The sequence below is a fragment of the Ideonella lacteola genome, assembly GCF_038066555.1.
Lineage (GTDB): Bacteria > Pseudomonadota > Gammaproteobacteria > Burkholderiales > Burkholderiaceae_C > Ideonella > Ideonella lacteola.
Window position 1 is genome coordinate 170,693 of record NZ_JBBUTG010000009.1, and the last position, 56,260, is coordinate 226,952.

The following is a 56,260-nucleotide window of genomic DNA, read 5'->3' on the forward strand; positions in this document are numbered from 1 at the left end:
GCGGGCAGACCTTCAAGCACATGAACTCGCGCCAGGTGGCCGAGATGGGCGTGGCGCGCACGTTCCAGAACCTGGCTCTGTTCAAGGGCATGAGCGTCGTCGACAACATCATGACCGGCCGCAACCTGAAGATGAAGACCAACATCTTCCAGCAGGCGATCCGATGGGGTGCGGCCGAGCGCGAAGAGGTGGCCCACCGCGAGTTCGTCGAGCACATCATCGACTTCCTTGAGATCCAGGCCCACCGCAAGACGCCGGTGGGCCGGCTGCCCTACGGCCTGCAAAAGCGTGTGGACCTGGGCCGCGCGCTCGCCATGGAGCCGCAGGTGCTGTTGCTGGACGAGCCGATGGCGGGCATGAATGTCGAAGAGAAACAGGACATGTGTCGCTTCATCCTCGACGTGAACGACGAGTTCGGCACCACCATCGTGCTGATCGAGCACGACATGGGGGTGGTGATGGACATCTCGGACCGGGTGGTGGTGCTCGATTACGGCAAGAAGATCGGCGATGGCGCCCCCGACGACGTGCGCGCCAACCCCGACGTGATCAGCGCCTACCTGGGCACCAGCCACTGAAAGCACGGCCATGGGATTCTTCCTCGAAACGCTGTTCGGCGGCCTGATGGCGGGCATGCTGTATTCGCTGATCGCGCTCGGCTTCGTGCTGATCTTCAAGGCCTCGGGCGTCTTCAACTTCGCGCAAGGCGCGATGGTGCTGTTCGCGGCGCTCGCGATGGCACGGTTTTCGGAGTGGTTTCCGAAATGGTTCGGCTTCGACAACGCGGTGCTCGCCAACCTGCTGGCCTTCATTGGCGCGATGGCGGTGATGGTGGTGGTGGCCTGGGTGATCGAGCGCTGGTGCCTGTCGCGCCTCGTCAACCAGGAGGGCATCACGCTGCTGATGGCCACGCTCGGGATCAGCTACTTCATGGACGGCTTCGGCCAGACGCTGTTCGGCTCGGACATCTACAAGATCGACATCGGCATGCCGAAGGATCCGATCTTCCTGTTCGAGCAGACCTTCCAGGGCGGTGTGCTGATCAACGCCGAAGATCTCTACGCGGCCTTGATCGCCGCCGCGTTGGTGGCAGCGCTGAGCCTGTTCTTCCAGAAGACGGCCACCGGCCGAGCCCTGCGCGCCGTGGCCGACGATCACCAGGCGGCGCAGTCCATCGGCATCCCGCTGTCGCGCATCTGGGTGATCGTGTGGTCGGTGGCCGGCTTCGCGGCGCTGGTGGCCGGAATCATCTGGGGCTCGAAACTGGGCGTCCAGTTCTCGCTCTCACAAGTGGCCTTGAAGGCCTTGCCGGTGGTCATCCTCGGCGGCCTCACCTCGGTGCCCGGCGCCATCATCGGCGGGCTGATCATCGGCGTCGGCGAGAAGCTGTCAGAGGTCTACATCGGGCCCATGTTGGGCGGCGGCATCGAGATCTGGTTCGCCTATGTGCTGGCCCTGGTCTTCCTGCTCTTCAGACCGCAAGGGCTGTTCGGCGAGAAGATCATTGATCGCGTATGACGCGAGCAATGGTCTTCCGGCGCAGGCTAACTTCGCGCAGCGAAGTTAAGCGCCCGCAGGGCGCGGCCGAAGTCAAAAGATCACCGCGAAAGTAGCACCATGCTTTATCGTGAAAACGGCCAATTCAAAACCAGCTACCGCGCCGACCAGCAGATCTTCCCGGTCGTGCAGGACAAGGTGGTCATCCTCGGCCTCATCGCGGCGGCCTTCGTGGCCGTGCCGCTGCTGGCCAGCGAGTACACCTTCCGCGCCATCCTGATCCCGTTCCTGATCCTGTCGATGGCGGCGCTCGGGCTGAACATCCTGGTGGGCTATTGCGGCCAGATCTCGCTGGGCACCGGGGCGTTCATGGCCATCGGTGCCTATGGCGCGTACAACTTCTTCGTTCGTGTCGAGGGCATGCCCTTGATCGCGGCGCTGCTGCTCGGCGGCCTGTGCGCCACGGTGGTGGGGGTGCTGTTCGGCATCCCGTCGTTGCGCATCAAGGGCCTGTATCTCGCCGTGGCCACCCTCGCCGCCCAGTTCTTCACCGACTGGGCCTTCCTGCGCATCCGTTGGTTCACCAACGACTCGTCCTCCGGCTCGGTGAGCGTGGCGGGGCTGAACGTGTGGGGTTGGCCGGTGGAGTCACCCGCGCACAAGTACCTGTTCTGCCTCGCGTTCGTCACGCTCTTTGCCTTGATGGCGAAGAACCTGGTGCGCGGCCACATCGGCCGCGAGTGGATGGCCATGCGCGACATGGACGTGGCCGCCGCGGTGATCGGCATCCGGCCCGTCTACGCCAAGTTGACGGCGTTTGCGGTCAGCTCGTTCATCGTCGGCGTGGCGGGCGGGCTGTGGGGCTTCATCCACCTGGGCTCGTGGGAGCCGGCCGCGTTCTCGGTCGACCGCTCATTCCAGTTGCTGTTCATGATCATCATCGGCGGCCTGGGTTCGATCGCCGGCAGCTTCTTCGGCGCCGCGTTCATCGTGCTGCTGCCGATCTTTCTGGATGCCTTGCCCTCGGCGCTGGGCATTCCGATCGACACCGCGCTGGCGTCGCACCTGACCTCGATGGTGTTCGGCGCGCTGATCGTGTTCTTCCTGATCGTCGAGCCGCACGGCATAGCCCGGCTGTGGGCCACCACCCGCGAGAAGCTGCGCCTGTGGCCCTTCCCGCATTGAACCCGCTCGAACCCCTTCCGACACCACAGAGCCCGCACCACGAGTGCATTTCATCCACCCCGGAGGTAGACATGTCGAATAAGTTGAAGACCCTGGCCTGCGCCGCGTGGCTGGCCACCGCCAGCGTCGCGGCGCTGTCGCCGGCCACCAGCTGGGCCCAGGCCAAAGAGCAATTCTTCCCGCTGCTCGTCTACCGCACCGGCCCCTATGCCCCGAACGGCACGCCGTGGGCCAACGGGAAGCAGGACTACATCAAGATGATCAACGCCCGCGATGGCGGCATCAACGGCGTCAAGCTCACCTTCGAAGAGTGCGAGACCGGCTACGCCACCGACAAGGGCGTCGAGTGCTACGAGCGCCTGAAGGGCAAGGGCGCCAGCGTGATCGACCCGCAGGCCACCGGCATCACCTTCGCACTGACCGACAAGGTGCCCAACGACAAGATCCCGCTGATCACCCTGGGCTACGGCCTGTCGGCCAGCCAGGACGGTGGCGTCTTCAAGTGGAACTTCCCGCTGATGGGCAGCTACTGGACGGCCGCCGACATCCTGATCCAGCACATCGGCAAGAAGGAAGGCGGGCTGGACAAGCTCAAGGGCAAGAAGATTGCGCTGGTCTACCACGACAGCCCGTTCGGCAAAGAGCCGATGCCGCTGCTGGAGGAGCGCTCGCGCACGCACGGCTTCGAGCTGCTGAAGATCCCGGTCACCGCCCCGGGCGTGGAGCAGAAGTCGGCCTGGCTGCAGGTGCGCCAGCAACGGCCCGACTACGTGCTGCTGTGGGGCTGGGGCGTGATGAACTCGACCGCGTTGAAGGAGGCCCAGGCCACCGGCTATCCGCGCGACAAGATGTATGGCGTGTGGTGGGCCGGCGCCGAGCCCGATGTGAAGGACGTGGGCGAAGGCGCCAAGGGCTACAACGCGCTCAACCTCAACACCTCGGGGCAGCAGCCCAAGGTGATCCAGGACATCCTGAAGTTCGTGCACGACAAGGGTCAGGGCACGGGGCCGAAGGATGAGGTGGGCTCGGTGCTGTACACCCGCGGCGTGATCATCCAGGCGATGGCCATCGAAGCGGTGCGCCGCGCGCAGGAGCGCTTCGGCAAGGGCAAGGTCATGACCGGCGAACAGGTTCGCTGGGGCTTGGAGAACCTGGCGCTGGATGACAAGAAGCTCGCCACGCTCGGGCTAACCGGCGTGATCCGTCCGCTGTCGACCTCCTGCCAGGACCACATGGGTTCGACCTGGGCGCGGATCCACACCTGGGATGGCAGCAAGTGGAACTTCAGCTCCGACTGGTACCAGGCCGACGAGCAGATCATCAAGCCGATGGTCAAGGCGGCGGCGGACAAGTACGCGGGCGACAAGAAACTCACACGCCGCGCTCCTGAGGACTGTCAGTCTTGATGGCTGCTTTCAACCCCTTGTCTGCCGCTGGCGGCTGAACCTCACGGCACTCTCCCCTTCCCCTCTCGCCGAGCGAGAGGGGTTCGAGACCCCCCATTTCCCGCCCGGCGGGGCCGGCCCCTGGCGGGGCCTTCTTCGAAGCACCGCGTGCGGTGCTTCGAAGAGCAAAGGGCCAACGATGAGCAACATCCTCCTGAACGTCAACGGCATCGAGGTCATCTACAACCACGTGATCCTGGTGCTCAAGGGCGTGTCGCTGCAGGTGCCGGAGGGCCAGGTGGTGGCGCTGCTCGGTGGCAACGGCGCCGGCAAGACGACCACGCTGCGCGCCGTGTCGAACCTGTTGGCCGGCGAACGCGGCGAGGTCACCAAGGGCTCGGTGGAGCTGCGCGGCGAGCGCATCGAGAAGCTCTCGCCGGCGCAGATGGTGGATCGCGGCGTGATCCAGGTGATGGAGGGGCGGCACTGCTTCGCGCACCTGACGATCGAAGAGAACCTGATGACCGGCGCCTACACCCGGCGCGACGGCAAGGCCGCGGTCGAGGCCACGCTGGAGAAGGTCTACAACTATTTCCCTCGCCTCAAGACGCGGCGCACCTCGCAGGCCGCCTACACCTCGGGCGGCGAGCAGCAAATGTGCGCCATCGGGCGAGCCCTGATGGCCAACCCAAAGATGGTGCTGCTGGACGAACCCTCGATGGGCCTGGCGCCGCAGATCGTGGAAGAGGTGTTTGAGATCGTGCGCGATCTGAACCAGCGCGAGAAGGTGACCTTCCTGCTGGCCGAGCAGAACACCAACATCGCACTGCGCTACGCCGACTACGGCTACATCCTGGAGAACGGCCGCATCGTGATGGATGGCGAAGCCAAGGCGCTGCGTGAGAACGAGGACGTGAAGGAGTTCTACCTCGGCATGGGTGGCGGCGATCGCAAGAGCTTTCGCGATGTGAAGAGCTACAAGCGCCGCAAGCGCTGGCTGGCGTGATGGCCCACCCCTGAAGCGCCTTCGGCGACTGCCCCACCTGGCAAGGGAGACATGAATGGCTGACGATTTTGGATTTGCGCCGCCCCCGTTCAAGCCGGCCGACGCGCTGGTGCTGCTCAAACGCACGCTGCGTGATCTGCGCACGCTGACCGAGCGGGGTGACGGCTTCGAGCTGAAGGGCGCGCGGGTGATGGAGCTGGCGGCCGGTACCACCTCGATCGAGGCGCGGCTGGCGAAGCGGCCCTCGCGCCAGGTGCCCGAGTGGGATGGCTTCACGCTGGACAGCAGCGCAGCGGTGCGCAAGTTCACCGACGAGTTGAAAAAACGTCTGGCCCGCTGGACCGAGGAGGAGCGATGAGCGCCGACACCCAGGCCTTTTACGACACACTGGAAACACGCCCACCTGCCCAGCGAGAGGCTGCCCTTATGGCGGCCCTGCCCGGCGTGGTGGCCCACGCGCAAGCGCGCACCGATGCCTTCGCCGATCTGCTGGCCGGCGTCGACCCGGCGCAAGTTGGCAGCCGCGGGGCGCTGGCCCGGTTGCCGGTGGTGCGCAAGAGCGAGCTGCTGGCGCGCCAGCAACGCGACCGGGCCGACGCCTCGAAGCATGAGCCCTTCGGCGGCTTCTCGGCCATCGGCTGGAGAGGGCTGCTGCGCTCGCAAGGTGCCCGGCGCGTCTTCCAATCCCCAGGGCCGATCTACGAACCCGAGGGCGAGGCCCCCGATTACTGGCGCATGGCCCGGGCCATCCACGCGGCGGGCTTCCGGGCCGGTGATCTCGCGCATTGCAGCTTCAGCTATCACCTCACCCCGGCCGGCGCCATGATGGAATCCGGCGCGCATGCGGTGGGCTGCACCGTGTTCGCAGGCGGCGTGGGCAACACCGAGCTGCAGTTGCAGGCGGTGGCCGAGCTGCGCCCGCATGGCTACATCGGCACGCCCAGCTTCTTGCGCATCCTGCTGGAAAAGGCCGCCGAAACCGGCGTATCGGCCGGCTCCATCACCAAGGCGATGCTCGGCGGCGAGGCCTTTCCCCCATCGCTTCGGCATTGGTTCGAAGAACGCGGCGTGCAGGCTTACCAAAGCTACGCCACGGCCGACCTCGGCCTGATCGCCTACGAGACCCACGCGCGAGAAGGCCTGGTGATCGACGAAGGGGTGATCGTCGAGATCGTGCGGCCCGGCACGTCCGACCCCGTCTCCGAAGGCGAGGTGGGCGAGGTGGTGGTCACCACGCTCAACCCCGACTATCCGCTGGTGCGTTTCGGCACCGGTGACCTCTCGGCCATCCTGCCCGGCCCCTGCCCGACCGGCCGCACCAACGCCCGCATCCGGGGCTGGCTCGGCCGCGCCGACCAGACGGCCAAGGTGCGCGGCATGTTCGTGCACCCCGGCCAGGTGGCCGAGGTGCTGCGGCGCCACCCCGAGGCGGGCCGCGGCCGGCTGGTGGTCGAGGGCGAGATGGCCAACGACCGCATGACGCTGAGGGTCGAGATCGCTGGGGCCCCCGAAGGCTTGGCGGCCCGCCTGGCCGACACCCTGCGCGACGTGACGAAACTGCGCGGCGAGGTGCAGTTCATGGCGCCGGGCAGCCTGCCCAACGATGGCAAGGTCATTGAGGACGCGCGCAAGTACGACTGAACGCCGATCGGTAGACTGCGCCGATGAAGATCGATTTCGTGTCCGACGTGGCGTGCCCCTGGTGCGCGGTGGGTTTGAATGCGCTCGAACGGGCGTTGGAGAAGATCGGCGACGACATCCCGGTCGAGCTGAGCTTTCACCCGTTCGAGTTGAACCCGCAGATGGCGGCCGAGGGCGAAGACGCCACCGAGCATCTGATGCGCAAGTACGGCTTGTCCCAAGAGCAGTTGGAACGCAACCGGGCCGGGCTGCGCGAGCGAGGCGCCTCGGTGGGCTTCCAGTTCGGTGATCGCGCCCGGGTGTGGAACACCTTTGACGCGCACCGGCTCATTCACTGGGCCGGCCTGGAAGGACGGCAGCGCGAGATGAAGCACGCGCTGCTGCAGGCCTACCACGGCCGCAACGACAACCCCGGCGACGCCGAGGTGCTGTACCGGGCGGCCGTGGAGGCCGGGCTCGATGGCGAGCGCGCCCGCGAGGTCATTGCTTCCGACCGCTATGCCGCCGAGGTGCGCGCGCAAGAGCGCCACTGGCAGCAGATGGGCATCAACTCGGTGCCCTCCATCATCATCAACGACCGCCACCTGATTCAGGGCGGCCAACCACCCGAGGTGTTCGAACAGGCGCTGCGCCAGCTGGCACAGGCGGCCGAGTAGATTCGCTCAGGCGGTCATTCAAGCGGATGGGCGAGCGATCGAATCTTCGACCGAGGGCCACACGATGGCTTGGGCGACGATCACGCTGCTGCCGTTGAAGGTCGCCGACGGCGAGCCGTAAAGCATGTAGCCCATCGCCAGCGCCTCGCTGACGCGGCGGCAGAAGCTGGCGTCGTCCGGGCCGGTGAGCAGGCGGTAGGTGGGCAAGTCGTTGGGCGGATGGGCGGGCGTCATGTCGATGTCTTCGATGGCGGTGGGGCTCTGGCGCAGTCTGCCAGGCACGGTTCAAGCCCAGCGTTCGGCGGGCTTCCTGAGGTAGTGCGCGAACACATAACGCCAAGGGATGACGAACGGCACGATCACCACCCACAGGCAGGCGATGGTGTTGTTCATCGTTGCGGCGTCCATCGCGTCGGCTCGCCATTGCGGCCACGCCACGAGCGCCAGCCACATCAGCTTCCACACCAGCTCCCACAACAGCAGGGGCAACATCTGCAGTGGGTAGCGCAGGCCGAGCAGCGACAGCGACGAGAACGCGGCCAGCATGCAGGCCACCACACCCTCCATCAGCTCCCACGGATGCTCGCGGTGAACCACCCCAGGCCAGACGACGACGCCCAGGCCGACCACCACCAGCAGATACAGCGCCCGCAACAGGTACAGACGAAACAGTGACACGTCGTTCATGGCTGCCCCCTTGGTCATTCGACTTGCTTCAGGATCTTTTCAACAGCGGCGAGCCGAGTCGTCACATCAGCCAGCGTCGTGCGGATGGATGACAGCGCCGCGGCGGTCTCGGCTTGCATCGCCGTCGCGCGGCTGGCCACGTCCCGAAAGCTCGCCTCCTGTACCTGGCGTGCCTTGGCCTGCTGCGTGGCCGCGTAGTACTTCATGCCGAAGATGAGCAGCAGGGTGACCGGCAGCGCGAAGATCGTCAGCAGATAGATGGTTTCGGACATGGTGGCCTCGGGTCCAGTGGAACAAGGGGTCAGGGATCGACGGGTGCGCTCAGCGACTTCGCTGCATTGGCGATCGACTGCGGCGTGAGGTCGATGGCGAAGGGGGTGACCTCGAAGAAGTTCAGCGCCTTGCCATCCTCGGAGACCTCGTGCTGGCTGGCGATCAGCCCCGCTTCTTCGAGCTTTTTCAGATGCAGGTGCAGCAGCGGCCGGCTCATGCCGAGCTCGCGAGCGAGCTGGCTGACGTAGTTGCGCCCCCCATGCGCCAGCGCCGCCACGACGCGCAACCGATGCGGGCTGGCCAATGCGGCCAGCGCCGCCAGCAGGCGGTCTCCGTTCAGGGTGGCACTTTCGCTTTTCACATGTCAATAATACCTGACATATGAAACGAAATCAAAGCAGGTGGCCAGGAAATCTTCAAATTCGCTCTAGAGCGAGCGCGTCATGAAGCACCACCGCCCCTGCCAGGCCGCAGGCACCTCAGTGCCCGCATAGGGCGCGGCTTCGTGGAAGCCGGCGGCGGCGTACAGCCGACGGGCCTCGGGCATGAAGGGCGCGGTGTCGAGCGCGGCTTGTCGGTAGCCGCGTGAGGCGGCTTCGTGGATCAGCGTGTGCATCAGCGCCTGGCCGAGCCGCCGCCCGCGAAACACCGGCCTCACATAGATGCGTTTGAACTCCACCGTGGCCGCCGCGATCGGGCGCAAGGCGCCTGTGCCGGCCAGTTGCCCGCCCTGCTCGACGAGCCAGATGCCGCCTTCCTCGATGGGGAGGCTGCCGAGGCTGTCGACCATCCCGGCCACCGCCTCGGCTCCGATCTGCGCCGCCGGATCGATGTGCGCCCGCAGGCCCTGCTCCACCCAGGCGAGGTATTCGCCGGTGAGGCAGAGCACGGCCTCGCGGTCACGAGGCCACTGGGCGCGGCGGATCAAGCGACGGTCACTGCGGAACGAACTTGAAAGACCGGATCACCACCTCGACCGGCTGCCCATCGCTGGGTGCCTGGCCCTTGAAGAGCCACAGGTTCATGTGCACGGGGATGGGGTCCTGCGGGAGGCGCTTTTGCGCGTTCGCCGGCGAGAAGTTCTTCTTCTTGATCAGGCCCGTGTTGTCACCCACGTCGCGCAGGCCGTTCAGGCTGGCGTAGCGCACGCTGTCGGACGACCAGGTGAAGCGGTGGGTGGACAGGTTGTCCAGCGAGATCTCGAAGCTCGTCGACAACGGCTTGGGGCCCTGCACCGACGGGTAGATCGTCCAGTTGCCGTTGGGCCAGGCATCGTTGCCCCAGCGGGCAAACTCGATGTCGATCTCGTTGGTGCCGTCCGGGCCGATGTCAGGCGTGGTGTAGTTGAACAGGCCGAGCACCAGATTGCGGTTCATCAGGTCCGGCCGGCCTTCGATCTGCCACTGGTAGGTGCCGAAGCCCAGCGCCTTGGTCATCGTCACCTCGGCGGCCGTCCACTTGCCGTCGCGCTGCATCACTTTCAGGTGCAAGGCGCCGTTGGCATCGACCCAGACGTTGCGAGCGTCCCAGTTGTTCGGGCCCGGGCCGCCGCCGCCTTGGCGAACTTCCCAGGTGTAGCCAGAGAACTGCAGCGTGGCCGCTTCGGCCATCAGAGGGCCGCCACAGGCGGCCAGGGTCAACAGCGAAAGCACCGTGCGGCGCGTGGCAAAGGTCTTCCATGTCATGGGGGTCTCCTCCCGCACAAAGGCGTGCGTGCTTGCGAGCGTAGTGCGTTCGCAGGCACGCCCATTGCACAAAACGTGTGCGACCGCGTAAGGGACGTGCCGCAGTCGTGTCCGGTTGTGTGCGACCGTGCGGAGGTCAGCGCTCGACGATGACGAAGTGCTTGCGCACCCGTTCAACGACCTCGAAAGAACCCTTGAACATCGGGGGCAGGAAGACGGCCTGGCCGGGGCCAAAGGTCTCCACCCGGCCTTCGGCGTCATACACCCGGCAGATGCCTTGCAGGACGATGAAGTACTCATGTTCCCGCGGCCCGAATTCGATGCGCCAGCGGCCGGGCTCACACTCCCAGATGCCGGTGGCAAGCCCGTCGGCAGCGTTGTCATACAGCACCCAGGTGCGACGCTCGGGGTCGCCCACTTCGCGGCGCTCAGGACGGGGGTGATCGATCTCGGGCGCCGACGTGGGCGCGGGGTCGAAACGGATGACGGCAGGAGAAGCTTGGCTCATGGGCGCTGTGCCACAACGGCTTGAATGGAATGAAAGGCGCTCATCCTATTGCAGCCGCCCATAGGCCATCGTTGGGGCGGCCTGCAGGACGGTTGCGGAAGCCTCCGCCCCGCTCGATGGCCGCGACGACAACGCCCAAAGGGTGAACTTGCCACTCCCGGGGCCACCCTTACGTAGTTCCCGAGACGGCAAACGGCGGCGCACCGCTAGCATGGGCCACCCTGCAGACTTCACAGGACAGACGCCCATGAAACGCTTCGCCCTCACCCTCGTGGCCGCCACCCTGGCCAGCTCGGCCTTCGCCGAGTATCCGGAAAAGCCGGTGACCCTCGTCGTGCCTTTTGCCGCAGGCGGCCCGACCGACAAGGTGGCTCGGGATCTGGCCGAAGCCTTGCGCAAGCCCTTGGGCGGGCAGGCCATCGTCATCGAGAACGTGGGCGGCGCGGGCGGCACGCTGGGCGCCACCAAGGTGGCCAAGGCGGCGCCCGATGGCTACACCCTGCTGCTGCACCACATCGGCATGGCCACCTCGCCGGCCCTGTACCGCACGCTGCAGTACAAGACGCTGGAAGATTTCGAGTACCTGGGCCTCGTCAACGAAGTGCCGATGACGCTGATCGGCAAGACAACGCTGCCGGCCGCCAACTACGCCGAGCTGTCCAAATGGCTGGAGGCCAACAAGGGCAAGATCAACCTCGCCAATGCTGGCCTGGGTTCAGCTTCTCACCTGTGCGGCCTGCTCTTCCAGCAGAGCCTGAAGATCGACATGACCACGGTGCCTTACAAGGGCACCGCGCCCGCGATGACCGACCTGCTGGGCGGTCAGGTGGACATCATGTGCGACCAGACGACCAACACCACGAGCCAGATCGAGAGCGGCAAGGTCAAGGCCTTTGCGGTGACGACGACCAAGCGCCTGACCACACCGGCATTGGGCAAGCTGCCCACGCTGGACGAATCCGGCCTGAAGGGCTTCAATGTCTCGATCTGGCACGGCTTGTACGCGCCGAAGGGCACGCCCAAGCCGGTGCTGGACAAGATCAACGCCGCGCTCAAGTTGGCACTGAAAGACCCGGAGTTCGACAAGCGCGAAGAAGCGCTGGGCGCGGTGATCATCAACGACGCGCGGGTGAACCCCGCTGACCACAAGAAGTTCGTCGAAGCCGAGATCAACAAGTGGGGCCCGGTCATCAAGGCGGCCGGCCAGTACGCCGACTGACGGAGAACGTCATCGATTGAGCGGGCCGACGAACAACAAACTCTCGGCGCTTCCGGGCGCCGAACACGCCGCCCAGCAGCGGCTCGAGGGCCGGTGACGGCCCAACCCGTTCAGCACCGGTCGCGGTCCAACAGCGACGGGTGCGTTGAAAGGGGCCATTCGGGGGAGTGGCTCCTTTTTCTTTGTCTGTGCAGCCCGCGAGCCGCCCACCATGGCCTCAGCCGCGGTGAGACAGCGCTTCCCAGCGCTCGAGCAGTTGCATCAGCTCGTCTTCGATGGCTGCGTGCCGGCCCGTGACCTCGGCAATGCGCTGGGGTGACTCGGTGTAAAGCGCCGTGCCACCGATTTCGGCGGCCAGGCGAGCCTGCTCGGCCTCGAGCGCCTCGATGCGTGCCGGCAGCTCGTCCAGCTCGCGCTGCTCTTTGTAGCTGAGCTTCTTCTTCGCGGTGGAGGGTGCCACCGCCGGCTCGGGCGCTTTGGGCGCGGGCGTGGGCGCCGGGCGCGCAGCCGCTTCGATCGCGGCACTGCGCGCCGACTGGGCCTGCCAATCGGCGATGCCCCCCTCGTACTCTCGCCAGCGCCCCTCTCCCTCGGCCACCACGGTGCTGGTCACCACGTTGTCGACGAAGCGCCGATCGTGGCTGACCAGGAACACGGTGCCGTCGTAGTCCTGCAGCAGCTCTTCGAGCAGCTCCAGTGTCTCGATGTCCAGGTCGTTGGTCGGCTCGTCCAGCACCAGCACGTTGGCCGGCCTCGCAAACAACCGGGCCAGCAGCAGGCGGTTGCGCTCGCCACCGGAGAGGCTCTTGACCGGCGAATTGGCGCGCGCCGGGGCGAAGAGGAAGTCACCCAAGTAGCTCATCACATGCTTGCGCTGCGAGCCGATCTCGATCCATTCGCTGCCCGGGCTGATGGTGTCGGCCAGGGTCTTTTCGGGGTCCAGGGCTTCGCGCATCTGATCGAAATAGGCGATCGTCAGGTTGCTGCCGGTGCGCACGGTGCCGCTGTCGGGCGCCAGTTGGCCGAGGATGAGTTTCAGCAGCGTGGTCTTGCCGGCGCCGTTGGGGCCGACGAGGCCCACTTTGTCGCCACGCAGGAAGATGGCTGAAAAGTCCTGCACGATGGTCTTGTCGCCGTAACGTTTGCCGACGCCGTCGAGCTCGGCGACGAGCTTGCCGGACGAGGCGCCGCGGTCGATGTCCAGCCGCACCTTGCCTTGCTGCTCGCGCCGGGCGCGGTGCTCTTCGCGCAGTTTCACCAGCCGCGCGACGCGGGCCACACTGCGGGTGCGACGGGCTTCGACGCCCTTGCGAATCCACACCTCTTCCTGGGCCAGCAGTTTGTCGAATCGCGCATTGGCCAGCGCCTCGGCCTCCAGCTCGCGTTGCTTGGCCGCTTCAAAGGCGGCGAAGTTGCCGGGGTAGCCGTGCAGATGCCCGCGATCGAGTTCGACGATGCGAGTGGCCACCGCATCGAGGAAGGCGCGATCGTGCGTGATCAGCACCAGCGCGCCGCGAAAGCCGGTGAGCAGGTCAGCCAGCCAGTCGATGGCTTCGAGGTCCAGGTGGTTGGTGGGCTCGTCGAGCAGCAGCACGTCCGGCTGCGCGGCCAGCGCACGAGCCAGCGCGACACGCTTCTTGGTTCCGCCAGACAGGCGGGCGATGACGCCGGCCGGGTCGAGCCGCAGGCGTTGCAGGGTTTCGTCGACGCGCTGTTCCCACGTCCATCCACCGAGCGCTTCGAGCCGGGTTTGAAGCGCGTCCAGGTCGTCGCCCGGCGCATGGGCTTCGAAGCGGGCACGCAGCTCTCGCGCTTCGGCCACGCCTTCTGACACCGTGTCGAACACGGTGGCGTCGTCGTTGAAATCGGGCTCCTGCGGCACGTACACAACCCGCACGCCGGATTGGAGCTGCAGGCTGCCGTCGTCGGGCCGATCGATGCCCGCGAGGATCTTCAGCAGAGACGACTTGCCAGTGCCGTTGCGGCCGATCAGGCCGACGCGCTCGCCGGCTTCGAGGGAAAAGTCGGCACCGTCGAGCAGCGGCACATGGCCGAAAGCGAGGTGGGCGTTGGTGAGGGTCAGCAGGGCCATGGGTGCATTGTCGACGCTCGGCGCACGCCAGGGGCTGTGGGGCGGCCCAGAGCGGGATCGGGAGGGCGAGGTGTTCCGCTCCGCTCATGTCCCCCGTCGACAGCCTGCGGCTGCCGCCTCCTCCCAATACTTCGCTGCACGGAACACCCCACCCTCCCGATTGGCACGGCTGGCGCTCATCGGCGCAGGCAGCCCGCGGTGATGGCCGAGGGGGGCCGGGTGACCGGTGAAGGGAAGTATCAGGAGTAGCCACCTGCCGAAGGCTGGTGGCGGGGGACATGACCGGAGCCGGTCACCCGGCAGCCTCGGCTCGCGCTGACCTCATCGAGACGGTGCCGCGCCCTCCAACGCCTCGACAAACATCGCCGCGACATCGAACCCTGTCTGGTCGGTGATCTCCTGGAAGCAGGTCGGGCTGGTGACGTTGATCTCGGTGAGCTGGTCACCGATCACGTCCAGCCCGATCAGCAGCAGGCCGCGTGCGGCCAGCTGGGGGCCGATGGTTTCGGCGATCTCGCGGTCGCGCTCGCTCAGCGGCTGCGCCACGCCCTTGCCACCGGCAGCCAGGTTGCCCCGGATCTCGCTGCCTTGCGGAATGCGGGCCAGTGAATAGGGCACCGGTCGTCCACCGATGACCAGCACGCGCTTGTCACCCGCCGTGATGGCCGGCAGGTACTTCTGCACCATCACCGTCTGGGCCCCGTCGCGGTTCAGCGTCTCGATGATGCTGCCCAGGTTCAGGCCATCGTCCTTGACCCGGAAGATGCCCATGCCCCCCATGCCGTCGAGTGGTTTCAGGATGATGTCACGGTGCTCGTCATGGAAGCGGCGAACGTCCGCCGCGCTCCGTGTGACCAATGTCGGCGCGATGAACTCGGGGAACTCCAGGATCGCCAGCTTTTCCGGGTGGTCGCGCAGCGCCTTGGGCGAGTTGAAGACCCTGGCGCCCTCGGCCTCGGCGCGGCCCAGCAAGTGGGTGGCATAGAAGTACTCGCTGTCGAATGGGGGGTCCTGCCGCATCACCACCGCATCGAAATCGGCCAGGGCGATGCGGCCTTCGTTCACGGTGCGGTACCAGTCCGTCACACCGTAGCCTGAAGCCCCCGTTAGGCTCACCTGGCGGGTCTGCGCTTCGACCCGCCCGCCGCGCTGCCATGACAGCTCATGGGGCTCGCAGGCATACAGCGCGTGGCCGCGCCGGGCGGCTTCGCGCATCATCGCGAAGGTCGAGTCCTTGTGGATCTTGAAACCCGCCAGCGGGTCGGCAACGAAGAGCAGCTTCATGGGCCGCAGTGTGCCCCGAAGTACTTGGCCGTGACCGTGACGGGTTTTCGGTGGCGGCGCCCTGCCGGCCGCCGCAGGTCACGCCACGAGGGGCTCGGTGCGGGTGTTCAGCCAGGCCAAAGCGTCGCCGTTCACCTTGGGCGCCAGGCGCTCGCGCACGGTCGCGTGGTAGCGATTCAGCCAGTCGATCTCATCGGCGCGCAGCAGGCTCGCGTCGATCAGGCGGGTGTCGATCGGGCACAGCGTGAGCGTTTCGAACTCGAGGAATTCGCCGAATTCGCTGGCGGGCGCCGCCACGTTCAGCACCAGGTTCTCGATGCGCACCCCCCACCGGCCCGGCCGGTACAGGCCCGGCTCGATCGAGGTGATCATGCCCGGCTCCATGGCCATGTTCAGGTCAGGGATCGCCTTGCTGATGGACTGCGGGCCTTCATGCACGTTCAAGAAGTAGCCCACGCCGTGGCCGGTGCCGTGCCCATAGTCGAGGCTCTCGGCCCAGATCGGCGCACGGGCCAGGGCGTCCAGCATCGGGCTGAGCGTGCCGCGCGGAAAACGCGCGCGGCTGAGCTGCAGCGTGCCCTTGAGCACCAACGTGTAGTCCCGCTTGTGGGCCGCCGTGGGCTGCCCGATGGGCCAGACGCGGGTGATGTCGGTCGTGCCGCCGACGAACTGCGCGCCTGAGTCGATCAGCAGCATGCCGTCGCCTTCGATCGCGGCGTGGTGTTCGGCGGTGGCGCGGTAGTGCGGCATCGCGCCATTGGCGTTGAAACCGGCGATGGTCGGGAAGCTGAGCCCCACGAAACCCGGCCGCTTGGCCCGCTCGGCGCTGAGCTGCTCATCGATCGTGATTTCGGTGATGCGCTCGCCGCGCGCCAGGGCCTGCTCCAGCCAGGCGTAGAAGGCGCACATGGCGGCACCGTCTTCTTCCATGGCCTGCCGCACAAATGCCGCCTCGGCCGCCGTCTTGCGGCTCTTCATCAAGGTGCTGGGGTTGATGGCCTCGATCACCGTCAGCCCCTCCGGGGCGGCCTCCCGCAGGCCCAGCGTGACGCGCTTCGGATCGATCAGCAGCCGCGCGCCGGGGCCGAGCGCCGCCAGTGCGGACGGCGCGGCGCTGTAGTCGGCCAGCGTGATGCCGTCGGCCGCCAGCAGGGCCGTCAACTCCGGCGCCACCTTGCCTTCGCCGACGAACAACGTGGCGCTCTGGTTGGCGATCAGCAGGTGGCCCAGGAAGACCGGGTTGTAGGCGACGTCCGCACCGCGCAGGTTGGTGATCCAGGCGATGTCGTCCACCGTGGAAACGAAATGGTGGGTGGCGCCGTGGCGGGCCATGGCCTCCCGCACCAAAGCCAATTTGGCCGGGCGACCCAGCGGCGCCTGCGGCGAGCCGTGGTCGTACACGGCGGCCGTCGGCAGGCTCGGGCGCTCCGCCCAGGCGGCTTCGAGCAGATCGACCTGGGTGAGAAGCCGGATGCCGTGCTGTTCGGCCACGCCGCGCAGTTGCTTCGCCGCGGCGAGGCCGAGCACCTGGCCATCCACCGCCAAGGCCTGCCCGGGCCGCACATGCTCGGCGATCCAGTCCAGGTGGTGGGTGGCGGCGCCGGTCGGGATCTTCACCAGCCCGATGCCGCTGCCCTGAAGCTCCGATTCGGCCTGCGTCCAGTAGCGGCTGTCGGCGAACAAGGCCGCCTCGCCGATGGTGACCACCAAGGTGCCCATCGAGCCGGTGAACCCCGAAAACCACTCACGCCCCTGCCAGCGACCAGGCAAGTACTCGGACAGGTGCGGGTCGCTGGAAGGCACCAGCACCGCGTCCACATGATTCGCCGCCATCACCTCGCGCAAGCGGGCAATGCGAAGTCGGGCGGGGGAGGTGCGGGTGTCCATCGTGAGGCTCCGTTGGGACTGGCGACACGCCGGGCAGCCGGATAGACCGCGGCGGTATCACCCTGGGTAGGCAAAGCCCGACCAAGGTGGTCGAGCCGGTTCGAATGATTCTAGGAGTCGGGCAGCCGAAGGAAATTCAGAAAGCCTATGCACGCCGGGGCGTCTTCCGAATGTTCGGGCAACGCACGGACCTGCCGAACGCTGTTTCGCCAGTTGGTAACCAACTGTAGCAAACGTAATGGCAATTGCACAGATGCTAAACGTGGGGCGCTGGCGGCCGACGACACCTTCACAAACGGCAACGAAGCACGTTTGTCACTACAGGGAGCGCGTCATGCAGAGAAGATCTTTCATGCAGGCTTTGTCTGCGGCTTCCGCCGTGGGCCTGGGCACCTCGATGGGGGCATGGCCCCTGATCAGCCGCGCGGACAGCCGCGTGGTGCGTTTCGGCCAATCGGCCTCACTCACAGGCGGCCAATCCGCCTACGGCCAGGACATGCGCAGCGGCATTGCCGCGGCTTTCATGGCGGCGAATGCGCAGAACACCGGCGTGCGCTTCGAGCTCAATTGCCTCGACGACGGCGGCCTGCGCGCCAATTGCATGAAAAACGTGCTCAACCTGACGGAGAGCGATGCGATCGGGCTCATCGGCTTCACGAGTGGCGTGGGCGCCGAAGCCAGCCTGCCGGTGTTTGAAGACTCGCGCATCTCGCTGATGGGCACCGCCAGCGGCAACCTGGGCCTGCGCGCCCAAGGCGTGAAGAACGTGTTCAACGTGCGGGTGGGCCACGATGCCGAATACCGGCGCATGGTGGGCTACGCGAAGGACTTCGGTTTGCAGCGCGTGGGCATCGTCTACATGGGCGACGCGGCAGTCAGCAACCTCAATGCCCTGAAGCAGACGCTGGCAGACGCCAACATCACGCCGAAGGTGTCGGTCGCCATCGATCGCAATGCGACCAACTTCGATGCGGCCGCGCGCGACCTGCTGGCCAACCGCCCGGACTGCGTGATGTTCACGACGAACGCCGAGCCGATCTGCAAGATCATCGAGCAGATGTCGGCCGCGAAGTACCCCGGCCTCTACTACGCCTCGTCGTACTCGGGCCAGACGCTGATCGACAAGCTCGTCGCCCGTCAGCAAGGCTGCGTGATGAGCCTCGTGGTGCCCCGCCCATCAAGCATGGGCACGCCGGTGGTGAATCAATGCCAGCGCGACTTGGCGCTGCTGAACAACGGCAGCCGCCTGGGGGTGACCACGCTCGAAGGCTACATCGTCGGCCGCATCGCCGTCGAAGCGACGCACCAGGCCATCAACAGCGGGCGGCTGAGCCGCGCGCGCTTTGGCGAAGTGCTGGCGGGCCTGCGAACCGACCTCGGCGGTTTCCGGGTGGACTTTGGCGGCACGTCGCAGGGCTCGAAGTTTGTCGACCTGATGGCGGTCGACCGCTACGGCCGCCTGGTCGGCTGAAGGTATGAGCTTGTTCGAGGGACGAGGAACGCGCAGCATGCATCGCCGACATTTTTTGATCGCAGGCGCCGCAGGCTGCGCCATCTCCCCAGCGCTCGGTTGGGCCTCGGGCAGCAAGTCCGTGCGCATCGGCCAGTCGGCTTCGCTGACGGGCACACAGACGCAGTACGGCAAAGATGTGAACCTCGGGTTGAACGCGGCCTTCACCGCCGCGAACAAAGCCGAAGGCGCCAATGGACTGAACTTCGAGCTGCTGGCGCTGGACGACGGCGGCGTGAAGGAGCGCGTGGTCTCCAACGCCAAGAGCCTGATCGACGTGGGCGCCACGGCATTGGTCGGGTTCACCAGCGGCATCGGTGCGCAAGACTGCATGCCGCTGACACTGGAGCACCAGATCTCGATGATCGGTACCGCCAGCGGCAACATGGGCATCCGCGCCGGCAGCCCGCCGCCGGGCACCGCGCATGTCCGCGCCGGCTACGACATCGAATACAAGCAGATGATCGCCTACCTGAAGACCTTTGGGTTCAACAAGGTCGGCTATGTCTATCTGCAGGACACGTCGAAGATCAATCTCGCGACGATGACCACGGTGATGGACTCCGCGGGCATCAAACCGCCGATTGCGCTCGGCGTTGACCGCAACGCGAAAGACATCGACTCGGCCGCCAAGCAATTGCTGGCCGCCAAGCTGGACTGCGTGGTCTTCACGACCAATGCCGCGCCGGTGCTCGCCATCATGAAGCAGATGAACGATGGCGGCTTCCCCGGCATGTTCTTCGCCTCGTCGCTCGCCGGGCAAGACCTGATCAACGGCGTACCGGCCGTGGGCCGCAGCGTGGTCATGAGCCTGGTGGTTCCCCGCCCCACGGCACTGGGCGTGGGCGTCGTGTCGCAGTGCACGCGCGATGTGGCGGCGATCAACGCCAGCGCGAAGATGGGCGTGACGGTGTTGGAAGGCTATATCGCCGGCCGCGTCACCGTCGAAGCCGCCCGCCAAGCCGCGCAGCGCGGTGGCGAAGTGTCCCGGCAACGCCTGCGGGATGCGCTGGCCAACCTGAAGGTCGACCTCGGTGGCTATCGCGTGGCCTATGAAGGCGGCGCCAGCCAGGGCTCGCAGTACGTGGAGCTGGTCGTCGTGGACCGTTTCGGCCGAATAGCCGGTTAATGCCGGCCCCCACGGCCGCTCCGGCGGTCTGCCCCCCGAGAGGGCTCGCGCAGCGGACCGGCAAGGCCGGTTCCGCGCACGCCAAAGGATGGTGAGCGGCGCTGCGCGCGCTCAATCAGTCGGGCACGGCCGGGGTCGCGCACGAGACTGGCAAAGTCGGACGATCACAGGCTCGTTCGCAGTCTCCAGATCTCTGGGAAGAGCACGGTGTCGAGCATCTTTCGCAGGTAGCTCACGCCACCGGTGCCGCCGGTGCCGCGCTTGAAGCCGATGACGCGCTCGACCGTCGTCACGTGGCGGAATCGCCAAAGGCGGAAGGCGTCCTCCAGGTCGGTGAGCTCTTCGCCGAGCTGGTACAGATCCCAGTGCGCCTCGGGCCGCCGGTAGACCTGCAGCCAGGCCTGCTCGACCCCGTCGTCGACAGCGTAGGGCTGCGTCCAATCGCGCTCGACATGGCTGGCCGGCACCGCGATGCCGCGCCGCGCCATCAGCCGCAGCGATTCGTCGTACAGCGACGGCGCGCGCCACGCCGCCTCGACGATCTTCAGCAGGTCGGGCCGATGCTCGTGCGGCTTGAGCATCGCGGCATTCTTGTTGCCGAGCATGAACTCGATGCAGCGGTACTGCCAGCTCTGAAAACCGCTCGATTGCGCGAGGTAGGGCCGGATGGCCGAGTACTCGGGCGGCGTCATCGTGGCCAGCACATCCCAGGCATGGACGAGCTGCTCCATGATCTTGGAGACGCGCGCCAACATCTTGAACGCCGGCGGCAGCTGATCGGCCGCGATCGCTGCCACCGCGGCGCGCAATTCGTGCAGCATCAGCTTCATCCACAACTCACTCGTCTGGTGCTGCACGATGAACAGCATCTCGTTGTGATCGGGCGAGAGTGGGTGCTGGGCATTCAGCACCTCGTCGAGGTGCAGGTAGTCGCCATAGCTCATGTCGCGCGAGAAATCGAGCTGCGCGCCCTCTTCCTGCACGATCGATTCACCGCGCGGCGCCTCGCCCGCGCCACCGCTGTGGATGGGACAACTCATGTCACTGCCGCCTTCTGGTTGAAACGCGCTTCGCGCCATTGCTGTGTGGTCAAGATGTCGTGCAGCGCAGTCACCGCATCGTGCACATCGACGAACCGGGTGTACAGCGGCGTGAAACCGAAGCGCAGCAGATCGGGTTCGGCTTCGGTGCCGTCCCCCGCGCGGAAGTCGCCGATGACCCCACGCTCGATCAACGCTTGCATCACGGCGTAGCCGGAGGCCGAGGCGCAGGCCAGTGACACCTGGCTGCCCCGCACCCGGCGATCGGCGGGCGTCACCGACCGCAAGCCCAGGCCCGCACACCGAGCCTCGACCTGCGCCAGGAAGAGGTCGGTGAGCGCCAGCGATTTTTGGCGCAGCGCTGCCATGCCGCCCAGCGGTTCGGCCGCAAGCAGGGTGTCCACCCCGCATTCGAGCACCGACAGGCCGATGACCGACGGCGTGCCGCACAGGTAGCGCGACACCCCTTCGGCCGGGCGGTAGTCGGTGTCGAAGGTGAATGGGGACGCGTGGCCCATCCAGCCCGACAGCGGCTGCCAGAAGCGACTCGCGTGGCGCGGATTCGCCCAGACAAAGGCGGGCGCGCCGGGGCCGCCGTTGAGGTACTTGTAGCCGCAGCCCACGGCGAAGTCGGCGTTCGCCCCATTCAGATCCACCGGGATCGCCCCCGCCGAATGCGCGAGATCCCACAACGCGAGGGCCCCGACGCGGTGGGCATGAGCGGTGACCGCCGCCATGTCGTGGACGGCACCGGTGCGGTAGTTCACCTGGGTGAGCATCAGCACCGCGACCCGCTCGTCCAGGCGGGCCGAGATCTCGGCCGCGGTGGCAAGCTCCAGCTCCATGCCGTGCTGCCGTGCCAACGATTGGGCGATGTAGAGGTCGGTGGGGAAGTTGCTTCGCTCCGACAGGATCAGCCGCCGACCCGGGCGATCGGCCTGGGCGATCGAGATGGCCGCACTGAGGGCCTTGAACAGGTTCACCGAGGTCGAATCGGCCACCACCAGTTCGCCCGGGCGCGCGCCAACCAGCCGGCCGATCTTGTCGCCCACACGCTGCGGCAGCGTGATCCAGCCGGCCGAGTTCCAGCTGCGGATCAGCCCCTCGCCCCACTCGTGGCGCACCACTTGCGCGGCCCGTTCGGGCGCCGCGGCCGGCATCACGCCGAGCGAATTGCCGTCGAGGTAGTTGACGCCTTCCGGGATGGTGAAAAGCTGGCGCAGCCCGCGCAGCGGATCGGCTGCGTCGAGGGCCGCGCACGCGTCGCGTGTCAGGGCTTGGCTCATCGTGGGTCTCACAGGTCGCGCAGCACGGCCCGAACGGGCGAGGCGTCTGCATGGATCAGTTTCAGGGGCAAGGCGATCAGCTCGTAGTCGCCTTCGGGCACATCGTCGAGCACCAGGTTCTCCAGGACCCGCACATGGCGCCGGCGAAGCACCTGGTGGCTGGGAAGCTCTTTGCTCGCCGCAGGGTCGACACTCGACGAATCGATGCCCACCAGCGTCACACCGCGATCGGCCAGCCACTCGACGAGCGCGGCATCGAATGCCGGCAGATCGTTGTCGAAGGCCGCCTGCGGCGCGCGCTCATACGTGCGCACCAGTACACGCGGCGGCAGGTCGTCTACGGCGTGCGCCAGGTGTTCGAGCCGGACAAGGGGCCCGCATCCGATGGCGTGCACCACACGGCATCGCCCGAGGTAAGGGGAGAGATCCACCATCCCGATGGCCGCCCCTTGCGGGTCGTAGTGCAAGGGGGCGTCGGCATGGGCGCCCACATGCGGCGACATGGTGATGGCCGACACGTTCACCGGGCAACCCGGCGTGATCGAGGCCACCCATTCCTGGCGGTAGGCGGTGTCCCCCGGGAAGACAGGGGCGCCGGCGTGCACGGGGGGCGAGATATCCCAAAGGCGTTTGCTCATCAGACCAGCTTAGTCGCGCTTGCGTGGACAGTCATCTGGACGGGTCGTCTCGAAAAAGTATAGACCTGAATAGTTGACAAGTGAAGTAATCGCGCCTAGATTTTGGTCAAGCCGCGGGCCGTGACGTGCTCGCCCATGGCCCCTTGCCGGGAGAAATTGACCATGCCGTTGCCGCTGTTGCCGAGCGCCTTGCGCGACACCTTCGCCCGCGATCGCCTGCCTCCCGCGGAGCAGTGGCCCCAGTTGATCTTCGAGCTGCCGGAGCTGCAGTTTCCCGACCAACTGAATTGCGCCAGTGCCCTGCTGGATGCGCGCGTCGCGGCTGGCGAAGGTGACCGGCTCGCGATCCAGGGAGAAGGTGTGCGCTGGACCTATGCGCAGTTGCAGGAGCAGGTGAACCGCATTGCCCACGAGCTGGTGCTGGGCATGGGGCTGGTGAGCGGCAACCGCGTGCTGCTGCGCGGCGCGAACACACCCATGCTGGCGGCCTGTTGGTTGGGGGTGGTGAAGGCCGGCGGCATCGCCGTGGGCTCGATGCCGCTGCTGCGCGCCAAGGAACTGAAGCAGATCATCGACAAGGCCGAGATCACCCACGCCCTGTGCGACGCCCGGCTTGCAGAGGAATTGACGCTGGCGCGGGCAGACGGGGGCGCCGCCACGCTGCGAGAGGTGGCACTCTTTCACAGCGAGGCCGCGGATTCGCTGGAGCACCGCGCCGCCCACCGCTCCAGCCATTTCGACGCCTTGCCCACCTCCGCCGACGATGTGTGCCTGATGGCCTTCACCTCGGGCACCACCGGCATGCCCAAGGCCACCATGCACTTTCACCGCGATGTGATGGCCGCCTGCGCCTGCTGGCCGGCACACGTGCTGAAGCCCCAACGGGACGATGTCTTCATCGGCAGCCCGCCGCTCGCGTTCACCTTCGGTCTCGGCGGCTTGCTGCTGTTCCCGATGTCGGTCGGCGCCTCGACGGTGCTGATCGAGAAGGCGACGCCCGACACCCTGCCCGCGGCGATCGAACGCTACCGGGCCACCGTCTGCTTCACGGCGCCCACCTCGTACCGTGCGATCGCACTCGCGGGGGCGCAGGGCGGGAGTGCCGCCCCCGACCTGCGCTCGCTGCGCAAGTGCGTCTCGGCGGGTGAGGCCTTGCCGGCGGCGACACGCAAGCTGTGGCGCGAACGCACTGGCATCGAGATCATCGACGGCATCGGCTCCACCGAGATGCTGCACATCTTCATCTCCGCCGACGAGGCCCACGCACGGCCAGGCGCCACCGGCGTGCCGGTGCCCGGCTACCAGGCCGTGGTCCTCGATGAAGAAGGGCAGCCGGTGCCGTCCGGCCAGGTGGGCCGGCTCGCGGTGCGTGGACCCACGGGGTGCAAGTACCTGGCTGACGATCGGCAACGGCAGTATGTGCAGCACGGCTGGAATCTGACGGGCGACGCTTATCTCGTCGACAGCGACGGCCAGTTCGTCTACCAGGCTCGCACCGACGACATGATCATCAGCGGCGGCTACAACATCGCGGGGCCCGAGGTAGAGAGCGCCTTGCTGCTGCACCCCGCGGTGGCCGAGTGTGGCGTGGTGGGCCAGGCCGACGACGACCGCGGTCAGATCGTGAAGGCCTTCGTCGTGCTCAAGCCGGGCCACACCGGCGACGCCGCCATGACAAAGGCGCTGCAGGACTTCGTCAAACAGACGATCGCCCCCTACAAATACCCCCGTGCGATTGAGTACCGGGATCAGTTGCCGCGCACCGAGACCGGCAAGCTGCAGCGCTTCAGGCTGCGGCAACCTGCGTAATGGTGGCGCCGCCCACAACAAGAGAGGAATCAGCGATGCACAAGGTTCTGCAGCCCGCCCATTGGGCCCCGCCTCGCGGCTACGTCAACGGCGTAGCGGCCAAGGGCACACAGGTCTTCGTGGCCGGCCAGATCGGCTGGAATGCCGAATGCCGCTTTGACAGCGATGACCTGGTCGAGCAAACGCGGCAGGCATTGCTCAACGTGATCGCGGTGCTGGCCGAGGCCGGCGCCACGCCCGACCACATCGTCCGCATGACCTGGTATCTGACCGATCGGGCCGAGTACCTGTCACGGGCCAAGGAAATCGGCTCGGTCTTCCGGGACACGATCGGCTCCTATGCGATCGCGATGACGGCGGTTCAGGTGGCTGCGCTGATCGAGTCGCGCGCCAAGGTCGAAATCGAGGTCACGGCGGTCATTCCGGGTTGAGGCCCAGCGCCCTCGAGGTCGCCGCCAGGCCGACACGGAGGGTCCGGATGAAGAACACGGCCAGCACCACGCCGAACATCGCAAGATTGCGCTGCAGGAAGAAGGGCCACCAGGCCGCCTCAGCGGCGCGCTGGCTCCAGGGCGGCGATGTGGCCGAGCCGGCTGGTCCGGCGAGGCTCTCGGTCAACGCGTCGGCCAGGCGCTCTGACGTGCGCTGCATCCAGCTCGGCCCGCGCGGCCACGCCCACATGCGGGACAACCAGTCCACCGGCACCCCCGACGGGCCGACACCGGCCCCCACGATGCCCCCGACGATGGCCGCCGTTGAATCGGTATCGCCACCGCAACGGATGATGGCCGTCACCGCACGCCGCAAGTCCGCAGGGCTGCACATCCACGCGTAGAGCGCCGCGGGCACTGTGTGCAACGCATAGCCCGTGACGCCGCCGGGGCATCCCAGCTGCCCCGCCAGCTCGTCCAGGCTCCAGCGCTGCGCCACCCCTTCGCGCATCAGCGCCCACTGAGCAGCCAGCAGATCAGGGTTCGGCGAGACCGCAAGGTACATACGCCGCCACGCGTCGAAGACACCTTCGGGAGGCTCGGCCAGAACGGTGGGGGCGGCATGGGCCGCCACGGCCACCGCCAGAGCCGCTTCGAACGCCGCGGGGTCGGTGTGCGTGAGGCAGGTGGATGCGCGAACCGTCTCGACCAACCAGGCACCGTCGGCGCCGCACGCCACACCGAGGATGGCAGCTCTCATGGCCGGGCCATTGCCCGCAGAATGCACGCCCGACGAGGCCGGGTTCGCACCGAACCACAACTTGAGGATCGCCCGGGCCGTCGCACTGCCCACGCCAGGCGGGCCGCTCAGCAGCCACCAGCGCAATCGCCTCGCCAGCAGTGCGCGGAATCGGCCGACATCGCGTCTAGCCTCGATCAGGCTGAGCGCCACCAGCTGGGTGTGCTCGGTGTCGTCAGACAGCATCCCGCGGCCGAACACCAGCGATTGGCGCAGAGGCTCGCGCGCGATGCTGCGCACCGAGCGCCGCGACAGGTTCTCGAACGGCAGCCCGACCGAGTCGCCGACGGCGGTGCCCCACAGGCACCCCGTCAGCCGGTGGGCGAGAACCCGGCGTGGATTCGTCGACACGGCTAGGAAACAGAGGTTCGCATCAACAAAAAGGCCGCCTGGATGGGCGGCCTTCGAGCATCGGCGGCAAGCCGATCGTGGTCAGACGGAGAAGCTGGAACCACACCCGCAGGTGGTGGTTGCATTCGGGTTCTTGATCACGAACTGCGCGCCTTGCAGGTCTTCCTTGTAGTCGATCTCGGCGCCCATCAGGTACTGCAGGCTCATCGCATCGATCAGCAGCGTGACACCGTTCTTGGTCATCTGGGTGTCGTCTTCATTGACGATTTCATCGAAGGTGAAGCCGTACTGGAAGCCGGAACAGCCGCCACCTTGCACGAACACGCGCAACTTGAGGTCCGGGTTGCCCTCCTCGGCCACCAGATCGGCCACCTTGGCCGCGGCACTGTCGGTGAAGAGGATCGGAGCGGGCATCGCGCCGGCGTCGGTGGTGGTGATTTCAGCCAGGGCGTTCATGGCAGCATCCTTCGAAACAACGGTTCAGAGATTCAATTCAGGGCCAGGGCCGGCCATCAGGCGTCGTTCGATGCCGCCAGAACCAGCGCGGGCTTTTCGCCCTGGCTCGAATGGTGACGCAGTTCACCATCGATGGTGGCACCCTGGTGCATTTCAAGGGTTTCGTAACGAACTTCTCCCGAAATGCGTGCCTTCGGCTGGATTTCGAGCAGCTCGGTCGAATGGACCGGGCCGACGACCTCACCGTTGATGATCACATGTCCAGCGATCACCTTGCCGTGCACCCGGGCATTTTCGCTGATCACCAACAAGGTGGGGCGGTCGCCAGCGGCGATCACATCGCCATGGACCTCACCGTCGATGCGCAGACCTTCGCCAAAGCGAAGCTCGCCGTGCACGGCGGTGCCCTCACCAATGAGGCTGCGAATGGGGGGTTGTTTCTTGAACCACATGGAGTGTCCTTTGCTGCGTTCCCAACGTGTCTTGGGTCGCCGCGCGCCGCGTGCACCGGCGCGTGTCAGGCGACTTCAAAGTTTGGCCATCTGCGTGGCCATGACGGCTCCAGCGCCGTTCAACACCCTCACTTGCACGGTTTTTACCACGGCCCCTTCGGGGTGATCGATGCGCCCCTCGACCCGCGCGTACTGCTTCACCTGAAGAGGCTTCGCCCCTCCCGGCAAGCCTGACGACCAGGCCTGGCCATTCAATTCCCCGCTGAGCGTCAATTCATACCGGCCATCGAACGGTACCGACGGGCGGCCGTTTTGCATGACCAGCAGCTGGTATCTCAACTGACCGGCGGCGGCCGGCTCCACCTGAAAGCCGCGGACCGACAGCACCCCGCCGGACGCCGCGCCGCCGGCCACCGGCAGCAGCCGCTCGAAAAAGCCCAGGTCCGCTTTCAAGGCAAGGTTTTCGGCCTCGGCCTGCTTCAATTGCGCCGCCAAGCGCTCTTGCGCCACCTTTTCCGCCTTCAGCAGGCTGTCAGCCGTGTTGGCGATGGCCTGGGCTCGCTCGGAGGCCTCTTTCAGGCTGTCCAGCTCGGCGCGAAGGTGGGCCACCTCTTCCGATGAGCTGCGGTCCAGGCCCGCAATGTCCTTGCCGAACTCAAACGCCCACAGCGCGATGGCCGCGGAGAAGCCCAATGCCACGGCATACAGCGCCCAACGCAGCGGCCAGGGCAGATGGCTGCGCACGATCATGCGCGGAGCACTGATCGACAGGCGGCGACGCAACAGCTTGAAGCGCATCGTGTCCGGAGGTGAACAGGGGCCTGAAGGCACGAAAGGCCGCGAATGCGGCCTTTCGAATGAACAACAACGACTGGGTCGTTGAAGCGAAGATCAGCGCTTGCTGAACTGCTTGCGGCGGCGGGCGCCGTGCAGACCGACCTTCTTACGTTCGACTTCACGCGCGTCACGCGTGACGAAGCCGGCGCGGCTCAGGTCAGGCTTGAGCGCTGCGTCGTAGTCGATCAGCGCGCGGGTGATGCCGTGGCGAACAGCACCAGCCTGGCCCGATTCGCCACCACCGTGCACGTTGACCTGAATGTCGAAGGCTTCGCCATTGCCCGTCAGCAACAGCGGCTGCTTGACGATCATGATCGAAGTCTGGCGGCCGAAATACTGGTCGACGGGCTTGCCGTTGACCGTGATCTGGCCTACACCCTTCTTGATGAACACCCGAGCGACCGAAGATTTGCGGCGGCCGGTGCCATAGTTCCAATTACCGATCATCACCGCTCCTTAGATTTCCAGCGCCTTGGGCTGCTGGGCGGCGTGCGGATGCGTGTCGCCCGCGTACACCTTCAGCTTCTTGATCATCGCGTAGCCGAGCGGGCCCTTGGGCAGCATGCCCTTGACGGCCTTTTCCAGGGCACGGCCCGGATGCTTGGCTTGCATGTCCTTGAACTTCGTGGCGTAGATGCCGCCTGGGAAGCCCGAGTGACGGTAATAGATCTTGTCGTTGGCCTTGTTGCCAGTGACACGGATCTTGTCTGCGTTCAGGACGATGATGAAATCGCCGGTATCCACGTGAGGCGTGTAGATGGCCTTGTGCTTGCCGCGCAAACGGAGTGCCACTTCGCTGGCAACACGTCCGAGCACCTTGTCGGTGGCGTCAATCACAAGCCACTCGTGCGTCACTTCGGCCGGCTTGGCGCTGAAGGTCTTCATGAGGGATCTCTGAATGAGAAGAAAATCGGCTGTCTGGACGGATCACCGGCCCCTTCGGTACCGCTTGGAAGGGTCAAACTCCAGGAATCTGAAGCCCGACCGGCGGCCTCTCTGGCGCACCGGCACCTCGCTCAGTTGGCAGCGGCTCCTCATCGGAATCACCACCCAACAGGCAAAGCCCGTTCTCCCCGCCGAAAACGGGAAAGCTGGTGAGTATAGCTCAACATCGCCGAATGCCAAGCAGGGCGGGCGACGACCGTTCCCGGGTATTGGAGCCCGCTCTCCACTCGAGGTCGCTAGACTAGGGTAATCACCAAGATCTGGAGGCCAAACCATGGGCCCTTCCGACGATCGACCTACCGCTGAACCGGCGGCGACCCCGCCCAGCAGCGCGAAGGCGCCGACGCCGTCCGTTGCCACCGAACCGTTTCGGTGGATTCCCATCCGATCACTTTCGCAGCGACATCGCTCGAAAGTGCTCGCCCACTTACTCTCCTTGGACCCGGCCGATCGCTATCTGCGCTTCGGCTACGCGGCCAGCGACGCTCAGGTGAGCCGCTATGTCGATCTGCTCGACTTCGATCGAGACGAGGTGTTCGGCATCTTCAACCGCCGACTCGAACTGATCGCCCAGGCGCACCTGGCCTACCTGCCCCAGTCGCCGCGCATGCGCCAAGGGGCCGAGTTTGGAGTCTCTGTGCTCCCGAAGGCCCGTGGCCGCGGCTATGGGGCTCGGTTGTTCGATCACGCGATGCTGCATGCGCGCAATCGAGGAGTCGACACCATGATCATCCACGCCCTCAGCGAGAACGCGGCGATGCTGCGAATCGCTCGCAACGCGGGCGCCAAGGTGGAGCGGGACGGAGGCGAAGCCGAAGCCCGGTTGCGGCTGCCACCGGAGACGCTGGGTTCGGTGATCGAGGAAATGGTCGAAAACCAGGCCGCGGAGATCGACTACCAACTCAAGAGCAATGCTCAGCGTGTGGACCAGTTGCGCAGCATTTTCGGCGAGATCAAAGCCGGCATCAGGAAGGTACGCGACTCGACGATCGAGTAAGCGCGCGCTTACCATGCGTCGATGTCCTCTCCGTCCATCGACGCCCCTTATGCCGAACTCGACCCCGCGGTCGTCCTCGGCGCCTTGCAGGATGCCGGCTTCGCTTGCGACGGCCGCTTGCTGCAGCTCAACTCCTACGAAAATCGCGTCTACCAGGCCCTCCTCGAAGATGGCCGGGTCGTGGTGGCCAAGTTCTATCGGCCTGGGCGATGGTCTGACGCGCAGATCGCCGAAGAGCATCGATTTGCCGCCGAGCTGGCCGATGCCGAGTTGCCGGTGGTTCCGCCCTTGCCACTGTTGCTGCAGGGACCGGCGCTGAGCCTGTCGCCGCAGGCCGCCACGCTCGGGCACTACCGGTCCGACGGCGGCCAGGTGTTCCGCTTCGCGGTGAGTGAGCGCCGCGCCGGCCGCGCCCCCGAATTGGAACAAGCCGAGGTCCTCGCCTGGACAGGCCGTCTCCTGGCACGCCTGCACCGCATCGGCGCGCGCGACCGCTTTTCGCACCGCCGCACCCTGGATGTGGCCACGTTCGGCCATCAGCCCCGGCAACGTTTGATCGACCTCGGGTTCGTCGACCCGGAAATCGACCGCGGCTGGATCCAGGCCAGCGCCGCCGCGCTTGATGCCGTCGAACACGCCTTCACGAAACACGGCTCGCCGCGGCTGATTCGCCTGCATGGCGACTGCCACGCCGGCAATGTGCTGTGGCGCGAGGACAGTGGCCCGCACTTCGTCGACTTGGACGATGCCTGCATGGGCCCGGCCATCCAGGACTTGTGGATGATGCTGCCCGGCGAGCGCAGCGCCGTCGAAGCGGCGCTCTACCACCTGCTCGACGGTTACCGCGATTTCGCCGATTTCGACGACCGGGAACTGCTGCTCATTGAGCCCTTGCGCACCCTTCGCATGATTCACCACAGCGCCTGGCTGGCCGAACGCTGGCGCGACCCGGCCTTCCCGATCGCCTTCCCCTGGTTCGCGAGCCCGTCTTACTGGAATCAGCAGACCACTGATCTGCGGGAGCAAGTTGAACGCTTGAAGAGTTAAGGATGGTCTGCACAAAGCATGGCGCGACGTGCATGGACGCTGAAGAACACGGAATCTGGGCTCGAGATGCCAGAAACGGCTTCAGCCCGAGCTCTTGGGCGCCGATTCGGCGAGCGTAGCCCAGGCTTTCGCCGATTTGGACGCACTCATGCCCCGGCTCCCAGCAAGCGCCGACGCACCAGCCACAGGTTCGCGAGTGCGAACAGCGTGTGCAGTTGCGCCGTGTTCTTGGCCAAGCCGCGGTAGCGCACCTTGACGTGGCCGAACTGGCGCTTGATCACCCGGAACGGGTGCTCGACCTTGGCCCGGATACGCGCCTTGATGCGCTCGACCTGATCTGTCAGTTGGTCCACGAGCTTGGTCTTGTCCAGCGCCTTGCGCTTGCCGGGTCGCATGGCGATGTGCCATTTCACGTCTGCTCGTGCGTCTGGCCGCTTGCTCGCGCCCTGGTAGCCCGCGTCGCCAAAGGCGTCAGTCTCTTGCCCATGCAGCAGGCTGTTGGCCTCGACAACGTCGTTGACGCTGCCGCAGGTGCCGCGCACGGTGTGCACCAACCCCGACTCGGCGTCCACGCCGATGTGGGCCTTCATGCCGAAGTACCACTGCTGGCCCTTGCGGCTTTGCTTCATCTCGGGGTCGCGTTCGCCCGAGGCGTTCTTGGTCGAGCTGGGCGCGGCAATCAGCGTGGCATCGACCACCGTGCCGCTCTTGAGCAGCAGGCCCTTGGCGGTGAGCAGCTCGTTCACCGTCTGCAGAATCTGCGGCGCCAACTTGTGCTTCTCCAGCACATGGCGAAACCGCAGGATGGTGCTTTCGTCGGGTAGCCGCTCGTCCCAGGTGCCCAGGCCAGCGAACTCGCGCAACAGCGGCATGTCGTGCAGTGCCTCTTCCATCGCCGGATCGCTCAAGCAGAACCACTGTTGCATGAAGTGGATGCGCAGCATCGTCTCCGGTGCGAATGATGGCCGGCCACGCTTGCCCTCGGGCAGGTACGGCGTCACCAGCGCCACCAACTCGCTCCACGGCACCACGCGCTCCATCTCCTCGAGAAACTCTCGTCGCCTCGTGCGCTTGGCCGTCGTCCCCAGGCCCAGGCTGTGTTGTTTCATGCGCCATATCGTCTCAGCACTTCAGCTTCCCGCCAAGCACGAGACCGGGCGACTTCTGCAGACCTTCCTTAAGCCCCCGACAGGGCGAAAATGGCAGGATACGCATGCGCGTGCCGCTTCGCCCAGGTCGGAAGAAGACTGGCGTAACTTCGACAACAATTCATGGAGGACATCGAATGGTCCACTCTTCATCCTTGGGTCGGCTGGCCGGGCTGGCGTCGCTTGCGTGCATGCTCGTCCTGCCGGCCTGCAGCGGCTCTTCGGGCTCCTCGGGTTCCGAATCCCGCGCCCCCGTCGCCCTGTCCCCCGCCAATGGGGAACAACTGGCAGAACCCGAAGCAACCGTCGTGGCACGCTTCGAAACCTCGCTGAAAGCCGACACCGTCGATACCGAAAGCTTTCAGCTCCAGCGAGACGGCACCCCGGTCGCCGGAAGCGCTGCGTACACCTCGTCCACCAAGGAAGTCAGCTTCACGCCCAGTGAGTCGTTGGATTTTCTGACGCGCTACGAGGCCACCCTGAGAGCGAACATCCTCACCGCCGATGGTTCACCCATCGTGCCCAAGCAGTGGGCATTCCGCACCCGCGACGGGGTCTGGCGCCCTTACGACACGCTGCCCGCTGGCAGAGCCTACGCCGAAAAAAGATACTTCGGCAATGCCGTCGGCATGCCCGATGGCTCGGCCTGGGTGACCTGGGAAGAAAGCCACAGTAACTCCAGCAGCGTGTGGGTCAGCCGATATCGCCCCGGTGCGGGCTGGAGCACACCCGCCGGGCTCTACGTCACGGGCGATCGCCTGCGCCAGGGCCTTCACGCTCCTCGTATCGCTTTCAACGCGTCAGGTCACGGCATCGCCGTCTGGACGACGTTCAGAAGCCCCTATGACACGGAAGGCACTTTGCAGGCTTCGCATTGGGACGGTGTCAAATGGTCCGGGGCCGAGAGCATCGGGATCTCGGGCACGAACTTGGCCGACGATCCCCAGGTAGTGATGCAACCGGACGGCAGCAGCCTGGTCATCTGGGCGGAGGGCTCGGCACCTGACAGTCATGTGTGGAGCCAACGGTACGTCCCCGATCAGGGATGGACTGCGCCAGTGCAGCTCGGTGCTGGCAACTTGCTGTCGCTCAGCCTGCTAGGCGACGGCCAGGCATTGGCGCTCTGGAAGGACAACGGAACGATTCAGGCGGCTCAGGCACCCATCGCTGGCGACTGGAGCGCACCCACCGTCATTGCTCATCCCGCCGGGACGGTGCATAACCCCAAACTAGCCAACAGCTCCAAGGGCAACAGCGCCTTCGTCTGGACCGACGCCGTCAGCGACAATTGCGATTGCGCGTTCGAGCTGAGCGTCTGGTCGACTCAGCGCGGGGCCGACGGGACGTGGTCGACGCCGCAACTGATCGAGGAGGTACGGGACTGGCCTGAGCCTACGGACCTCGCTGCCGGCCCCGATGGCGACTTCTACTTCGCCTACAGCCATCATCATGAGGTGGCGGACTGGCTGCGCCTGCGGCACCTTTCGCGAGACGCCGGCCCTTGGGGCGGCGCCTTCGACATTCCCGTCCCCAAGGGCGGCTTCCTGGGCGTGAAGATCTCCATCGACTCCGAAGGTCGCGGCAACCTCATCTGGGGTGCCTACAACTACAACGACGGCGACCAATTGAGCCAAGCGTGGAACAGCCGACTACTCGAGCGCGGAAGCCAGGCCTGGTCGACGCCTTCGAAGGTCGCAGAGGACCAAGATCGCTTTCTGCAAGACCTCATAGCGCTGCCGCACGGACGTGCCATGATGATCTGGAACACCGAGCATCTCGAAACGGGCGTGCTGCGAAGCGCACTGTTCGACTAGCAGCCTCCGCGCGGTCACTGGCCTTGACCACGCCCCAGTCCAGCCAATTGACCGAGCGGCCTTCTCGGCTTGGTCTGCGCCGGCGCAGACGAGCCAAGAAGGGGATCGCCTCATCCTGGACCTATCCCCGCAGAGCAAGGGGCCATCGAGGCTGATCTAAGGCACCGAGCACTGCATGGGAGCGCCTGAATGCGCGACGCTCGAGTGGGGCCAGCGAGCGAGCCGCGGGCCCCCGGCAGTCCTGGCGCCATCAAGCACTCAGCAGCTTGGTGACCCGCTGGACATACTCGGCGGGGTTGTCCAGGTGCCCACCTTCGGCGAGCAGCGCCTGATCAAACAGGATCTGCGCCAAGTCGTCGAAGCGTGGGTCGTTGTCCAGGCGTTTGACCAGGGCGTGCTCGGGGTTCACTTCGAGGATGGGCTTGGCAGCCGGCGCGTCCTGGCCGGCCTGCTTCAGCATGCGCGCCAGGTGGGCGCTCATATCGCCCTCGTCGACAACGATGCAGGCGGGCGAGTCGACGAGGCGTGTGGTCACGCGCACGTCTTTCGCCCGGTCTTTGAGGCTCTCCTTCAAGCGATCGAGCACGGGCTTGAACGCCTCGGCGGTGGCTTCGGCCTGCTTCTTTTCCTCTTCATCCTGCAGCTTGCCAAGGTCGAACGCCCCCTTGGCCACGCTTTGCAGCGCATGACCCTCGAATTCGTGCAAGTGCGACAGCAGCCACTCGTCGACACGGTCGGTCAGCAGCAGCACCTCCAAGCCCTTCTTGCGGAAGATTTCCAGCTGAGGGCTCGACTTGGCGGCGGTGAGTGAATCGGCCGTGATCACATAGATCGTTTCCTGGCCTTCCTTCATGCGCTTGACGTAATCGGCCAGCGACACGCCTTCGTCGGCATGCGTCGAAGCGAAGCGGAACAACTTGGCCAAGCGCTCCTGGTTCTGGAAATCCTCGCCGATGCCCTCTTTCAGCACCGCGCCGAATTCCTTCCAGAAGCTCATGTACTTGGCTTGGTCATCGGCGCTGTCGCTGTCCGCCAGGGATTCGAGCATCGACAGCACGCGCTTGGTCGAGCCTTCGCGGATGGCCTTCACGTCGCGGCTTTCCTGCAGCAGCTCGCGGCTCACGTTCAGCGGCAGGTCGGCCGAATCGATCACGCCCTTGACGAAGCGCAGGTAAACCGGCATCAGCGCCTCGGCGTCGTCCATGATGAACACGCGCTTGACGTAGAGCTTCACGCCGCCACGCTTGTCTCGATTCCACAGGTCGTAGGGCGCTTTCGCCGGGATGTACAGCAGTTGCGTGTACTCGCTGCGGCCTTCGACCCGGTTGTGGGTGTAGGACAGCGGCGGCTGGGCGTCGTAGCTCAGTTGCTTGTAGAACTCCTGGTACTCGGCATCCGTCACCTCGCTCTTGGGCCGGGCCCAAAGCGCAGCGGCCTTGTTGACGGTCTCCCACTCGTCCTTGGCCACGTACTTGCCGGCATCCTTGTCCCACTCCTCCTTGCGCATCAGGATGGGCAGCGAGATGTGGTCGGAGTACTTCGAGACGATCGAGCGCAGCTTCCAGGCTGCCAGGAACTCGGCTTCTTCTTCGCGAAGGTGCAGGATCACGTCGGTGCCGCGGGTCGGCTTGTCGATCGTCTCCAGGTCGTATTCGCCCGTGCCCTCGGAGCTCCAGCGCACGCCCTCGCCCGCCGGCAGGCCGGCGCGGCGCGATTCGACGGTGATGCGATCGGCCACGATGAAGCCCGAGTAGAAGCCCACGCCGAACTGGCCAATGAGGTTGGCGTCTTTCTTCTTGTCGCCGTCGAGCGCGGCCATGAATTCGCGCGTGCCGCTCTTGGCGATGGTGCCCAGGTGAGCAGCAGCTTCTTCCGCGCTCATGCCCACCCCGTTGTCGCGGATGGTGATCGTCTTGGCCTCGGCATCGACGATCAGCCGGATCTCGAGGTTGGGCTGGTCTTCGAACAGCTCAGGCTTGTCCAGCGCCTCGAAGCGCAGCTTGTCGCAGGCGTCGGAGGCGTTGGAGACCAGCTCGCGCAGGAAGATTTCCTTGTTCGAGTAGAGCGAATGGGTGACCAGGTGCAGGATCTGCTTGACTTCGGCCTGGAAGGCGTGGGTGTGCTTGCTCATGGTGATGATCGGCAACTTGGGAAAGGTGAAAACAGCGCATGGCCCTTGCCGCCGAGGGGTCGGCAGGGCCTCGCGGGCGCACTGGCGGGACATGGGGGCAGCCGGCCCGGCTTCAAGGCCGGGTTGGCGTCTGCGAACGGCCGTTCGCGGCTGGGGCGCGAGTTTAGGCCCTGTTCAGGGGGCGGCTGCCCGCCAGCGCCGGGTCACCAGCGCTTCCACCACGGCACGGAGGGCTTGGCCTGAACCGGTCGCACCGGGCCATCGTGCAGCTCCGTCCACGGCACGTCGGCACCGGCATCGCCTTCATCGTGCTTGAAGCCGGTGACCCGTTGTGCCAGCTTCAGCGGCACCTGGAAGAGGTGGTCGATCGTGGCTCGGCCCCCTCCCGCTGCCGCCTGCAGGCGGCGGTGGTCGATCGCCAGCGCCGCAAAGGGCGCCGGGGGCTCGCCGGTGATCTTCAGGTGGTCATGCGACTGCTGGCCGTCGTGGAGAACCTGCCACACCAGGTCGCCTGCGCGCCACAGTTCGGCGCTGGACATCAGTCGGTTCTCGTCGACCGTGCAGGCCAGCAGGTCTGCACTGGCCGACAGCAGGCCGAGCGTGTCCGGGTCCATCCAGGCATGCCCCTGTTCCCGGGCGAACACCGCGTACCAGCCGCTGCGCAGTCGCCGTGCGCCCAGCCGGCTGCGAGCGAAATCCACCTCGCCCCCCGTGGGGGTGGCATTCAGATCGGCCAGCACCTGTTCGGGCAACTTGCCGCGAACCGCCAGCCAGGACAAGGCATAACCCACCCGGGCCCTCCGTCAAGATCCGCCAAGCACCCGGGTCATCAGGTGCTTGGCAATGCCGGGCGCGTAGCCCTCGATCGTGGCTGCCACCTCATAGCCCAGCGCTCGGTACAACACCGGCGCCTGGAAGCTGAAGGTTTCCAGGTAGCCCAGCCGGCATCCCCGCTCGATGGCGCGCTGTTCGAATGCGCGGACCAGCCGGGTACCCAGCCCCTGGCCGCGGTGCGTGGGCGCCACCCACAGCTGTTGCAGCTCGGCGCACAGGCCCCAGGTTCGCCCGACGGCCCCGCCCAGCACCTGCCCATCGGCCGACCGCACGTAGCACTGCAAGGCCCGCACCTCGTGCATGGGGGCGGCCGCCTCATTCGCGGTCCCGAGCCCGTCGTCGATCACCTCCGCCGCGTCGCGGCACGGCTCGTCGTGCACCGTCAGCTCCACCGCCGCGGCGCCTCCATCTGTACGCATCAGGCCACCTCCGCGATCCAATGCCACAACCCGGCCTCATGGCGGACGCGTCCGTCGCGCTCCAGCTTGATCAAGTGGGCAGTCAAGGAGCGCGCGGCCATCGCGTGGCGCGAGGTGGGCACATCGCCGTAGACGCCGGGCACCAGCGCCTCGGCGGTGGCCGCCCCGGCTGATTGCAGCGCCGCTGCCACCTTGGCCTCACGGGCACGGCGGTGCAACAGCAGTTGGCGAACCTCGTCCTGCGGGCGCGCCATCAGGAAACCATGCCCCGGCGCGAACCAGTCCAGGTTCTCGATGGCCAGCAGCTTTTCCAGAGAGGCAAGGTAGGCGGCCATCTCGCCATCAGGCGGGTTGATCACCACGGTGGAGCCCTGCATGACATGGTCACCGGTGAAGAGCATGCCCTCTTCTTCCAGCAGCCAGCACACATGGTTCGATGCGTGGCCCGGGGTGGCCACCGCACGCAGCGTCGTGCCGGGCCCCAGCACCAGGCGCTCGCCATCGGCCGGCCGGTGTTGGGGATGAAACGCGGTGTCCTGCCACTCGGTGTGCTCGGGCGTGAGGCCCACCAGCACCGCCCCGGTCATCGCGGCCAGGCGCTGCGCCGCCGGCGAATGGTCTTTGTGGGTGTGGGTGGCCACGATGCGAACGATGCGTCCCGGTGCGGCGGCAGCAACCACCGCTTGTAGATGGGCTTCCGTGTGGTCGTCGGAGGGCCCGGGGTCGATCACCGTCACCTCGTCGCCGCCTGGCGAGCGCACCAGGTAGGTGTTGGTGCCGGGGCCCGTCATCATCGAGCCGTTGGCGCAGGTGATGCGGGTGACTCGGTCGGACAGCCGAACCGGCTGCAAAGGCGGGAGCTCGAAACAGACGTGGCCCAAGCCCACCGGATCCAAGTGGCCGATCTCGGCATAGGCCCACTCGCGCGGCAGCACCGGCCTGACCTTGCCGGCCGCGTCGCGGCCCAGGCGCGGCATCATCCGCGGCGGCTGGCGGCGCGCGCGGGCGTCGGCCAGCACCTCGGCCACGGTGGCGAATCGGGCCAGGTCTTTCAGCGTCTCGCGGGTGACGGGCAGCAGTTTCAGCGCCCGCTCCTTCTCCAACGCCTGCGACGGCGTCAGCCACGCCAACTCCAGCGCCTCTCCCGCATCGACTTCGGGGTACTGCCCCTGCGGCGCCCGCGCCACGAAGAATCGGGTGTCGAACCGCTTGGGCATGCCCGGGGGCGTCAACCAGTGGCTGTGGTAGGCCAACGCCCCGGCGTCCAGGCGCAGCCCGTGGCGGTCGCACAAAGCCACGAAGTCTTCGCCGCGCCGCACCAGCGCGCGCTCGCGGCCGGCCGCTTCACCGTCACCGTCCGAGACCAACAGCAGGCCCACCTCTTCGAAACATTCGCGAATGGCAGCCACGGTGTAGGCCAGGGCCCCGGCGGCGAGGCCGAGCCGTTCGTTGGCCGCCGAGTCGGTGTCACCGTCGCAACGCGCCGCCAGATCCTGGTCCACCGGATCGAGCACGCCGCCGGGAAACACCCACACGCCGCTTCGCATGTCCCCCTCGCGCTCGGCGCGGCGCAGCAGCAGCACTTCCGGCGCGTCGTTCGCACCATCTCGCAGCACGACCACGCTGGCCGCTTGCCGGGCGCCCTCGGCGTCCCTGTCGGCCCCGTCGGCCCGATCGGCTGTCTGGCCCGCACTCACATCGATCGAAGTCATGGCGCCATTGTCTGCTTCGCGGCGCCGCTGGAAAGCAGCGTGTCGATCTCCACATCGCTGTAGCCCGCTTCGGACAGCAGCTCTCGCGTGTGCTGGCCCATCCGGGGAGCAGGCCTCGGCGAAGCGGGTCGGCTGCGACCAAAGCGCGGCGCTGGCGCGGGTTGATGCACCCCATCGACCTCGACGAACGACTGCCGCTGGCGGGCCTGGGGGTGCTGGACCGCCTCGCTCATCGAGAGCACGGGGGTCAGGCAGGCATCACCGTCTTGCGCCGCCGCCGCCCAGTCGTCGCGAGTGCGCCGGCGCAGCGCGGCCGCGATCGCCTCGCGCATCTCGGGCCAGAGGCGGCGGTCGTACTGGCGCTCGACGAATCGCCGCTCCAGGCCCACCAGGTCGGCAAACGTGGCAAAGAACTTGGGCTCCAGCGCGCCGAGCGCCAGCCAGCCACCGTCGGCCGCCTGATAGGTGGCATAGAACGGCGCGCCACCGTCCAGCAGGTTGGCCGCGCGCTGCCGCTCGTCCCACAGCCCGCCAGCAGCCAGCCCATGGAACAGCGACATCAATGACCCCACGCCGTCGACCATCGCCGCGTCCACCACCTGCCCGCGGCCTGAGCGTTGGCGCTCGAACAGGGCCGCCAGCACACCCACGGCAAGGTACAGAGCGCCGCCGCCGTAGTCGCCCACCAGGTTCAACGGCGGCACCGGGCCGTCGCCCTCGCCCTCACCTGCCCCTCCGATGGCGCTCAGGGCGCCGGTCAAGGCGATGTAGTTGATGTCGTGGCCAGCACGCTGAGCGAGTGGGCCGTGCTGACCATAGCCGGTCATACGCCCGTAGACGAGGCCGGGATGGCGGGCATGGCAGTCTTCCGGCCCCAGGCCCAGTCGCTCGGCCACGCCGGGGCGCCAGCCTTCAATCAACACATCGGCAGCCGAGATCAGGCGCCTGGCGGCGTCGACCCCTGCGTCGCTCTTCAGATCGAGTGCAATCGACCGGCGGCTCCGGCCCGGCACGTCGAACCGCGAAGACACGGGCACGCCCAGCCCGCTGGCCTCCAGGCGATCGATCCGAACCACGTCGGCCCCCAGATCGGCCAGCAACATCGCGCACATCGGCCCGGGCCCGATGCTGGCCAATTCGATCACCCTCAGCCCGTGCAAAGGCCCCATGTCGACTGCGCCCCGTGAAACGTGTGGAAGCGGCAAGGCTAGCATCGCCGGTGTGACGCCGCCCGCCCCACCCACCCTGCGAATCGAGCCTCATGGTTGGCTGGTGCCTGTCTTGCCCGGGCAAAGTTTGCTGGACGCCGCGCAGGCGGCGGGCATCCGACTGCCGCGCTCTTGCCGCAATGGCAGCTGTCGCGCCTGCCGTTGCCCGCTTCGGCAAGGCAAGGTTCGATACCGCGTCGAATGGCCCGGACTGCTCGCCGAAGAGCAGGCGGAGGGCTGGATCCTGCCGTGCGTCGCCGAGGTGGCGCCCGGCTCAGTGCCGCTCCTGGTCATCGACGCGCCGAATGCCACACAGACCCAGTCGCCGGCATGACACGCCCACCTGGCCCGCGCCAGCCTCACCTACGCCAGCCTCTTGGCGGGAACGACGGTTGCTCATACCCCACCTCGAAGGGGCCACGGCCGCTTTGATGGAGCCTGCGCCACCCGATGACCCACCTGAACCCACCCGGCAACGACGACACCCGCGTCATCGTGATCGACGACGACCGCGACGCGGCCCAGACCTTGGCGGCCGCGTTGACCGAAAACGGTTGCCAAGTGCAATCAGCCGAGGACGGCCTGAGCGCCCTTGACCTGATCGAACGCTTCCAACCTCACTGCGTTCTGCTCGACATCCAAATGCCCGGCCTCGATGGCCTCACCCTCGCCCACCGCCTGCGCGAACGCCACTGCAACGACATCGTGTTGGTCGCCATCACAGGCGGCAGCCCGGCCGACAAGACGGTCTCCGCCACATTCGACCTGGTGGACCACTGGTTCACCAAGCCGATCGACATCCGAAAACTGATGCAGTTGGTGCGGGCGGGGTGATGGGGGCCCCCACGGCCCCTTCCGGGGCCTGCCCCCCGAGGGGGCTCGCGCAGCGGACCGGCGGAGCCGGATCCGCGCACGCCACTTGACGGGCGGCGGCGCTTTGCGCGCCTGGAAGAGAAAGGCCGCTATGGCACGCGTCCTGACCGAGGTCAAAGGAAGCTTTTGATCAACCGCTTCGTGTGTCGATCCAGCGCTGCGCCGAACGCCACTTGACGGGTGGCGGCGGCGCTTTGCGCGCCTGGACGAAGGCCGCCATGGCACGCGTCCTGACCGACGTCAAAGGAAGCGTTCGAGCAATCGCTTCGAATGCCGATCCAGCGCCAGCAGATCCGGCACCTTGAAGACGATGCCGTGACCGCTGGTGATCAGCAGCGCGGCGCGGCCGCCGGGCAGGCGCCGGATGTCCTCTTCGCCCTTGAGCACCAACTGGGTCGCACCGCGGTCGGTCTCGACGTCCCAGGTGCTGGGCGTGGAAAAGGTCGAGACCTTCAGCAGGCGTTTGATCTCGGGCGTGAATTCGCGGTGAGCGAGCTCTTCTTCGATCAAGGTGCGAACGTTCGATGGCAGGCCCGACAGCCGCGGCAGCCAGGCGAGCTCGCGCCCTTCGGCGCTGACGAGCGACAGGCCCTCATCGGGCGCCCCGATCGGGAAGGCGCGCACGGGCGTGATGCCTTCGTGCACCGTCCCGTCCGCGGCGGTGAAAACCAGGCGGCCAAGCGGGTTGCGAGACAGTTGGAAGTCGATCGCGCTCATCGTCGTGCTTGTCGTCGTGCTCGTGGTCAAGCTCATGGGCTCACCACCGTGTGAGCCGACGGTTGCGGCAGGGTGTTGGCGATCAGCACGGCGTCGTGGTCGCTGCCGTCTTCGCGCTCGGCCTCGGCCTTGCGGGCCTGGGCCTCATACAAGCGCCAGTAGGCGCCCTGGCGGGCCATCAGCTCGTCATGCGGCCCCACTTCAACCACCTCGCCGCGGTCCATCACCACCAGACGATCGGCCTTGCGCAGCGTCGACAGCCGGTGGGCGATGGCGATCGTCGTGCGGCCCTTGACGAGGTTGTCGAGCGCCTTCTGGATCTCCTTCTCGGTCTCGGTGTCCACCGCCGAAGTGGCTTCATCGAGGATGAGCAGGCGCGGGTCGATCAGCAGCGCCCGCGCGATCGAGATGCGCTGGCGCTCGCCGCCCGACAGCCCCTGGCCGCGCTCGCCCACCAGCGAGTCATAACCCTGCGGCAGGCGCAGGATGAACTCGTGCGCATGGGCCGCGCGGGCCGCGGCCACGATCTCTTCGCGCGTCGCATCCGGCTTGCCGTAGGCGATGTTCTCGGCCACCGTGCCAAAGAAGAGGAACGGCTCCTGCAGCACCAAGCCGATGTGACGCCGGTAGTCGGAAACAGCAAAGCTGCGGATGTCGTGGCCATCGATCAGGATGCGGCCGTCCGTCACGTCGTAGAAGCGGCAGATCAGGTTGACCAGCGTGCTCTTGCCCGAGCCGCTGTGGCCCACCAGGCCGATCATTTCGCCGGGCTTGATCTCCAGGTTGAGCCCGCGGATGACTGAACGGTTGCCGTAGCGGAAGCCGATGTTGTCCATCGTCACACCGCCTTGCAGCGCCTGGATCTTCACCGGATTGGCCGGCTCGGGCACATTCGAGACGTGGTCGAGGATGTCGAAGATGCGCTTGGCCCCGGCCGCCGCCTTCTGTGTGACCGAGACGATGCGGCTCATGGAATCGAGCCGTCCGTAGAAGCGGCCGATGTAGGCGATGAACGCCGTGAGCACACCCACCGTGATCTGGCCCTTGCTGACCTGCCAGATGCCGAACGCCCACACCACCAGCAGCCCGATGTCGGTCAGCAGCGAGACGGTGGGCGAGAACAGGCTCCAGGTCTTGTTCAGCCGGTCGTTGACGACGAGGTTCTGCTTGTTCGCGTCACGGAAACGCCCGGCCTCACGCGCTTCCTGGGCAAAGGCCTTCACCACCCGGATGCCGGGGATGGTGTCGGCCAATACGTTGGTCACGTCGCCCCAGACGCGGTCGATCTTCTCGAAGCCGGTGCGCAGCCGGTCTCGGACGAGGTGAATCATCCAGGCGATGAACGGCAGCGGCAGCAGGGTGACCAGCGCCAGCCACGGGTTGATCGAAAACAAGATGGCCGACGTCATGCCCAGCAGCAGCACATCGGTGGCGAAATCCAGCGCGTGCAACGACAGGAACACCGATATACGGTCGGTTTCCGAGCCGATGCGGCTCATCAGGTCGCCCGTGCGCTTGGCACCGAAATAGTCGAGGGACAACTGCAGCAGGTGCTCGAAGGCGCCGACCCGCAAGTCGGCGGCGATCCGCTCGGACACCAGCGCCAGCAGCCAGGTCCGGGCCCAGCCCAGGCTCCAGGCCAGCAACGCCGAGCCCAGCAGGCCTGACAGCAGCAGCATCACGTACGAAGGGTCGATGCTCTTGCCGTTCTGGAACGGAATCAGCACCTCGTCCATCAGCGGGATCGTCAGGTACGGCGGCACCAGCGTGGCCCCGGTAGAGGCCAGCGTCAGCAGAAAACCCAGCAGCAGCCGCCCCTGGTACGGCTTGGCGAAGCGCCACAGGCGCAGCAGCACCCAGGTGGACGGCGGCTCGGTGAGCTCGCGCGTGCACATCGGGCATTCGTCGGAATCGGGCGGCAGCGGCGCGCGGCAGGTGGGGCAGCGGGTCGGGTCATCCCCCTCGGGTGCCACGCCCTGGGCCCGGGCTTGTTGCAACTGTTCGAAACGCTTGACCAGCCGCAGCGCCTGGACATTCGCGCCGAGCGTGAAGCGCCAGCGCACGAGCAGGCGCTGCGCATCGGCCATTTCCAGGGTGCCGACACCGGCATGGTCGTGATGGCGCAGGGTGAGCTCTGGCGACAGCTCGTAACGCTGCCAAGGGGCCGTGGGCCCCAGCCGCGCGAACAATGCACGCTCGCTGAGCACCAGTTGACCATCGGCGAACCGCAGGTTCTCGTCGAGGTCAACCTGCAGGGAGGCGAGCACGTTGTCCCCGGCATCCAGGGGTGCTGCGACAGGGGCAGCCGGGGGGTGTGGTGGATGTTGCATGCTGAGCGCGGCATTTTCCTTGAAAGCGCGGCTGCCGCCTCCCCCGTGCCAGTCCCAGGCACCCGGTGTGTCGCGGCGGGCGCAAAATTCGCACCTCGCGCCCACCGTTGGCCACCTGCGCGCCCCGGCCCGCCCCACTAGCCATCCAATCCATGACCGCCCAGAAGAACGACATCCAGCTCCAGCGCATCACCTACCTGCGCGGCCCCAACATCTGGACCTACCGCTCGGTGCTCGAAGTCTGGCTCGACCTGGGCGAGCTGGAAGAACACCCCTCCGACAAGCTGCCCGGCTTCACCGACCGCCTGTTGGCCCTGCTTCCGGCCCTGGCCGAACACCACTGCGGTGTGGGCGAACGCGGCGGCTTCCTGCAACGCCTGCGGGAGGGCACCTGGGCAGGCCATGTGCTCGAACACTGCGTGATCGAGCTGCTGAACCTGGCAGGCATGCCCACCGGCTTCGGCCAGACGCGCTCGACCAGCCAGCATGGCGTCTACCGCATGGTGTTCCGCTCGCGCAACGAGCAGGTCGGCCGCACCGCCTTGGCACAGGGCCATGCGTTGTTGATGGCCGCCATCAACGACAAACCCTTCGACGTGACCGCGGCAGTCGCCCAGGTGCGCGACGCGATCGACGACTGCTATCTCGGCCCTTCCACCGCCTGCATCGTGGCCGCCGCCACTGACCGGCGCATCCCGCACATCCGCCTGAACGACGGCAACCTCGTGCAACTGGGCTACGGTGCGCGCCAGCGCCGCATCTGGACGGCCGAGACCGACCTGACCGGCGCCATCGCCGAGACGATCGCGTGCGACAAGGATCTGACCAAGACCCTGTTGATGGCCTGCGGCGTGCCCGTGCCCGAAGGCGAAATCGTCGACAGCCCGGACGCCGCCTGGCGTGCGGCGCAGGATTTCGACGCGCCGGTCGTCGTCAAGCCCACCGACGGCAACCATGGGCGCGGCGTGACGCTCGATCTCACCGTCGAGGCCGACATCCGCGCCGCCTACGAGGTGGCAGCACGCCATGGCAGCGAAGTGATGGTCGAGCGCTTCATCCCCGGTCAGGAGCATCGGCTGCTGGTGGTGGGCGGCAAGGTGGTGGCAGCAGCCCGGGGGGAAACCGCCTGGATCACCGGTGACGGGCAGCACCACATCGCCGACCTGGTCGACCAGCAGATCAACAGCGATCCGCGCCGCGGCACCACGGAAGATCACCCGCTGAACCGGCTGAACATCCGCGAAGACGGCGTGATCCTGCTCGACCTGCAGCGTCAGGGCTACACGCCGGATTCGGTCCCGCCCGCGGGCAAGCGCGTGCTGGTCCAGCGCAACGGCAACGTGGCGATCGACTGCACCGATGATGTGCACCCGGAGGTCGAGCACTACGTGTCGCTGGCCGCGCAAACGGTGGGCCTGGACATCGCCGGCATCGACGTGGTGGCCGAAGACATCGGCAAGCCCTTGCATGACCAGGGTGGTGCCGTCGTCGAGGTGAACGCCGGCCCCGGCCTGCTCAGCCACCTGAAGCCCGCCGTCGGCAAGCCGCGGCCCGTCGGTCAGGCGATCGTCGAGCAGCTGTTCCCCAGCGACGAGCACGACCCGCACCCCGGCCGCATCCCGATCGTCGGCGTGGCGGGTACCCGCAACACCCAGGTGGTGGCCCGCGCGATCGCCTGGCTGGTGCACCTGTCGGGCAAGCACACCGCGCTGGCCTGCCGCGACGGGCTCTTCGTCGGCCAGCGCCGCACCGAGCCGGCGGTGGCCCGCAGCACCGCGTACTGGGAAGCCAGCCACCGCTTGCTGATGAACCGCGATGCCCAGGCGGCCGTGTTCGAAAACGGCCCGGGCCTGATCCTCGACGAAGGGCTGCCCTACGACCGCTGCCAGGTCGGCGTGGTGACCGATTTCGATGGCGCCGCCGACCTGAAGCGCCACGACATCAGCGAGTCCGACCAGATGTACAAGGTGCTGCGCACCCAGGTCGACGTGGTGCTGGACGATGGCGTGGCCGTGCTCAACGCCAACGATCCGCGCATCACCGAGCTGGCGGAACTGTGCGATGGCGAGGTGCTGTACTACGCCGTCGAAGGGGCCGGCGGCGACGCGCAGGCCCTGCGTGACCACGGGCTGGAAGGTGGCCGCGCCGCCGTCCTGCGTGATGGCAAGGTCGTGTTGATGACGGGCGCCAGCGAGCAGGCCGGGCCCGATCTGCACGGCATCTTGCAGCGGCACGGGCATGGCGGCGACGCCGGCCTGGCCGAAGCCTTGCTGGCTGCTGTCGCCGGCGCCTGGGCCTTTGGCATCTCGCCCGAACTGATCGCTGCCGGCGTCGAGACCTTCGACCTCGGCCCCGCCCGGGCCTGATCCCGCGACGCCCCCGACTTCCAGATCGTCACATCCGACCCATGGACATTTCTCGCATCCGAACCCTGCGCGGCCCCAACCTCTGGAGCCGCCACACCGCCATCGAAGCTGTCGTCGCCTGCGACGAACATGAGCGTTCGCTGGCCTCGCTGCCTGGTTTCGAGGCGCGTCTGCGCGCGCTGTTCCCGGGCATGGGCGCGCTGCGGCGCAGGCCCGAGGAGGCATCGCTCGCCCATGTGGTCGAAACCGCGACGCTGGCGCTGCAAACGCAGGCGGGCTGCCCGGTGACCTTCAGCCGCTGCTCGGCCACGCCCGAGGCCGGCGTGTACCAGGTCGTCATCGAGTACAGCGAAGAAAAGGTCGGTCGGCAGGCCATCGAAGCCGCCGAGGCGCTGATCCGCGCGGCGCTGGCCGAAGAAGGTGCACCGGCCTTCGACTCAGAAGCCACCATACGCGCGCTGCGCGAGCTGGACGAGGACATCCGCCTGGGCCCCTCCACCGGCTCCATCGTCAACGCCGCCGTGGCCCGGGGTATCCCGTTCCGCCGCCTGACCAGCGGCAGCCTGGTCCAGTTCGGTTGGGGCGCCAAGCAGCGCCGCATCTGGGCCGCCGAGGTCGATTCGACCAGTGCCGTCTCCGAGTCCATCGCGCAGGACAAAGACCTCTGCAAGACGCTGTTGCGCGCAGCCGGCGTGCCGGTGCCGCTCGGCCGCCCGGTGGACAGCATCGAAGATGCGATCGAGGCCGCCGAAGAAATCGGCTGGCCGGTCGTCTGCAAACCGCAGGACGGCAACCAGGGCAAGGGCGTGACGGTGAACATCACCGACGCCGCCGGGCTGGCGCTGGCCTACAAGGCGGCCGAAGAGATCGGCAAGCCGATGGTCGAGAAGTTCCTGCCGGGCAGCGATTTCCGCATGCTGGTGGTCGGCTCCAAGCTGATCGCCGCCGCGCGTCGCGACCCGCCGCAGGTGTCGGGCGACGGCGTGCACACGGTGCGCCAGCTGGTCGACCAGGTCAATGCGGATCCACGCCGTGGTGATGGCCATGCCACCTCGCTCACCAAGATCCGCTTCGACGACATCGCCGTCGCGCGGCTGGCCATGCAGGGCCTCACGCCCGACTCGGTGCCCGAGAAGGGCCGCCGCGTCGTGCTGCGCAACAACGCCAACCTCTCCACCGGCGGCAGCGCCACCGACGTGACCGACGACGTCCACCCGGATGTCGCCGCCCGCGCGGTGGCCGCGGCCCGCATGGTGGGGCTGGACATCTGCGGCGTCGACGTGGTGTGCGAAAGCGTGTTGCGCCCGCTCGAAGAGCAGCACGGCGGCATCGTCGAGGTCAACGCGGCCCCCGGGCTGCGCATGCACCTGTCACCTTCTTACGGCAAGGGCCGCGCGGTGGGTGAGGCCATCATCAACCACCTCTACGCACCGGGCGACGATGGCCGCATCCCGGTTGTGGCGGTCACGGGCACGAACGGCAAGACGACCACCTCGCGGCTCATCGCGCACATGTTCAGTGCCAGCGGGCTGCGGGTGGGCATGACCAACACCGATGGCGTGCACGTCAACGGCCGCCAGATCGACTCGGGTGACTGCTCGGGCCCGAAGAGCGCCCGCAACGTGCTGATGAATCCGCAGGTCGACGCCGCGGTGTTCGAGACGGCACGCGGCGGCATCCTGCGCGAAGGCCTGGGATTCGACCGCTGCCAGGTGGCGGTGGTCACCAACATCGGCGCGGGCGACCACCTGGGCCTCAACTTCATCGACACGGTCGAGGGGTTGGCGGCGGTCAAGCGGGTGATCGTGCAGAACGTGGCCCCCACGGGCTATGCGGTGCTGAACGCCACCGACCCGCACTGCGTCGCGATGGCGCCCACCTGCCCGGGCGGCATCATCTACTTTGCGCAAGACCGCCACCACCCGGTGCTGGCCACGCACCGCGCCCAGGGCCAGCGCTGCGTCTATGTCGAGGGCGAGCAGATCGTCGTGGCCGAGGGCAACTGGCGCGAATTCGTCGCGCTGCGCGACATCCCGCTGACGCGCCACGGCACCATCGGTTTCCAGATCGACAACGCGATGGCCGCCGTCGCCGCCGCGTGGGGCACCGGCCTGTCGTGGGATGCGATCCGCTCGGGCCTCGCCAGCTTCGTCAACGACGCGGACAACGCACCGGGCCGCTTCAACGTGATGGACTACCGCGGCGCCACCCTGATCGCCGACTACGGCCACAACCCGGACGCGATGCGTGCCCTGGTCCAGGCCGTCACCGCGATGCCCGCCAAGCGCCGCTCGGTGGTGATCTCGGGCGCCGGTGATCGCCGCGACGAGGACATCCGCGAGCAAACGCAGATCCTGGGCGCGGCCTTCGACGAAGTCATCCTCTACCAGGACGCCTGCCAGCGCGGCCGCGCCGACGGTGAAGTGGTGGCCCTGCTGCGGCAAGGCCTCGAAGGCGCCGCCCGCACGCGCCACATCCAGGAAATCACCGGCGAATTCATCGCCATCGACGCGGCACTGGCGCGACTGGAGCCGGGCGACCTGTGCCTGGTGCTGGTCGATCAGGTCGAAGAGGCGCTGGCGCACCTGGCCAAGCGGGTAGCCGAACCGGTGGTTTGATCCGCCGCGGCGTCGGCTCCGGGCCCGAAGCAGCGCCGGCCCAGGCTTCGGGGCAGCGCTCATTCCGGCGCGGGGAACGCCGTTTCATCGCCGATTTGGGCGATTCGGCCGGTCCAACCGGCGGTTCGTCCTTTCCCTGATCGCGCCGCCCCAGGCTTGCGGCTAAGGTGCATGCACCCGCCGATCGCCCGCCTGTATCCGAGGTCGCGTTGTTTCGGCTCCATCCGGGCGCCCAACCAGGCGCCCTTCGCATGTTGGAAAGCCTTTAGATGAAATCGCTCAGACTGTCGACGCTCGCCGTCCTCGTCCACCTGGCCGCCGCCAGCTTCGCCGCCCCCGTCTCCGGGCTGGATCGTCCGGGCTTCGACCCATCCGTCCGCGCGCAGGACGACCTGTTCCACGCGGCCAACGGCGGCTGGCTCAAGGCCACCGAGATCCCGGCGGACAAGCCTGAGTACGGCGCCTTCATCCAGCTGCGCGACATCTCCGACGCGCGCTCGCGTGCCATCGTCGAGGAGTTGTCCAAGGCGCAGTCCAAAGCGGGCAGCGTCGAACAGAAGGTGGGCTCGTACTACGCGGCCTATCTCGACACCGCCGCCATCGACAAGGCCGGCCTCGCGCCGGTCCAGCCGTCGCTGGCCGCGATCGACGCCATCAAGACGCCGAAAGACCTGGCCACCTGGATGGGCCAGGTGCAGGGCCGCCTCGAAACGCCGGTGCAGTTGTATGTGATGGCGGACTTCAAGAACCCGACGATGAACCAGGCCCTGACCTGGCAAGGCGGCCTTGGGCTGCCCGATCGGGACTACTACCTGAAGACCGACGACGAACGCTTGTCCAAGGCCCGCGCCGCCTACGAAACCTACCTCACCACGCTGGCCAAGCTGGCCGGCATGAAAGACCCGGCCGATGCCGCCAAGCGGGTGATGGCGCTGGAGCGTCGCATCGCCGAGGCGCACTGGGACAAGGTCGAGAACCGCAACCCGGTCAAGATCTACAACCCGATGACACCCGCCGAGCTGACCAAGGCAGCTCCGGGGCTGGACTGGGCGACCTTCCTGAAAGAGGCCCGTCTGGGCGGCGTCGAACGGCTGTCGGTGTCGCAGCCCAGTGCCGCCACCGCCATCGCCAAGTTGTACGCCGAAGTGCCCCTGGCCGACTGGAAGCTGTACTTCAAGCTGCACACGCTCGACGACGCCGCCACCGTCCTACCGGCAGCCTTCCGCGACGCGCGCTTTGCCTTCCGCGGCACCGCACTGACCGGCGCCAAAGAGCAGAAGCCGCGCTGGCAGCAAGGCATCACCGAAGTCAACGCCGCCTTGGGCGAGGCCGTGGGCCAGCTCTATGTGGCCAAGCACTTCCCCCCCGAGTACAAGGCCCGCATGCAGGAGCTGGTGAACAACCTGCTCGCCTCCTACAAGGATTCGATCGACGGACTGAGCTGGATGACGCCCGCCACCAAGGCCCAGGCCCAGGCCAAGCTGTCGAAGTACATGACCAAGATCGGCTACCCCGATCAATGGCGCGACTACAGCCAGCTCGAAGTCCGTGCGGGTGACCCGCTGGGCAACTCGCAACGCGCCGCCCGCTTCGAATGGAACCGCATCGCCGCCAAGGCCGGCAAGCCGGTCGATCGCAGCGAATGGGGCATGACGCCGCAGACCGTCAACGCCTACTACAACCCCAGCCTCAACGAGATCGTCTTCCCCGCGGCGATCCTGCAGCCTCCGTTCTTCGACATGGCCGCCGACGACGCGGTGAACTACGGTGCCATCGGCGCCGTGATCGGCCACGAGATCAGCCACGGCTTTGACGACCAGGGCAGCCAGTTCGACGGCGAAGGCGTGCTGCGCAACTGGTGGACGGACGAAGACCGCAAGGCCTTCGAGGCGGTGGGCGCCAAACTGGTGGCCCAGTACGAAACCTACGAGCCGCTGCCGGGCAAGAAGCTCAACGGCAAGCTGACGCTGGGCGAGAACATCGCCGATCTGTCAGGCCTGCAGATCGCCTACAAGGCCTACATCCGTTCGCTCAAGGGCCAGCCCGCACCGGTGATCGAAGGCTACACCGGCGCGCAGCGCTTCTTCCTCGGCTGGTCGCAAGCCTGGCGTGAGAAGGTGCGTGAAGAACGTGCGATGCAGCTGCTGACCACCGACCCGCACTCGCCGCCCGAATTCCGCGCCAATGGTGCGGCGGTGAACCACGACGGCTTCCACGAAGCCTTCGGCACCAAGCCGGGCGACAAGATGTTCAAGCCCACCGAAGAGCGCATCCGCATCTGGTGATGCCCTCGTGATGGAGGCCCGGGCCCGCCCCTTCGGGCCCGCGCGCCATCAGCCCCCTCGCAGGCCGAACAGGTTCCCGAACGGATCGACGAACTGCGCCATGCGCCACCCTTCTTCGATGGCCATCGGCCCGCGGTAGAGGGTGGCGCCCAGCGCTTCGGCACGGGCGCGCACCTGGTCGAAGTCGTCGACCGGCCAGTAGACGACGGTGCCGGCCCGGCCGCTCGCCACCTTGGCGTCCGCCCGCACGAATTCGAGCCGCACGCCATCGACCACCAACAGGTCGAACGGTGCCGGATCATCGAGGTGCACCTGGCGCGCCTCGGGCCAAAGCCGCTGATACCACGCCCGAGCGGCATCTGGATCGGGGCTGTGGACCAGCACCGCCCAGGCGGGGCGGACACTCGGCTTGGGCGGACGCGCACCGAGCATGCACACCATCCAGGTCTCGTCGTGCGGCACCCCGTCGACACAGGCCGCCGCGGGCTCGGTGCCCCAACCGACGAAGCCGACGGAACGGTAGAGCGCGATGGCCGCTGCGTTGCCCGCGTGAACGCCCAGCATGACCTGCGTCAAGCCCGGCTCGGCCGCGGCCTGCGCCAGCACGTGCTGCAGCAAGGCCTGGGCGATGCCGTAACGCCGCGCCTCCGGCGCCACGTACATGCCCCAGAGCATCGCTTTGTGCGAGAGCTTGGCCATCCGCTCGCGGGCCAGGCCTGCCACCGCCACCAGCGCCTCGCCTTGCCATGCGCCGTAGACGCCACTGGCGCCCGGCGCAGCCACATCGGCCGCCAGCCGCTCGGCCACGGCGCTCACGGCCTCGCCTGCCTCTTCGGCGTAGCTGGAGGCGAATGCGGTGGGGCATTCGAGCAAGCCGCGCAGGCGAAGCGCCTGAAATGCCGCGGCATCGTCAGGCCGCAATCTGCGAATCGAGAAGGTCACGGCTTGATCGCTCATGGCTGTGGGGCGAAAGCCAGGGTGGCGCCGATATCGGCGGGTTGCTGCCAGAGGTAGCGCGGCGTCTCGGCCGTGAGCTCATCGCGGGAGCCATGGCCCCACAGCACGCCCGCGCCGGACAGGCCATTGCGATGGGCTGCAATGAGATCGACCGCACGGTCACCGACCATCAGGCTGGATTCGCTCACTCGCCCCGCCTCTCGCAATGCAGCGATCTGCTGCCACTTGTGCATGCCGATCTCGCCGCCGTCGATGAACCGGAAGAGGTGGTCGAGCTTGAACATCGCGAGGATCTTGCACGCGAAGTCGCGGCGCTTCGAGGTGCACAGCCCCAGCGGAAAGCCGGCCTCGGCGAGCCGCTGCAAGGCCTCGGGGATACCTGGGTACAGCTGGTTCTCGGCATAGCCGATGTCGCCATACCGTTCGCGGTAGGCGGCCACCAGGGCGACGATGGTGCCGTCGTCATGCCGCCCGGTGATGACGCGGAAGCTCTCGTCCAACGGCGGCCCGATGTAGCGAGGCACCGCATCCGGCAGCAGGGGCTCGAAACCGTGGCGCTCCAGCGCGTGATTGATGGAGCGGCCGATCCCCAGCTGGGGGTCGCTCAGCGTGCCATCGAGGTCAAAGAGGATGAAGTCATGAGGCATGCGTCAACTGTATGCCCCTCGCGTTTGCCCGCGAGGCGCGCCGCCCGGCGCGACCCACCCGACGGAGCCCGTCACAAACAAAGCGGACCGGCAATAGCCAGTCCGCGGTCTGAGCCCTATCGACGCGGGCCGTCAGGCCCCCGACATCACGGCTTGTACAGCTTGATTTCCTTGTTCCAACGGTGCAGCGTCGTCGCCTGCGTCGAGTAGACATGCATCTCGACGGTGTGGTTGCCCGCGGTCACGCCAGCGAAGGTCTGGTAGTTCATGACCTGGAAGCCCGAACCCGCGCGGACGATGCCGTTGAAGGGGCAATTGACGTAGACCGCGTCGATCATCAGGCAGATGGCCGCTGCGTTTTCGGTGGCCGCGGCAGCGAGCTGCGCGTTCATGTCGGCGGCGATCGTGCAGCCGGCGGTGTTGGCGCAGTTGACGGTCAGCGCGGTGCCGACGACGTTGAAGCCGGCGTTGATGGCGACGCTGGTGCTGTCGGTGTCGAAGTAGGTCTTCTGCAGCTTGTGCGCGGTGGTGATGGCCTCGGCCGACACCTTCTTCGACGACTTCACGCCCGGGGGCTCGCTGCCGGCCACGGCGCTGAAGGCGAAGGCGGCCGCGACAACGGCCAGCGAGAGTTTGGCGATGTGAGACATGGGGTACTCCTGGAAATGCTGGGTTGGGGTGCCAGAGTGCTGGGTTGCCTTCTTGGCGCCACCGGCTGCGGAACTGCGGCAGGCGGAGCGGATTGTTCTGACGACCTGCCCGGCGCGACACCCTGCATCCTCAGGAGCCCGGCCCCCCAGGGTGTGGGCCCCTAAGTCGGGGAGTCCACATCGAGCCCCAGGCCGTCAGAGCTTGTGCTCCCAGCTCAGCCTCACCGCCGTGCCAGTGCGCAAGGTCTCGCGCTGCCGGTAAGCCCATCCATCGTCTTCGACCCGGGCCGGTGTCACCTCCCGCGGGTGCAGCAGGTTGTTCAACGCGAGTCGCCACTGGTTCTGCGCATCGGGCTTCCAGGCCAGGTACACGTCGAGAAGGCGTTTGGTGGGCGTGCCGCCCCAGCGCGTGGCCGACTGGCGCACCGGCCCACCGCCTTGGAGGTTGAAGTTGCCGCCCGCCGACCACTGGCCCTCAGCGCCGCGCCAATCGGCGCCGACGTTCAAGGCATACGGCGTCTGGCGGGCCAGACGGTTGTCGGGGCCCGGCACCGACTCCACCAGCGAGCGATTCCAGCCGATGTTGGCGCGCAGCTCGATGGGGGGCGCCTCGGCCCAGCGCTTGCGCAGGTCCAGCTTCGTCTCCAGCTCGACACCCCAGACACGCGCCACGCCTTGGTTCGAACGCGTCTGCACCCAGTGCTCGTCACCGTTGACCTGCTGCAGGCTCACTTCATCGAGGATCACATCGTCGATGCGCTTGGCATAGGCTGCCACGCTGACGATGCCCGCGTTGCCCACGAAGTGCTCCCACGCCGCATCCAGGCCCCAAGACAGCTCCGGCCGCAGCTCGGGGTTGCCCTGCAGATCGGGCGTGGTGGGGCTGTTTTCGTTGGCCACGAACCGGCGCGGCATCAGCTCGCGTGGGGTGGGTGCCTTGTAGGTGCGGGCCAGGCCCAGCCGGAGCTGGTCCTTGCTCTGGGGCAGCTTCCACACCAGGCGCAGCACCGGGCTGAAGACGCTGGTTTGTCGAGTCACACCATCAAACACATTACCTTGGCTGACCGTGCGAAGCCCTTCCCAGCGCCAACCGAGGGCGGCGTTCCATTGCGGATCGAGCACCCACTCATCTTGCGCAAACAACGCAAGGCGGGTGACGCCGGCGCGGTAGACCTCGTCCAGGTTCTCCACCGGCAGTCCACCGTCGAGCGCCTGCTCGCGCTGGATACGGTCTTCGTCGCGCCGGGCGTACTCGCCGTCCCAACCCACGGTCAGCGCATGAGACTCACCCAAAGGGCGGCGGTATTTGCCAGCTGCACTGGCGCCCTGATCCGTCGCCACCGAGTGCACGCGGGCATCGCGGATCGGTTGGCCGGCCACGTTCCAGCCATCGAATTCGGCTTCGGAAGCGCGGCGGGCGTAGGTGGCGGCCAGCTTGGCTTCGAGCTTCGCGCCCTCGTCGAGCTGGCGCGTCCAGTTCAGCCGCCCACGCCACTGCACCGTGTCGGCCACGAGGTACAGGTCGTTGCGCCCGAACACCGGGTCATCGCCGGTGAGCGCCGTGCGGCGGTCCAAGGCGCCGCCCGTGCTGCGCCGCACGCGAATCAGGTGGTCGGTGGCCACGCTGTCGTGGTCACTGGGGGCATAGCTCAGGCGCGGGGTGAGGTTGAGACTGTCGCTGCGGTCGAACTCGCGCTTGTCCGTGTCGTAGGCCTGCACCAGCCGGCCCGAGGCGTCGGTGGCGCGCAAGGTCAGGGCCATCGGCCAGACCTGGTCTTCGGTGACGAGGCCGACCCCCAACCCCCAGGACCAAGGCCCTTCCCGATCGCCCAGGTTGCCGTCGATCGAGGCCGTCGGACGCTCCAGCACCCGGGCGCCACCGAGCTTGAGGTCGCGCTGCGAGCTGCGGGCGGTGCGGCGCAGCACGATGTTGACGCTGCCGGCGATGGCCTGGGCGCTCTGGTCCACCCCCGGACTGCGGGAGACCTCCACCCGCTCGATCAAATCGGGCGAGAGGCTTTCGAGCGAAAAGCCCGGGGGCACCGGCTCGCCGTTGAGCAGCACCTGGGTGTAGCCGCCTCCGAGGCCCGACATGCGGATCTCGGCGGATCTCCCGCCGGTGGTGCTGATGGTGATGCCCGGCACGCGGCGCAGCGCGTCAGCGAGGTTGCTGTCGCCCTGCTTCAGCAACTCTTCGCGGCCGACCACGATGCGGGCATCCAGCGCGTCACGCCGGGCTTGCCATTCACCCGCGCTGCGCACCTCGACACGCTGAGGCGTGTCGGCCGCGGCAGGCGCTGAGTTGGTGTTCTGAGGGACGGTCTGGGCGCCCCCCGGCATCGCAAGACTGCACAGCCCGAGGCTGATCAACGAAGAGGTCAAGGGCAGGCAGCGCGCGGCCCGGCGAGTGAATGAATCGATCGACACGTGGAAACCCTGCGAAAACCCTGGTACGGCGGGTGTGAAGGCCGCGATTGAATCGACAGTGTCAAATCTCGTCAATCTTGATCAAGCTCATCAATATATGAAGCACCCACGCGCGGCGTCGCGTCCCTACACCACCGAGTTGCTGCCGGCAGGCGAAGCGGCCCGCCGGCTCGGCGTGAGCAAGTCGACGCTCTACGCCTACGTGAGCCGCGGCATGCTGAGTGCACTGGCCGACCCGGACGACCCGCGCGCCAGCCGGTATTCCAGCTTCGAGGTTGAGCAGTTGATGCGTCGGCGTGGCCAGGGGCGGCGCGCGGAGCAGCAGATTCCGGGGACGATGACGCAAGGCTTGCAGGTGCTCGACACCGCGCTCACCGGCATCATCGAAGGCC

Annotated in this window: 53 protein-coding genes (2 of these 53 cut by a window edge); 22 read left to right on the top strand and 31 right to left on the bottom strand. The window is 67.0% G+C overall.

Translation table 11 applies throughout. The features are described 5' to 3' along the window. The 8 genes from AACH06_RS15395 to AACH06_RS15430 all read left to right on the top strand — a co-directional run. Positions 1-578, top strand: the 3' portion of a protein-coding gene (locus tag AACH06_RS15395; RefSeq protein WP_341426625.1) for an ABC transporter ATP-binding protein. Its footprint begins 316 nt before the window's first position; 578 of the gene's 894 nt are visible here — the last part of the coding sequence; its start codon lies off the left edge, out of view; it ends in the stop codon at positions 576-578. A 10-nt stretch (positions 579-588) separates the two neighbouring features. Further along, positions 589-1,518, top strand: a complete 930-nt coding sequence (locus tag AACH06_RS15400; RefSeq protein ID WP_341426626.1) for a branched-chain amino acid ABC transporter permease — start codon at positions 589-591, stop codon at positions 1,516-1,518. 99 nt (positions 1,519-1,617) lie between these two features. Next, entirely contained in the window at positions 1,618-2,682 is a 1,065-nt protein-coding gene (locus AACH06_RS15405; protein WP_341426627.1) for a branched-chain amino acid ABC transporter permease, read from the top strand. A 71-nt stretch (positions 2,683-2,753) separates the two neighbouring features. Then, positions 2,754-4,088 (top strand): ABC transporter substrate-binding protein, encoded by a 1,335-nt coding sequence (locus AACH06_RS15410; RefSeq protein WP_341426628.1) that lies wholly within the window; start codon positions 2,754-2,756, stop codon positions 4,086-4,088. Between the two features lie 178 nt (positions 4,089-4,266). Beyond that, positions 4,267-5,073, top strand: coding sequence for an ABC transporter ATP-binding protein (locus AACH06_RS15415; protein ID WP_341426629.1), 807 nt, complete (start codon positions 4,267-4,269; stop codon positions 5,071-5,073). A gap of 55 nt (positions 5,074-5,128) precedes the next feature. Beyond that, the gene (locus AACH06_RS15420) at positions 5,129-5,431 is read left to right on the top strand and encodes a hypothetical protein (RefSeq protein WP_341426630.1); all 303 of its coding nucleotides are present in this window, start codon (positions 5,129-5,131) and stop codon (positions 5,429-5,431) included. Continuing rightward, positions 5,428-6,714, top strand: a complete 1,287-nt coding sequence (locus AACH06_RS15425) for a phenylacetate--CoA ligase family protein (protein WP_341426631.1) — start codon at positions 5,428-5,430, stop codon at positions 6,712-6,714. Before AACH06_RS15420 ends, AACH06_RS15425 begins: the two co-directional genes overlap by 4 nt. 23 nt (positions 6,715-6,737) lie before the next feature. Next, positions 6,738-7,370 (top strand): DsbA family oxidoreductase, encoded by a 633-nt coding sequence (locus tag AACH06_RS15430; protein ID WP_341426632.1) that lies wholly within the window; start codon positions 6,738-6,740, stop codon positions 7,368-7,370. A gap of 18 nt (positions 7,371-7,388) precedes the next feature. Here AACH06_RS15430 and AACH06_RS15435 read toward each other — a convergent pair whose 3' ends face one another. The 7 genes from AACH06_RS15435 to AACH06_RS15465 form a co-directional block, all read right to left on the bottom strand. Further along, on the bottom strand, positions 7,389-7,652 hold the full coding sequence (locus tag AACH06_RS15435) for a DUF1737 domain-containing protein (RefSeq protein WP_479723920.1): 264 nt from the start codon (positions 7,650-7,652) through the stop codon (positions 7,389-7,391). A gap of 3 nt (positions 7,653-7,655) precedes the next feature. Further along, entirely contained in the window at positions 7,656-8,057 is a 402-nt protein-coding gene (locus AACH06_RS15440) for a hypothetical protein (RefSeq protein WP_341426633.1), read from the bottom strand. Between the two features lie 14 nt (positions 8,058-8,071). Next, positions 8,072-8,329: a hypothetical protein gene (locus AACH06_RS15445; protein ID WP_341426634.1), complete on the bottom strand. Its 258-nt coding sequence runs from the start codon at positions 8,327-8,329 to the stop codon at positions 8,072-8,074. A gap of 29 nt (positions 8,330-8,358) precedes the next feature. Continuing rightward, on the bottom strand, positions 8,359-8,691 hold the full coding sequence (locus AACH06_RS15450) for an ArsR/SmtB family transcription factor (RefSeq protein ID WP_341426635.1): 333 nt from the start codon (positions 8,689-8,691) through the stop codon (positions 8,359-8,361). 66 nt (positions 8,692-8,757) lie between these two features. Beyond that, positions 8,758-9,258 carry a GNAT family N-acetyltransferase gene (locus AACH06_RS15455; protein ID WP_341426636.1) on the bottom strand — a complete coding sequence of 167 codons (501 nt, stop codon included), beginning with the start codon at positions 9,256-9,258 and terminating at the stop codon, positions 8,758-8,760. A gap of 7 nt (positions 9,259-9,265) precedes the next feature. Further along, positions 9,266-10,015 carry a glycoside hydrolase family 16 protein gene (locus tag AACH06_RS15460; RefSeq protein WP_341426637.1) on the bottom strand — a complete coding sequence of 250 codons (750 nt, stop codon included), beginning with the start codon at positions 10,013-10,015 and terminating at the stop codon, positions 9,266-9,268. Between the two features lie 136 nt (positions 10,016-10,151). Then, a complete protein-coding gene (locus AACH06_RS15465) occupies positions 10,152-10,523 on the bottom strand; it encodes a cupin domain-containing protein (RefSeq protein ID WP_341426638.1) in 372 nt (123 codons plus the stop codon). Between the two features lie 247 nt (positions 10,524-10,770). On the opposite strand from AACH06_RS15465, the gene AACH06_RS15470 reads away from it, so the two are divergent. Then, the gene (locus AACH06_RS15470) at positions 10,771-11,742 is read left to right on the top strand and encodes a tripartite tricarboxylate transporter substrate-binding protein (protein ID WP_341426639.1); all 972 of its coding nucleotides are present in this window, start codon (positions 10,771-10,773) and stop codon (positions 11,740-11,742) included. Positions 11,743-11,959: 217 nt separating this feature from the next. On the opposite strand, the gene AACH06_RS15475 is transcribed toward AACH06_RS15470, so the two are convergent. The 3 genes from AACH06_RS15475 to AACH06_RS15485 form a co-directional block, all read right to left on the bottom strand. Further along, the gene (locus AACH06_RS15475; protein ID WP_341426640.1) at positions 11,960-13,834 is read right to left on the bottom strand and encodes an ATP-binding cassette domain-containing protein; all 1,875 of its coding nucleotides are present in this window, start codon (positions 13,832-13,834) and stop codon (positions 11,960-11,962) included. A 321-nt stretch (positions 13,835-14,155) separates the two neighbouring features. Then, positions 14,156-15,118, bottom strand: a complete 963-nt coding sequence (gene gshB, locus AACH06_RS15480; protein WP_341426641.1) for a glutathione synthase — start codon at positions 15,116-15,118, stop codon at positions 14,156-14,158. Between the two features lie 78 nt (positions 15,119-15,196). Then, a complete protein-coding gene (locus AACH06_RS15485) occupies positions 15,197-17,005 on the bottom strand; it encodes an aminopeptidase P family protein (RefSeq protein ID WP_341426642.1) in 1,809 nt (602 codons plus the stop codon). 334 nt (positions 17,006-17,339) lie between these two features. On the opposite strand from AACH06_RS15485, the gene AACH06_RS15490 reads away from it, so the two are divergent. Continuing rightward, positions 17,340-18,476, top strand: a complete 1,137-nt coding sequence (locus AACH06_RS15490; RefSeq protein ID WP_341426643.1) for an ABC transporter substrate-binding protein — start codon at positions 17,340-17,342, stop codon at positions 18,474-18,476. Between the two features lie 37 nt (positions 18,477-18,513). Further along, positions 18,514-19,644: an ABC transporter substrate-binding protein gene (locus AACH06_RS15495; RefSeq protein ID WP_341426644.1), complete on the top strand. Its 1,131-nt coding sequence runs from the start codon at positions 18,514-18,516 to the stop codon at positions 19,642-19,644. Between the two features lie 164 nt (positions 19,645-19,808). On the opposite strand, the gene kynA is transcribed toward AACH06_RS15495, so the two are convergent. The 3 genes from kynA to kynB are packed head-to-tail and all read right to left on the bottom strand — an operon-like array spanning position 19,809 to position 22,608. Continuing rightward, positions 19,809-20,684: a tryptophan 2,3-dioxygenase gene (kynA, locus tag AACH06_RS15500; RefSeq protein ID WP_341426645.1), complete on the bottom strand. Its 876-nt coding sequence runs from the start codon at positions 20,682-20,684 to the stop codon at positions 19,809-19,811. After that, positions 20,681-21,970 carry a kynureninase gene (kynU, locus tag AACH06_RS15505; protein WP_341426646.1) on the bottom strand — a complete coding sequence of 430 codons (1,290 nt, stop codon included), beginning with the start codon at positions 21,968-21,970 and terminating at the stop codon, positions 20,681-20,683. Before kynU ends, kynA begins: the two co-directional genes overlap by 4 nt. A gap of 8 nt (positions 21,971-21,978) precedes the next feature. Then, complete coding sequence (gene kynB / locus AACH06_RS15510) at positions 21,979-22,608, bottom strand: arylformamidase (RefSeq protein ID WP_341426647.1); 630 nt, start codon at positions 22,606-22,608, stop codon at positions 21,979-21,981. Positions 22,609-22,770: 162 nt separating this feature from the next. Here kynB and AACH06_RS15515 point away from each other — a divergent pair, with 162 nt between their 5' ends. Continuing rightward, a complete protein-coding gene (locus tag AACH06_RS15515; protein WP_341426648.1) occupies positions 22,771-24,417 on the top strand; it encodes a benzoate-CoA ligase family protein in 1,647 nt (548 codons plus the stop codon). Between the two features lie 35 nt (positions 24,418-24,452). Then, positions 24,453-24,848, top strand: a complete 396-nt coding sequence (locus AACH06_RS15520) for a RidA family protein (RefSeq protein WP_341426649.1) — start codon at positions 24,453-24,455, stop codon at positions 24,846-24,848. Here AACH06_RS15520 and AACH06_RS15525 read toward each other — a convergent pair. The 6 genes from AACH06_RS15525 to rplM all read right to left on the bottom strand — a co-directional run bounded on the left by AACH06_RS15525 (position 24,835) and on the right by rplM (position 28,628). Further along, positions 24,835-25,998, bottom strand: a complete 1,164-nt coding sequence (locus tag AACH06_RS15525; RefSeq protein ID WP_341426650.1) for an ADP-ribosylglycohydrolase family protein — start codon at positions 25,996-25,998, stop codon at positions 24,835-24,837. The genes AACH06_RS15520 and AACH06_RS15525 overlap by 14 nt on opposite strands. 81 nt (positions 25,999-26,079) lie before the next feature. After that, entirely contained in the window at positions 26,080-26,454 is a 375-nt protein-coding gene (gene erpA, locus AACH06_RS15530; RefSeq protein ID WP_341426651.1) for an iron-sulfur cluster insertion protein ErpA, read from the bottom strand. 56 nt (positions 26,455-26,510) lie between these two features. Continuing rightward, positions 26,511-26,906: a bactofilin family protein gene (locus tag AACH06_RS15535; protein WP_341426652.1), complete on the bottom strand. Its 396-nt coding sequence runs from the start codon at positions 26,904-26,906 to the stop codon at positions 26,511-26,513. Positions 26,907-26,981: 75 nt separating this feature from the next. After that, positions 26,982-27,704, bottom strand: coding sequence for a DUF6776 family protein (locus AACH06_RS15540; protein WP_341426653.1), 723 nt, complete (start codon positions 27,702-27,704; stop codon positions 26,982-26,984). A gap of 93 nt (positions 27,705-27,797) precedes the next feature. Further along, positions 27,798-28,190 (bottom strand): 30S ribosomal protein S9, encoded by a 393-nt coding sequence (gene rpsI / locus AACH06_RS15545; protein ID WP_341426654.1) that lies wholly within the window; start codon positions 28,188-28,190, stop codon positions 27,798-27,800. Positions 28,191-28,199: 9 nt separating this feature from the next. After that, positions 28,200-28,628: a 50S ribosomal protein L13 gene (rplM, locus tag AACH06_RS15550; RefSeq protein WP_341426655.1), complete on the bottom strand. Its 429-nt coding sequence runs from the start codon at positions 28,626-28,628 to the stop codon at positions 28,200-28,202. 496 nt (positions 28,629-29,124) lie between these two features. Between rplM and AACH06_RS15555 the strand changes: the two genes are divergently transcribed. Further along, entirely contained in the window at positions 29,125-29,685 is a 561-nt protein-coding gene (locus tag AACH06_RS15555; protein ID WP_341426656.1) for a GNAT family N-acetyltransferase, read from the top strand. A gap of 21 nt (positions 29,686-29,706) precedes the next feature. After that, entirely contained in the window at positions 29,707-30,732 is a 1,026-nt protein-coding gene (locus AACH06_RS15560) for a serine/threonine protein kinase (protein ID WP_341426657.1), read from the top strand. 146 nt (positions 30,733-30,878) lie between these two features. Here AACH06_RS15560 and AACH06_RS15565 read toward each other — a convergent pair whose 3' ends face one another. Next, positions 30,879-31,841 (bottom strand): IS5 family transposase, encoded by a 963-nt coding sequence (locus AACH06_RS15565; protein WP_341426658.1) that lies wholly within the window; start codon positions 31,839-31,841, stop codon positions 30,879-30,881. A gap of 176 nt (positions 31,842-32,017) precedes the next feature. On the opposite strand from AACH06_RS15565, the gene AACH06_RS15570 reads away from it, so the two are divergent. Beyond that, a complete protein-coding gene (locus AACH06_RS15570; RefSeq protein ID WP_341426659.1) occupies positions 32,018-33,694 on the top strand; it encodes an Ig-like domain-containing domain in 1,677 nt (558 codons plus the stop codon). 250 nt (positions 33,695-33,944) lie between these two features. Here the strand turns inward: AACH06_RS15570 and htpG are convergent, their stop codons facing one another. From htpG to AACH06_RS15595, 5 genes are all read right to left on the bottom strand, one after another. Then, positions 33,945-35,825 (bottom strand): molecular chaperone HtpG, encoded by a 1,881-nt coding sequence (gene htpG, locus AACH06_RS15575; RefSeq protein ID WP_341426660.1) that lies wholly within the window; start codon positions 35,823-35,825, stop codon positions 33,945-33,947. Between the two features lie 203 nt (positions 35,826-36,028). Beyond that, on the bottom strand, positions 36,029-36,616 hold the full coding sequence (locus AACH06_RS15580) for a hypothetical protein (protein ID WP_341426661.1): 588 nt from the start codon (positions 36,614-36,616) through the stop codon (positions 36,029-36,031). A gap of 12 nt (positions 36,617-36,628) precedes the next feature. After that, positions 36,629-37,078, bottom strand: a complete 450-nt coding sequence (locus AACH06_RS15585) for a GNAT family N-acetyltransferase (RefSeq protein WP_341426662.1) — start codon at positions 37,076-37,078, stop codon at positions 36,629-36,631. After that, positions 37,078-38,790 (bottom strand): MBL fold metallo-hydrolase, encoded by a 1,713-nt coding sequence (locus AACH06_RS15590; protein WP_341426663.1) that lies wholly within the window; start codon positions 38,788-38,790, stop codon positions 37,078-37,080. Before AACH06_RS15590 ends, AACH06_RS15585 begins: the two co-directional genes overlap by 1 nt. After that, positions 38,787-39,959 carry a CaiB/BaiF CoA transferase family protein gene (locus tag AACH06_RS15595; protein ID WP_341426664.1) on the bottom strand — a complete coding sequence of 391 codons (1,173 nt, stop codon included), beginning with the start codon at positions 39,957-39,959 and terminating at the stop codon, positions 38,787-38,789. Before AACH06_RS15595 ends, AACH06_RS15590 begins: the two co-directional genes overlap by 4 nt. 52 nt (positions 39,960-40,011) lie before the next feature. On the opposite strand from AACH06_RS15595, the gene AACH06_RS15600 reads away from it, so the two are divergent. Both AACH06_RS15600 and AACH06_RS15605 read left to right on the top strand, forming a co-directional pair. Continuing rightward, on the top strand, positions 40,012-40,332 hold the full coding sequence (locus tag AACH06_RS15600; protein ID WP_423222039.1) for a 2Fe-2S iron-sulfur cluster-binding protein: 321 nt from the start codon (positions 40,012-40,014) through the stop codon (positions 40,330-40,332). 116 nt (positions 40,333-40,448) lie between these two features. Then, positions 40,449-40,832, top strand: a complete 384-nt coding sequence (locus AACH06_RS15605) for a response regulator (RefSeq protein WP_341426665.1) — start codon at positions 40,449-40,451, stop codon at positions 40,830-40,832. 279 nt (positions 40,833-41,111) lie between these two features. Here AACH06_RS15605 and AACH06_RS15610 read toward each other — a convergent pair whose 3' ends face one another. Together AACH06_RS15610 and AACH06_RS15615 are read right to left on the bottom strand one after the other, a co-directional pair. Next, the gene (locus AACH06_RS15610) at positions 41,112-41,624 is read right to left on the bottom strand and encodes a cyanophycin metabolism-associated DUF1854 family protein (protein ID WP_341426666.1); all 513 of its coding nucleotides are present in this window, start codon (positions 41,622-41,624) and stop codon (positions 41,112-41,114) included. Continuing rightward, on the bottom strand, positions 41,621-43,918 hold the full coding sequence (locus AACH06_RS15615; protein ID WP_341426667.1) for a cyanophycin metabolism-associated ABC transporter: 2,298 nt from the start codon (positions 43,916-43,918) through the stop codon (positions 41,621-41,623). Before AACH06_RS15615 ends, AACH06_RS15610 begins: the two co-directional genes overlap by 4 nt. A 152-nt stretch (positions 43,919-44,070) precedes the next feature. Between AACH06_RS15615 and AACH06_RS15620 the strand changes: the two genes are divergently transcribed. The 3 genes from AACH06_RS15620 to AACH06_RS15630 all read left to right on the top strand — a co-directional run bounded on the left by AACH06_RS15620 (position 44,071) and on the right by AACH06_RS15630 (position 51,187). Next, positions 44,071-46,284 carry a cyanophycin synthetase gene (locus tag AACH06_RS15620; RefSeq protein ID WP_341426668.1) on the top strand — a complete coding sequence of 738 codons (2,214 nt, stop codon included), beginning with the start codon at positions 44,071-44,073 and terminating at the stop codon, positions 46,282-46,284. A 41-nt stretch (positions 46,285-46,325) separates the two neighbouring features. After that, positions 46,326-48,902 (top strand): cyanophycin synthetase, encoded by a 2,577-nt coding sequence (gene cphA / locus AACH06_RS15625; protein ID WP_341426669.1) that lies wholly within the window; start codon positions 46,326-46,328, stop codon positions 48,900-48,902. Positions 48,903-49,171: 269 nt separating this feature from the next. Then, a complete protein-coding gene (locus tag AACH06_RS15630) occupies positions 49,172-51,187 on the top strand; it encodes a M13 family metallopeptidase (RefSeq protein ID WP_341426670.1) in 2,016 nt (671 codons plus the stop codon). A gap of 48 nt (positions 51,188-51,235) precedes the next feature. Here the strand turns inward: AACH06_RS15630 and AACH06_RS15635 are convergent, their stop codons facing one another. The 4 genes from AACH06_RS15635 to AACH06_RS15650 all read right to left on the bottom strand — a co-directional run bounded on the left by AACH06_RS15635 (position 51,236) and on the right by AACH06_RS15650 (position 55,823). After that, entirely contained in the window at positions 51,236-52,144 is a 909-nt protein-coding gene (locus AACH06_RS15635) for a GNAT family N-acetyltransferase (RefSeq protein WP_341426671.1), read from the bottom strand. Next, on the bottom strand, positions 52,141-52,791 hold the full coding sequence (locus AACH06_RS15640; protein WP_341426672.1) for an HAD hydrolase-like protein: 651 nt from the start codon (positions 52,789-52,791) through the stop codon (positions 52,141-52,143). Before AACH06_RS15640 ends, AACH06_RS15635 begins: the two co-directional genes overlap by 4 nt. Positions 52,792-52,937: 146 nt before the next feature. After that, positions 52,938-53,441, bottom strand: a complete 504-nt coding sequence (locus tag AACH06_RS15645) for a hypothetical protein (protein ID WP_341426673.1) — start codon at positions 53,439-53,441, stop codon at positions 52,938-52,940. Between the two features lie 195 nt (positions 53,442-53,636). Continuing rightward, positions 53,637-55,823 carry a TonB-dependent receptor plug domain-containing protein gene (locus AACH06_RS15650; RefSeq protein ID WP_341426674.1) on the bottom strand — a complete coding sequence of 729 codons (2,187 nt, stop codon included), beginning with the start codon at positions 55,821-55,823 and terminating at the stop codon, positions 53,637-53,639. Positions 55,824-55,965: 142 nt separating this feature from the next. On the opposite strand from AACH06_RS15650, the gene AACH06_RS15655 reads away from it, so the two are divergent. Beyond that, positions 55,966-56,260 carry the start of a citrate/2-methylcitrate synthase gene (locus AACH06_RS15655; protein ID WP_341426675.1) on the top strand. It continues 917 nt past the right edge of the window, so only the first 295 of its 1,212 coding nucleotides appear in the window; its start codon is at positions 55,966-55,968; its stop codon lies beyond the right edge, outside the window.

What these genes read in the sequence shown, in the direction of transcription:
- AACH06_RS15400 (WP_341426626.1), top strand. Translation starts at nt 589, where the DNA reads ATGGGATTCTTCCTCGAAACGCTGTTCGGCGGCCTGATGGCGGGCATG.
- AACH06_RS15405 (WP_341426627.1), top strand. Translation starts at nt 1,618, where the DNA reads ATGCTTTATCGTGAAAACGGCCAATTCAAAACCAGCTACCGCGCCGAC.
- AACH06_RS15410 (WP_341426628.1), top strand. Translation starts at nt 2,754, where the DNA reads ATGTCGAATAAGTTGAAGACCCTGGCCTGCGCCGCGTGGCTGGCCACC.
- AACH06_RS15415 (WP_341426629.1), top strand. Translation starts at nt 4,267, where the DNA reads ATGAGCAACATCCTCCTGAACGTCAACGGCATCGAGGTCATCTACAAC.
- AACH06_RS15420 (WP_341426630.1), top strand. Translation starts at nt 5,129, where the DNA reads ATGGCTGACGATTTTGGATTTGCGCCGCCCCCGTTCAAGCCGGCCGAC.
- AACH06_RS15425 (WP_341426631.1), top strand. Translation starts at nt 5,428, where the DNA reads ATGAGCGCCGACACCCAGGCCTTTTACGACACACTGGAAACACGCCCA.
- AACH06_RS15430 (WP_341426632.1), top strand. Translation starts at nt 6,738, where the DNA reads ATGAAGATCGATTTCGTGTCCGACGTGGCGTGCCCCTGGTGCGCGGTG.
- AACH06_RS15440 (WP_341426633.1), bottom strand. Translation starts at nt 8,057, where the DNA reads ATGAACGACGTGTCACTGTTTCGTCTGTACCTGTTGCGGGCGCTGTAT.
- AACH06_RS15445 (WP_341426634.1), bottom strand. Translation starts at nt 8,329, where the DNA reads ATGTCCGAAACCATCTATCTGCTGACGATCTTCGCGCTGCCGGTCACC.
- AACH06_RS15460 (WP_341426637.1), bottom strand. Translation starts at nt 10,015, where the DNA reads ATGACATGGAAGACCTTTGCCACGCGCCGCACGGTGCTTTCGCTGTTG.
- AACH06_RS15465 (WP_341426638.1), bottom strand. Translation starts at nt 10,523, where the DNA reads ATGAGCCAAGCTTCTCCTGCCGTCATCCGTTTCGACCCCGCGCCCACG.
- AACH06_RS15470 (WP_341426639.1), top strand. Translation starts at nt 10,771, where the DNA reads ATGAAACGCTTCGCCCTCACCCTCGTGGCCGCCACCCTGGCCAGCTCG.
- AACH06_RS15475 (WP_341426640.1), bottom strand. Translation starts at nt 13,834, where the DNA reads ATGGCCCTGCTGACCCTCACCAACGCCCACCTCGCTTTCGGCCATGTG.
- gshB (WP_341426641.1), bottom strand. Translation starts at nt 15,118, where the DNA reads ATGAAGCTGCTCTTCGTTGCCGACCCGCTGGCGGGTTTCAAGATCCAC.
- AACH06_RS15485 (WP_341426642.1), bottom strand. Translation starts at nt 17,005, where the DNA reads ATGGACACCCGCACCTCCCCCGCCCGACTTCGCATTGCCCGCTTGCGC.
- AACH06_RS15490 (WP_341426643.1), top strand. Translation starts at nt 17,340, where the DNA reads ATGCAGAGAAGATCTTTCATGCAGGCTTTGTCTGCGGCTTCCGCCGTG.
- AACH06_RS15495 (WP_341426644.1), top strand. Translation starts at nt 18,514, where the DNA reads ATGCATCGCCGACATTTTTTGATCGCAGGCGCCGCAGGCTGCGCCATC.
- kynA (WP_341426645.1), bottom strand. Translation starts at nt 20,684, where the DNA reads ATGAGTTGTCCCATCCACAGCGGTGGCGCGGGCGAGGCGCCGCGCGGT.
- kynU (WP_341426646.1), bottom strand. Translation starts at nt 21,970, where the DNA reads ATGAGCCAAGCCCTGACACGCGACGCGTGCGCGGCCCTCGACGCAGCC.
- kynB (WP_341426647.1), bottom strand. Translation starts at nt 22,608, where the DNA reads ATGAGCAAACGCCTTTGGGATATCTCGCCCCCCGTGCACGCCGGCGCC.
- AACH06_RS15515 (WP_341426648.1), top strand. Translation starts at nt 22,771, where the DNA reads ATGCCGTTGCCGCTGTTGCCGAGCGCCTTGCGCGACACCTTCGCCCGC.
- AACH06_RS15520 (WP_341426649.1), top strand. Translation starts at nt 24,453, where the DNA reads ATGCACAAGGTTCTGCAGCCCGCCCATTGGGCCCCGCCTCGCGGCTAC.
- erpA (WP_341426651.1), bottom strand. Translation starts at nt 26,454, where the DNA reads ATGAACGCCCTGGCTGAAATCACCACCACCGACGCCGGCGCGATGCCC.
- AACH06_RS15535 (WP_341426652.1), bottom strand. Translation starts at nt 26,906, where the DNA reads ATGTGGTTCAAGAAACAACCCCCCATTCGCAGCCTCATTGGTGAGGGC.
- AACH06_RS15540 (WP_341426653.1), bottom strand. Translation starts at nt 27,704, where the DNA reads ATGCGCTTCAAGCTGTTGCGTCGCCGCCTGTCGATCAGTGCTCCGCGC.
- rpsI (WP_341426654.1), bottom strand. Translation starts at nt 28,190, where the DNA reads ATGATCGGTAATTGGAACTATGGCACCGGCCGCCGCAAATCTTCGGTC.
- rplM (WP_341426655.1), bottom strand. Translation starts at nt 28,628, where the DNA reads ATGAAGACCTTCAGCGCCAAGCCGGCCGAAGTGACGCACGAGTGGCTT.
- AACH06_RS15560 (WP_341426657.1), top strand. Translation starts at nt 29,707, where the DNA reads ATGTCCTCTCCGTCCATCGACGCCCCTTATGCCGAACTCGACCCCGCG.
- AACH06_RS15565 (WP_341426658.1), bottom strand. Translation starts at nt 31,841, where the DNA reads ATGAAACAACACAGCCTGGGCCTGGGGACGACGGCCAAGCGCACGAGG.
- AACH06_RS15570 (WP_341426659.1), top strand. Translation starts at nt 32,018, where the DNA reads ATGGTCCACTCTTCATCCTTGGGTCGGCTGGCCGGGCTGGCGTCGCTT.
- htpG (WP_341426660.1), bottom strand. Translation starts at nt 35,825, where the DNA reads ATGAGCAAGCACACCCACGCCTTCCAGGCCGAAGTCAAGCAGATCCTG.
- AACH06_RS15585 (WP_341426662.1), bottom strand. Translation starts at nt 37,078, where the DNA reads ATGCGTACAGATGGAGGCGCCGCGGCGGTGGAGCTGACGGTGCACGAC.
- AACH06_RS15590 (WP_341426663.1), bottom strand. Translation starts at nt 38,790, where the DNA reads ATGACTTCGATCGATGTGAGTGCGGGCCAGACAGCCGATCGGGCCGAC.
- AACH06_RS15595 (WP_341426664.1), bottom strand. Translation starts at nt 39,959, where the DNA reads ATGGGGCCTTTGCACGGGCTGAGGGTGATCGAATTGGCCAGCATCGGG.
- AACH06_RS15605 (WP_341426665.1), top strand. Translation starts at nt 40,449, where the DNA reads ATGACCCACCTGAACCCACCCGGCAACGACGACACCCGCGTCATCGTG.
- AACH06_RS15610 (WP_341426666.1), bottom strand. Translation starts at nt 41,624, where the DNA reads ATGAGCTTGACCACGAGCACGACGACAAGCACGACGATGAGCGCGATC.
- AACH06_RS15615 (WP_341426667.1), bottom strand. Translation starts at nt 43,918, where the DNA reads ATGCAACATCCACCACACCCCCCGGCTGCCCCTGTCGCAGCACCCCTG.
- AACH06_RS15620 (WP_341426668.1), top strand. Translation starts at nt 44,071, where the DNA reads ATGACCGCCCAGAAGAACGACATCCAGCTCCAGCGCATCACCTACCTG.
- cphA (WP_341426669.1), top strand. Translation starts at nt 46,326, where the DNA reads ATGGACATTTCTCGCATCCGAACCCTGCGCGGCCCCAACCTCTGGAGC.
- AACH06_RS15630 (WP_341426670.1), top strand. Translation starts at nt 49,172, where the DNA reads ATGAAATCGCTCAGACTGTCGACGCTCGCCGTCCTCGTCCACCTGGCC.
- AACH06_RS15635 (WP_341426671.1), bottom strand. Translation starts at nt 52,144, where the DNA reads ATGAGCGATCAAGCCGTGACCTTCTCGATTCGCAGATTGCGGCCTGAC.
- AACH06_RS15640 (WP_341426672.1), bottom strand. Translation starts at nt 52,791, where the DNA reads ATGCCTCATGACTTCATCCTCTTTGACCTCGATGGCACGCTGAGCGAC.
- AACH06_RS15645 (WP_341426673.1), bottom strand. Translation starts at nt 53,441, where the DNA reads ATGTCTCACATCGCCAAACTCTCGCTGGCCGTTGTCGCGGCCGCCTTC.